General features: G+C 28.2%; 52 protein-coding genes and 2 tRNA genes (1 of these 54 running past the window's edge). 5 read left to right on the top strand and 49 right to left on the bottom strand.

What is annotated here, in order from left to right:
• The 6 genes from I4V63_RS10395 to I4V63_RS10365 form a co-directional block, all read right to left on the bottom strand.
• Positions 1–157 carry the 5' portion of a condensation domain-containing protein gene (locus I4V63_RS10395; RefSeq protein WP_196001186.1) on the bottom strand. The gene continues 1,262 nt to the left of window position 1, outside the view, so only the first 157 of its 1,419 coding nucleotides appear in the window; the start codon lies at positions 155–157; the stop codon falls past the left edge of the window.
• Positions 150–1,115, bottom strand: a complete 966-nt coding sequence (locus I4V63_RS10390; protein WP_196001185.1) for an alpha/beta hydrolase — start codon at positions 1,113–1,115, stop codon at positions 150–152. The genes I4V63_RS10395 and I4V63_RS10390 overlap by 8 nt, the downstream gene beginning before the upstream one ends.
• A gap of 45 nt (positions 1,116–1,160) precedes the next feature.
• On the bottom strand, positions 1,161–1,562 hold the full coding sequence (locus I4V63_RS10385; RefSeq protein WP_196001184.1) for a MerR family transcriptional regulator: 402 nt from the start codon (positions 1,560–1,562) through the stop codon (positions 1,161–1,163).
• 628 nt (positions 1,563–2,190) lie between these two features.
• Complete coding sequence (locus I4V63_RS10375; protein WP_196001183.1) at positions 2,191–2,979, bottom strand: YwaF family protein; 789 nt, start codon at positions 2,977–2,979, stop codon at positions 2,191–2,193.
• 233 nt (positions 2,980–3,212) lie between these two features.
• Positions 3,213–5,843, bottom strand: a complete 2,631-nt coding sequence (locus I4V63_RS10370; protein ID WP_196001182.1) for an ABC transporter permease — start codon at positions 5,841–5,843, stop codon at positions 3,213–3,215.
• A 12-nt stretch (positions 5,844–5,855) separates the two neighbouring features.
• Positions 5,856–6,557, bottom strand: a complete 702-nt coding sequence (locus I4V63_RS10365) for an ABC transporter ATP-binding protein (RefSeq protein ID WP_196001181.1) — start codon at positions 6,555–6,557, stop codon at positions 5,856–5,858.
• 227 nt (positions 6,558–6,784) lie between these two features.
• Here I4V63_RS10365 and I4V63_RS10360 point away from each other — a divergent pair, with 227 nt between their 5' ends.
• Both I4V63_RS10360 and I4V63_RS10355 read left to right on the top strand, forming a co-directional pair.
• Positions 6,785–7,351 (top strand): TetR/AcrR family transcriptional regulator, encoded by a 567-nt coding sequence (locus tag I4V63_RS10360; RefSeq protein WP_196001180.1) that lies wholly within the window; start codon positions 6,785–6,787, stop codon positions 7,349–7,351.
• Between the two features lie 180 nt (positions 7,352–7,531).
• A complete protein-coding gene (locus I4V63_RS10355; RefSeq protein ID WP_196001179.1) occupies positions 7,532–10,309 on the top strand; it encodes an ABC transporter ATP-binding protein/permease in 2,778 nt (925 codons plus the stop codon).
• Between the two features lie 51 nt (positions 10,310–10,360).
• On the opposite strand, the gene rlmD is transcribed toward I4V63_RS10355, so the two are convergent.
• The 4 genes from rlmD to I4V63_RS10335 all read right to left on the bottom strand — a co-directional run bounded on the left by rlmD (position 10,361) and on the right by I4V63_RS10335 (position 13,841).
• Complete coding sequence (rlmD, locus tag I4V63_RS10350; RefSeq protein WP_196001178.1) at positions 10,361–11,716, bottom strand: 23S rRNA (uracil(1939)-C(5))-methyltransferase RlmD; 1,356 nt, start codon at positions 11,714–11,716, stop codon at positions 10,361–10,363.
• Positions 11,717–11,878: 162 nt separating this feature from the next.
• A complete protein-coding gene (locus tag I4V63_RS10345) occupies positions 11,879–12,286 on the bottom strand; it encodes a hypothetical protein (RefSeq protein ID WP_196001177.1) in 408 nt (135 codons plus the stop codon).
• 43 nt (positions 12,287–12,329) lie between these two features.
• On the bottom strand, positions 12,330–13,001 hold the full coding sequence (locus I4V63_RS10340) for a hypothetical protein (protein ID WP_196001176.1): 672 nt from the start codon (positions 12,999–13,001) through the stop codon (positions 12,330–12,332).
• A 126-nt stretch (positions 13,002–13,127) separates the two neighbouring features.
• The gene (locus I4V63_RS10335) at positions 13,128–13,841 is read right to left on the bottom strand and encodes a helix-hairpin-helix domain-containing protein (RefSeq protein WP_196001175.1); all 714 of its coding nucleotides are present in this window, start codon (positions 13,839–13,841) and stop codon (positions 13,128–13,130) included.
• Positions 13,842–13,981: 140 nt separating this feature from the next.
• On the opposite strand from I4V63_RS10335, the gene I4V63_RS10330 reads away from it, so the two are divergent.
• Entirely contained in the window at positions 13,982–15,292 is a 1,311-nt protein-coding gene (locus I4V63_RS10330; protein WP_196001174.1) for a D-alanyl-D-alanine carboxypeptidase family protein, read from the top strand.
• 76 nt (positions 15,293–15,368) lie between these two features.
• Here I4V63_RS10330 and I4V63_RS10325 read toward each other — a convergent pair whose 3' ends face one another.
• From I4V63_RS10325 to I4V63_RS10200, 26 genes are all read right to left on the bottom strand, one after another.
• Positions 15,369–16,271 carry an RluA family pseudouridine synthase gene (locus tag I4V63_RS10325; protein WP_196001173.1) on the bottom strand — a complete coding sequence of 301 codons (903 nt, stop codon included), beginning with the start codon at positions 16,269–16,271 and terminating at the stop codon, positions 15,369–15,371.
• 66 nt (positions 16,272–16,337) lie between these two features.
• Entirely contained in the window at positions 16,338–17,678 is a 1,341-nt protein-coding gene (locus I4V63_RS10320) for an LCP family protein (protein WP_196001172.1), read from the bottom strand.
• Between the two features lie 44 nt (positions 17,679–17,722).
• On the bottom strand, positions 17,723–18,289 hold the full coding sequence (gene yqeK, locus I4V63_RS10315; RefSeq protein WP_196001171.1) for a bis(5'-nucleosyl)-tetraphosphatase (symmetrical) YqeK: 567 nt from the start codon (positions 18,287–18,289) through the stop codon (positions 17,723–17,725).
• A gap of 1 nt (position 18,290) precedes the next feature.
• Positions 18,291–18,899, bottom strand: coding sequence for a nicotinate-nucleotide adenylyltransferase (nadD, locus tag I4V63_RS10310; protein ID WP_196001170.1), 609 nt, complete (start codon positions 18,897–18,899; stop codon positions 18,291–18,293).
• A 2-nt stretch (positions 18,900–18,901) separates the two neighbouring features.
• On the bottom strand, positions 18,902–19,207 hold the full coding sequence (gene yhbY / locus I4V63_RS10305) for a ribosome assembly RNA-binding protein YhbY (RefSeq protein WP_042399757.1): 306 nt from the start codon (positions 19,205–19,207) through the stop codon (positions 18,902–18,904).
• Positions 19,208–19,218: 11 nt separating this feature from the next.
• Complete coding sequence (obgE, locus tag I4V63_RS10300; protein WP_196001169.1) at positions 19,219–20,505, bottom strand: GTPase ObgE; 1,287 nt, start codon at positions 20,503–20,505, stop codon at positions 19,219–19,221.
• 154 nt (positions 20,506–20,659) lie between these two features.
• Complete coding sequence (gene rpmA, locus I4V63_RS10295; RefSeq protein WP_042399852.1) at positions 20,660–20,959, bottom strand: 50S ribosomal protein L27; 300 nt, start codon at positions 20,957–20,959, stop codon at positions 20,660–20,662.
• A 5-nt stretch (positions 20,960–20,964) separates the two neighbouring features.
• On the bottom strand, positions 20,965–21,339 hold the full coding sequence (locus tag I4V63_RS10290) for a ribosomal-processing cysteine protease Prp (protein WP_196001168.1): 375 nt from the start codon (positions 21,337–21,339) through the stop codon (positions 20,965–20,967).
• Between the two features lie 9 nt (positions 21,340–21,348).
• Complete coding sequence (rplU, locus tag I4V63_RS10285) at positions 21,349–21,660, bottom strand: 50S ribosomal protein L21 (protein ID WP_196001167.1); 312 nt, start codon at positions 21,658–21,660, stop codon at positions 21,349–21,351.
• Positions 21,661–21,788: 128 nt separating this feature from the next.
• Positions 21,789–23,234, bottom strand: a complete 1,446-nt coding sequence (locus tag I4V63_RS10280) for a ribonuclease E/G (protein ID WP_196001166.1) — start codon at positions 23,232–23,234, stop codon at positions 21,789–21,791.
• A 12-nt stretch (positions 23,235–23,246) separates the two neighbouring features.
• Positions 23,247–23,948 carry a TIGR03936 family radical SAM-associated protein gene (locus I4V63_RS10275; RefSeq protein WP_196001198.1) on the bottom strand — a complete coding sequence of 234 codons (702 nt, stop codon included), beginning with the start codon at positions 23,946–23,948 and terminating at the stop codon, positions 23,247–23,249.
• On the bottom strand, positions 23,932–25,791 hold the full coding sequence (locus I4V63_RS10270; protein WP_196001165.1) for a TIGR03960 family B12-binding radical SAM protein: 1,860 nt from the start codon (positions 25,789–25,791) through the stop codon (positions 23,932–23,934). The genes I4V63_RS10275 and I4V63_RS10270 overlap by 17 nt, the downstream gene beginning before the upstream one ends.
• A 151-nt stretch (positions 25,792–25,942) precedes the next feature.
• Positions 25,943–26,806, bottom strand: a complete 864-nt coding sequence (locus I4V63_RS10265) for a site-2 protease family protein (RefSeq protein WP_196001164.1) — start codon at positions 26,804–26,806, stop codon at positions 25,943–25,945.
• Between the two features lie 211 nt (positions 26,807–27,017).
• The gene (locus I4V63_RS10260) at positions 27,018–27,410 is read right to left on the bottom strand and encodes a hypothetical protein (RefSeq protein WP_196001163.1); all 393 of its coding nucleotides are present in this window, start codon (positions 27,408–27,410) and stop codon (positions 27,018–27,020) included.
• Between the two features lie 96 nt (positions 27,411–27,506).
• A complete protein-coding gene (rodA, locus tag I4V63_RS10255; protein ID WP_196001162.1) occupies positions 27,507–28,643 on the bottom strand; it encodes a rod shape-determining protein RodA in 1,137 nt (378 codons plus the stop codon).
• A 366-nt stretch (positions 28,644–29,009) separates the two neighbouring features.
• Positions 29,010–29,279: a cell division topological specificity factor MinE gene (minE, locus tag I4V63_RS10250; protein ID WP_196001161.1), complete on the bottom strand. Its 270-nt coding sequence runs from the start codon at positions 29,277–29,279 to the stop codon at positions 29,010–29,012.
• Between the two features lie 15 nt (positions 29,280–29,294).
• A complete protein-coding gene (minD, locus tag I4V63_RS10245) occupies positions 29,295–30,092 on the bottom strand; it encodes a septum site-determining protein MinD (RefSeq protein ID WP_196001160.1) in 798 nt (265 codons plus the stop codon).
• Between the two features lie 15 nt (positions 30,093–30,107).
• Positions 30,108–30,758, bottom strand: a complete 651-nt coding sequence (gene minC, locus I4V63_RS10240; RefSeq protein ID WP_196001159.1) for a septum site-determining protein MinC — start codon at positions 30,756–30,758, stop codon at positions 30,108–30,110.
• A 225-nt stretch (positions 30,759–30,983) separates the two neighbouring features.
• Complete coding sequence (locus I4V63_RS10235; protein ID WP_196001158.1) at positions 30,984–33,953, bottom strand: penicillin-binding transpeptidase domain-containing protein; 2,970 nt, start codon at positions 33,951–33,953, stop codon at positions 30,984–30,986.
• Complete coding sequence (mreD, locus tag I4V63_RS10230; RefSeq protein ID WP_196001157.1) at positions 33,953–34,441, bottom strand: rod shape-determining protein MreD; 489 nt, start codon at positions 34,439–34,441, stop codon at positions 33,953–33,955. Before mreD ends, I4V63_RS10235 begins: the two co-directional genes overlap by 1 nt.
• A 4-nt stretch (positions 34,442–34,445) precedes the next feature.
• Positions 34,446–35,288, bottom strand: a complete 843-nt coding sequence (gene mreC, locus I4V63_RS10225) for a rod shape-determining protein MreC (RefSeq protein ID WP_196001156.1) — start codon at positions 35,286–35,288, stop codon at positions 34,446–34,448.
• Positions 35,288–36,307, bottom strand: coding sequence for a rod shape-determining protein (locus I4V63_RS10220; protein ID WP_207746551.1), 1,020 nt, complete (start codon positions 36,305–36,307; stop codon positions 35,288–35,290). The genes mreC and I4V63_RS10220 overlap by 1 nt, the downstream gene beginning before the upstream one ends.
• A 17-nt stretch (positions 36,308–36,324) precedes the next feature.
• A complete protein-coding gene (gene radC / locus I4V63_RS10215; RefSeq protein ID WP_196001155.1) occupies positions 36,325–37,014 on the bottom strand; it encodes a DNA repair protein RadC in 690 nt (229 codons plus the stop codon).
• Positions 37,015–37,054: 40 nt separating this feature from the next.
• Complete coding sequence (locus I4V63_RS10210; protein ID WP_196001154.1) at positions 37,055–37,621, bottom strand: Maf-like protein; 567 nt, start codon at positions 37,619–37,621, stop codon at positions 37,055–37,057.
• Positions 37,622–37,894: 273 nt separating this feature from the next.
• Positions 37,895–38,692 (bottom strand): SPOR domain-containing protein, encoded by a 798-nt coding sequence (locus I4V63_RS15925; RefSeq protein WP_196001153.1) that lies wholly within the window; start codon positions 38,690–38,692, stop codon positions 37,895–37,897.
• Positions 38,693–38,989: 297 nt separating this feature from the next.
• Entirely contained in the window at positions 38,990–40,441 is a 1,452-nt protein-coding gene (locus tag I4V63_RS10200; protein ID WP_196001152.1) for an aminoacyl-histidine dipeptidase, read from the bottom strand.
• Between the two features lie 127 nt (positions 40,442–40,568).
• On the opposite strand from I4V63_RS10200, the gene pyk reads away from it, so the two are divergent.
• Entirely contained in the window at positions 40,569–41,987 is a 1,419-nt protein-coding gene (gene pyk, locus I4V63_RS10195; protein WP_196001151.1) for a pyruvate kinase, read from the top strand.
• A 303-nt stretch (positions 41,988–42,290) separates the two neighbouring features.
• Here pyk and rpsA read toward each other — a convergent pair whose 3' ends face one another.
• From rpsA to I4V63_RS10150, 9 genes are all read right to left on the bottom strand, one after another.
• Positions 42,291–43,436, bottom strand: a complete 1,146-nt coding sequence (gene rpsA, locus I4V63_RS10190) for a 30S ribosomal protein S1 (protein WP_196001150.1) — start codon at positions 43,434–43,436, stop codon at positions 42,291–42,293.
• 299 nt (positions 43,437–43,735) lie between these two features.
• Positions 43,736–44,155 carry a CBS domain-containing protein gene (locus I4V63_RS10185; protein ID WP_196001149.1) on the bottom strand — a complete coding sequence of 140 codons (420 nt, stop codon included), beginning with the start codon at positions 44,153–44,155 and terminating at the stop codon, positions 43,736–43,738.
• Positions 44,156–44,263: 108 nt separating this feature from the next.
• On the bottom strand, positions 44,264–45,169 hold the full coding sequence (locus I4V63_RS10180) for a 3'-5' exonuclease (protein ID WP_196001148.1): 906 nt from the start codon (positions 45,167–45,169) through the stop codon (positions 44,264–44,266).
• Between the two features lie 19 nt (positions 45,170–45,188).
• Positions 45,189–46,985: a DNA mismatch repair protein MutS gene (locus I4V63_RS10175; protein ID WP_196001147.1), complete on the bottom strand. Its 1,797-nt coding sequence runs from the start codon at positions 46,983–46,985 to the stop codon at positions 45,189–45,191.
• A gap of 84 nt (positions 46,986–47,069) precedes the next feature.
• Positions 47,070–49,775: an AAA family ATPase gene (locus I4V63_RS10170; protein ID WP_196001146.1), complete on the bottom strand. Its 2,706-nt coding sequence runs from the start codon at positions 49,773–49,775 to the stop codon at positions 47,070–47,072.
• Positions 49,765–50,898 (bottom strand): DNA repair exonuclease, encoded by a 1,134-nt coding sequence (locus I4V63_RS10165; RefSeq protein WP_196001145.1) that lies wholly within the window; start codon positions 50,896–50,898, stop codon positions 49,765–49,767. Before I4V63_RS10165 ends, I4V63_RS10170 begins: the two co-directional genes overlap by 11 nt.
• 214 nt (positions 50,899–51,112) lie before the next feature.
• Positions 51,113–51,295, bottom strand: coding sequence for an alpha/beta-type small acid-soluble spore protein (locus I4V63_RS10160; RefSeq protein WP_196001144.1), 183 nt, complete (start codon positions 51,293–51,295; stop codon positions 51,113–51,115).
• Positions 51,296–51,441: 146 nt separating this feature from the next.
• Positions 51,442–51,696 (bottom strand): hypothetical protein, encoded by a 255-nt coding sequence (locus I4V63_RS10155; protein ID WP_196001143.1) that lies wholly within the window; start codon positions 51,694–51,696, stop codon positions 51,442–51,444.
• Positions 51,697–51,751: 55 nt separating this feature from the next.
• A complete protein-coding gene (locus tag I4V63_RS10150) occupies positions 51,752–52,702 on the bottom strand; it encodes a PD-(D/E)XK nuclease family protein (RefSeq protein WP_196001142.1) in 951 nt (316 codons plus the stop codon).
• A gap of 183 nt (positions 52,703–52,885) precedes the next feature.
• Between I4V63_RS10150 and I4V63_RS10145 the strand changes: the two genes are divergently transcribed.
• Positions 52,886–53,725 carry a phosphatase gene (locus I4V63_RS10145; protein WP_196001141.1) on the top strand — a complete coding sequence of 280 codons (840 nt, stop codon included), beginning with the start codon at positions 52,886–52,888 and terminating at the stop codon, positions 53,723–53,725.
• 166 nt (positions 53,726–53,891) lie between these two features.
• Here I4V63_RS10145 and I4V63_RS10140 read toward each other — a convergent pair whose 3' ends face one another.
• The 4 genes from I4V63_RS10140 to I4V63_RS10125 form a co-directional block, all read right to left on the bottom strand.
• Positions 53,892–54,746, bottom strand: a complete 855-nt coding sequence (locus I4V63_RS10140; protein WP_196001140.1) for a PRD domain-containing protein — start codon at positions 54,744–54,746, stop codon at positions 53,892–53,894.
• 180 nt (positions 54,747–54,926) lie between these two features.
• Positions 54,927–55,000 (bottom strand) — tRNA-Trp (locus tag I4V63_RS10135).
• A gap of 238 nt (positions 55,001–55,238) precedes the next feature.
• Positions 55,239–57,437, bottom strand: a complete 2,199-nt coding sequence (gene recQ, locus I4V63_RS10130; protein ID WP_196001139.1) for a DNA helicase RecQ — start codon at positions 57,435–57,437, stop codon at positions 55,239–55,241.
• A 159-nt stretch (positions 57,438–57,596) separates the two neighbouring features.
• Positions 57,597–57,670 (bottom strand) — tRNA-Trp (locus I4V63_RS10125).
• Position 57,671: the final 1 nt, after the last annotated feature.

Raw genomic sequence — 57,671 nt, 5'->3', positions numbered from 1 at the left:
ATTCCTTTAAAATATCAAAGTTAATATCTTCTTTTATAGTTAAGCTTGTACCTATATTCAATACTTGTTTCTTAGGACAATATTTCAATGTAAAAAAATGTAGCTTTTGTGCATATGTTAATGGATATAATTTTTTCTCTGTTATTTCGTTAATCATTAATAATCACTTCCTTATTTGATAAGTATCTTTCTATAAAATCTTTAACCTTTTTTTCATAATTTATTGTATCTTTATAGTAAGACTCAGCATGTCCTGCATCTTTAACTATAAGTAATGCCTTTGGCGAAGCACAATTTTTATATATTTCTTTACTCATACTACATGGAACAAAGGTATCACTATCACCATGTATAAATAATATCGGAATCTTTGCTTTCTTTACTTCTTCTGCTGAATTACATTCATTTAATCCATATCCAGCAATACTTTTACTAATACTATTTGCTATATTAATTATTGGATACGGTGGTATATGGTACATATCCTTTAAAACATCAACAAATACTTCCCAAGCTGAAGTAAATGCGCAATCAGATATAATCCCCTTTACATTATTAGGAATATCAAGTCCGCTTGCCATTAATACTGTAGCTCCACCCATTGAAATACCATGTAATAGTATTTCACAGTCATCACCAAATCTTTCTATAATATAGCTTATCCAACATAATAAATCATATCTATCCAAACATCCAAAGCCAATATACTTTCCTTCACTTCTTCCATGAGCCCTAGCATCTATCATTAAAATATTAAAATTCATATCTAAATAAAATTTTGATATAGCAGCATGGTCACTTATTCCCGCATTACTTGAATATCCATGTAAACAAATGACTATTTTTTTCGAATTATTTTTAGGAAATAATATACCATGTAACTTTAAGTCATCATTTGACTTTACATAAACGTCTTTATGTTCTTGATTAATAAGCCAATCCTTCCTCTTTTTAATTTCAGGAATATACTTAACCCAGTTAGTTCCTGACATCTTTTTTGTTCTTTCAACATTAGCTCTTCCTCTTACTAAAGTTCTTTTTAGTAAATATGAAGCTATTGCAACTTCTCCTACTGTAAAACATACTACTCCACCAATTAATAATTTCTTTATCAAATTACACCTCTCAATTAGTGAAACTTTGGCCAAAATTTACTTATATTATTTTTTATTAAACTCAAATAACTCTTTATCATCCAATATATCTGCTACCGCAGAATCATATCGCTTTAATTTTTCCGTTGCCATTTCTAAATTATTTATTGTATTTTCAATTTTCTTTTTTATATATTCTGTATACCTACATATTAAATCTCTACGTTCATCTATAGTTTTATCACCTTGTAGATATAATTGAATATATTCTTTTATATTTGAAATAGGCATATCAATATCTCTAAGATTTATTAACATTCTTATCCATTCTAAATCTTCTTCAGCGTATTTTCTTACCCCATTTTCATCCTTTTTTACAAATGGCGTTAATCCTTCTTTATCATAATATCTAAGAGTATATATTGAAATATTAAGTTTTTTCGATGCATCTTTAATCAAATATTCCATTTTATCCCTCCTATAACTTCATTATAAGTGGTAGAGTGCACTCTATGTCAAATAATATATTTTTACATTACTCATCAAATTAATCATTTTCTTGATAAATTTCCTCTGAAATTTTCATAATATTTTTGTATTTTTTGTCATTTAAACCTTTACTTGTATTGTCTAATATTTTTAAATAAAAAAAGAAGAAATACCTTTTAACCATTCCTTCTTCTAACTCATATGTAATTTTGTTTTATTATTTACCCCGTCTATATTCTGGATGATGTTCATATCAGTAATATAGTTTCTTTATTATACAATTAAAATCTTTTATCTAGACCTTGTACCACATCTGGAGCAAATAGTAATCTTAAGCCCACCTTATTTTTAGGACCTTAATTTTTCTTATAAATAACACCTTCATACTTCAAATTAAAAAAGTTCGATACCTATGAAGAACTTGAACAAGATATTAATGAATATATAGAATTTTACAATATCAAAAGATTACAAAAAAAATTAAAAGGCATGGCTCCATTTGAATATAGGAGCCACACCTTAGTAGCATAATTTTTTATTATTTACCCTGTCTACTTGACAGGGAGCAGTTCATTCCTACTATATTTATTTTATCTATTTTATACTTCTAAATTATACCCTTTAAATTCTTCTCTATTTTTCTTGTTGTTGCTTTTTTTATTATTTTTAATGTATATGAAGTTCCCCAATACGGTACAAATAAATATACTATGAATACAAACCCTGTATACGCCCATTCATTGATTCCATATAAAGTATGAAGAAACCTTAATGGAATATTAGCTGGTGAAGATAACATCATTAAATTGCTTCCACTTATATTATTAATAAAAATAGAAATTACAGCAAAAAATAAATAAATCACAACAAACTTTTTAAATGTATTCCAATTTAGACTTATTTGTTTTTTTCTTAAATATACTACTCCCATATAAATCATTAATGTATGAAATAACATACTATAAATACATAAATAATGTCCTATTGGATATACAGTTAACGAAGTAGATGGAAATAATAAATATGCACCTCCTGCAACTACTGTTACTCCTGTAATAAATGAATCCCCTATCTTCTTTAAATACCCACTAGTAAATCCACTCATCCATAAAGCATAAATAAATATTGAGCAAAATGATATCGGAAACCAATAATTAACCTTTGTATATCCCCAATAAAAATTAAAAAATATCTTTATTCCTTCTAAGCATGTTAAAATAACTGCAAATAATTTTGTTAATATATCAATTTTTTCTACGGTTATTTTTATTGAAACAATCAATAAAAAAGTTACTACACATACACTAATTAATAATAATATCATATGCCCTTCTGTAAACATCCCGCAAGGCTTGTATATTCCTCTTGGTACCCAAAACTGATTAAATATATCCATTATACAAACACTCACTTTCATATTTATTTTGAAATAAACGATTAAAAAATTTACTCCTCCCTTTAAACTCTTCACTTGTTTAAATCATAAAAAATATAAAAACTCACCAATATTATTTTATTCAAACTAATGATAATGGATATAATATATTCAAAAATAACTATTAAAAGAGGTTGCTATAAATTATTTATAGCAACCTCTCTTACTTCTTAACAATATAAAAGCATTCTTATCTATTCATTAGATTTTAATGCATCAATCATATTAACCCTTTTTAACTTAATATGCATTAAAATCATAACAATTACTGAGAATAATATAGTTAATAATGCTGAAAATATATACGTATAAATTGAAATATTAGGATACATCATCATAGTATCTGTTTCTGCCGTATTAATTATAAATGTATGCAAAATCTTTCCTAATGCTGATCCTACAATAACTCCAATTAATGTTAATATTATATTTTCTCTTGATATATACATAGTAACTTCCTTGTTAAAGAAACCTAATACCTTAATAGTTGATAACTCCCTTATACGCTCTGATACATTTATATTATTTAAATTATATAAAACTACAAATGCAAGAGAACCTGCTGCTACTATTATTACTATCATAACCAAGTTCATACTATCATTTGAATCTTCAGTGGTCTTTTGAATTTGTGATTTTAAAGTAACATTACTTACATTTCCACATTCTAAAAGCTTAGAAGAAATTTCATCATCACTTTCCTTATCATCATTAAAATTTATAAGTTGAGCATTATATAATTGTTCTTTATTAAAGATTTTTTGATAATATGATGGTGACATATATAAATAATGTGCAACATAATTTTCAGTTATCTTATCTACTTTAACATCATAACTATTATTATTTTCATCAATTAATGTTATTGTATCATTAACTGATATATCCAAAAGCTTTGATAATTTTTCAGTAATAATAACTCCATTATCACTAATATCATACTTTTCACCTGAAACTCTATCATCTAATAATATAAAATCATCAAATTTATCAATATTCTGTGGCACGTATAAAGTAGCTGTTTGTTTATTCATACCCTCTTTACTAAATGTAAATGACTCTTGATGAATATTTATGCTATCTTTATAACCTTTTAATTGTGTTAAAGTATCATTATATTTCTTATATTCTTCATCACTTGAGTTTTCATCTAATATTACTATGGCTTCGTATTTCCATATCTTATTAAACTCTTTGTCTACCATTCCTGCATTAGAATCTTTTAACCCAAAGCCTGTAACAAGTAAAGCCATACATCCAGCAATCCCTAATACAGTCATTATCATACGTTGCTTATATCTAAATATATTTCTTAAAGTTATCTTATGATTAAAACTTAATCTTTTCCATAATGGTGTAATTCTCTCTAATAATATCTTTTTCCCTATTTTAGGAGCTTTAGCTCTCATTAAGTTAGCTGGCTTACTTTTTAGTTCAATCTTTATAACAAATAAAGCAGCTCCAACAGTGCATAAAATTGATATAGCCATAGACTGAATAATATATACTGGATAATAATATAGTATTATTTTAGGTACATTATATATACTTTCATAAGCATTACTAATTATGCTTGGTAATACTGTGCTTCCTATCAATATACCTAATACACTACCTAAAATACTTGCAATTGAAGCATATATTATATATTTCCATGATATTTCCAAGTCCTTATATCCTAAAGCCTTTAAAGTACCTATTTCTAATCTATTTTCTTCTACCATTCTTGTCATTGTTGTTAAGCAAATTAATATTGCAACTAAAAAGAAAAACATAGGTAATACTGAAGCAATATTTCCTAAACATTCTATAGAATCCTTATATCCTAGGTATCCTTGGTTATCAGTTCTATCAAAGAAATAATATTTACTTTCTCCTATACTTTCAATTGCTTCTTTTTCTTTATTCTCAACTTCTTCTTTTGCTTCTAATAATTTTTGCTTGCTTTCATTAAGCTCTGCGTTGGAATATCCCAGCTGTTCTGCAGCTATAATTTGTTGATATTGATCTTCTATTTCTTTATATGGATTATCGAATTCTTTTTCAACTTCAGATTTTACCTCTTCTGCCCTATCTAATACCCTATTTACAAACAAATCTTCTAGATACTTATTATTTTCTTCCATTAACTTTTCATACTCATCACCATAAGCATCTAAGTCTTGTACATTTTTAAATCTTAGATAAATTTCAGTATAAACCTCCATAGAAATATCTTTACTATTTAATACTGCAAAATAATCAATTGTTCCTTTCCCAACAGAAGTTACCCCTCTTGAGTCTTTTTCAACATACATTGGACTTCTTATAATACCGACTATTTTAAACTTTGTTTCATTAAATGGCTCCATAGTATCTTCATCAGCTTCAATTATATATTCATCACCAATTTTAAAATTTTTATTTAATCTAAACGCTCTCTCATCTAATGCTATTTCTCCAGCATTTTCTGGTAATCTACCTTCTATAACAACAAAATTATTTATATTATTTTCATTATCATATTCCATGAATCTTACTAAATTATTTATATTAGTTAAATTTATATCTATAGTATGACTTCCATAAAAGTCTAATATCTTATCATCATTATTAAGTATCTCTAAGTCCTTATCAGTTAACCCTAATGTTGATACAATTTTACTATCCATTAAATTTTGTTCATCATAAAATTTATTTATTGCTTTTTTCATATCTGGTTCTGCTGACTTAATTCCAGAGTAAAAAGCAACACCTAAAAAGATAATTACTAATATAGAAAAAAACCTTGCCTTTGAAGATATTATTTCTCTTTTTATTGATTTTTTATATGCCCTATTTCTCATACTATCTCACCTCTACCATTCGATAGCATCAACTGAAAGTGGATTATCATTTAATTCTATACTTCTAACTTTTGCATCATTAATTTTTATAATTCTATCAGCCATTTGTGCAATTGCAGAATTGTGAGTTATCACTATTACTGTTGTCTTCATTTTTCTACATGTATCTTGTAAGGTTTTTAAAACTTGTTTTCCTGTATTGTAATCAAGAGCCCCTGTTGGCTCATCACAAAGTAATAATTTAGGGTTTTTAGCAATTGCTCTGGCTATAGAAACCCTTTGCTGTTCTCCACCAGATAATTGTGCTGGGAAGTTATCTTTTCTATGAGAAATCCCAACCAATTCTAAAGTTTTATCTATATCTAATGCATTATTTGAAATTTGCGTAGCAAGTTCTAAATTTTCTCTTGCAGTTAAATTTTGTACTAAATTATAAAATTGAAATACAAATCCAACATCATATCTTCTATATTTAGTTAATTCTCTATCATTAAACTTTGATATATCAATACCATCAATTATTATTTTTCCTTCATCACAATTATCCATTCCGCCTAAAATGTTAAGTATTGTTGATTTACCTGCTCCACTAGGTCCTAAAATTACAACAAACTCTCCCTTTTCAATAGAAAAGTTAACTCCATTGTTTGCTACAACTGTGTTTTCACCAATTTTATATCTTTTGTATACATCTTGTACGTCTATATATGCCATCTTTTACATTTCCTTCACTTTCCTTAAGATTATACTTTTTACTTCATGTCATTAAATAGACATATTGTATGTTTAATAGTACAATAAACAGTATACGGAAGTTAATACTTATAGGCAATAAGCACATATTTTAATAACGTTATTAAATACACATTTTTTTACTAATTTGTTTATTAAATAACATATATATATAAATTATCTAAAAAATAATATAAAGGAGAATATATATGGCAGGAATAAAAGGTAATCGTAGGATTATATATACTAAAAAGGTTATTAGAGATAGCTTAATAGAGTTATTACAAAGCAAAGAGATCCATCAAATTACTGTAACAGATATATGTAAAAAAGCAGATATAAATAGAGGAACTTTTTACACTCATTATAAGGATGCATTTGATCTACTTCAATCTATAGAAGATGAGCTATTTAACATAATAGTTGACTATATAAATCAAACTCCTGTTGAAGAATATTCTAATTCATTATTACTTAAAGTTCTTGAATTAATAGTAGAAAATAAAGATTTGTGTAAAGTACTATTTTGTAAACAAAAAGATAATAGAATCTTAGAACGAATTCTATCTGTTGCTAGTAAAGCAGACTTTGAAAAACTATGTAGTAATTCAAATGAATTTATTAAATCTAATATAGATTACTTTATAAGATATTCAGTAGGTGGATGCACTTCAATTATCGAAGCTTGGCTAGAAAATGACTTACCTCAATCACCTTATGAACTTACTGAAATAATTAATAATATTAATACTTTTAATAGAGAAATAGTCAAATAAATATAAAAACCAGGAATCACCTATAAATTAGGTGATTTTCTTTTTTATTTTAAAATAAATAATATTTTTTAATTTATTACAAATTAGTTTACTTTCAATTTATAAAAGTAGTATAAAATACATAATATTGCCAAAGCAAGTATTGCTATTTCAAATATATAGTAAGGAGTGAACAAAAAAATGCTTCAAATTCAGAAAATAAGTAAAAAGTATATTACTGGCGATTTAGTACAAACTGCACTTAATGAAGTATCTTTGAATCTTAGAGATAGCGAGTTCGTAGCTATCTTAGGTCCTAGTGGTTCAGGAAAAACCACCTTATTAAATATTATTGGAGGCCTTGACCGTTATGATAGTGGTGATTTAATTATTAATGGCATTTCAACAAAAAAATATAAGGATAGAGATTGGGATTCTTATAGAAACCATACCATTGGCTTTGTATTCCAAAGCTATAACTTGATACCCCACCAAACTGTTCTTTCAAATGTTGAATTAGCTTTAACTATTTCTGGCATATCTAAGTCAGAAAGAAAAAAACGCGCGACAGAGGCACTAGAAAAAGTAGGACTTGGAAAGCAACTTCATAAGAAACCTAATCAAATGTCTGGAGGCCAAATGCAACGTGTTGCTATTGCAAGAGCATTAGTAAATGATCCCGAAATATTATTAGCTGATGAACCAACAGGAGCACTTGATAGTGAAACTAGTATCCAAGTTATGGATTTATTAAAAGAGGTTGCTAAAGATAGACTAGTTGTTATGGTAACCCATAATCCAGAATTAGCTGAAGAATATGCTAATCGTATTGTTAAAGTAAAAGATGGACATATTATAAGCGACTCTAACCCATATGAGGTTGATATTAAAAACCTGGCTCCACCTAAACATGAAAATATGGGAAAAGCCTCAATGTCATTGTTAACTGCCTTATCTTTAAGCTTTAATAACTTAAAAACTAAAAAGGGAAGAACACTTTTAACAGCATTTGCAGGCTCTATAGGCATTATTGGAATTGCCTTAATTTTATCATTAAGTAACGGTGTAAATACCTATATTGATGATATTCAAAAAGAGACTATGTCATCATATCCTATATCTATTGAAGCTGAAACCATTGATCTTAACAGTATAATGTCTTCAGGAGGACCTACCCCTGGAAAATCTAGTGATGTCGATCATGATTTAGATGCAATTTATTCAAATAATTCTGGTATTGAAATGGCCTCTACTATGACAAGTAGCTTTACTGAAAATAACTTAACTGAATTTAAAAAGTATCTAGATGATCCTGATAATGAAATAAATCAATATGTAGGTGAAAATGGTATTATATATTCTTATGATACTAAATTTGGTGTATATACAAAGGATTCAGAAGGAACTTTTGTAAATACAGATGGAAGTACACTTACAGATGAAAATACTTCTACAAATACAACTATAGGAATATCTGCTATGCAATCAATGCCTATATCTAAAATCAGTAGATTTTCATCTAGTTCAAATAACTTTGAAGAATTGATTCCTGGTAAAGACGGTATATCAGTAAGTAATGCTATTAAGGATAGTTATGACCTATTATATGGTGATTGGCCTACTGCATATGACGAAGTTATACTTACATTAGATCAAAACAATGAAATTTCTGCTACTACACTTTATCAATTAGGTATTTTACCAAGTTCTGAATATAAAGAATTAATTACAAAAATTGAAAACGGTGAAGAAGTTAAATTAGAAAGTAAAAGTTGGAAATATGAAGATATAATTAATCAAGAATTATATATGATTCCAGACTGTGATACTTATATTGCAAATGATAATGGTACCTTTACATCAATAAAAGATGATGTAAATGAAATGGAAAAATTAATGGACAGTGCTATAAAATTAAAGATCACAGGTGTTGTTCGTCCAAAAGAAGATGATAATAATACGTCTATTACTAGCGCAATTGGATATACAAAAGCACTTACCGATTATATTATTGAATATACAGATAATAGTGAAATTGTTAAGGCTCAAAAAGAAAGCCCAACTATTAATGTGCTAAATGGAATGGAATTCTCACCATCTAGTGATGATGAAAAATTAGCAGATACAAAGAAATACTTAGAAGGACTTGGTGTTTCTGATAAAGCAAATTTATTTAAAACTATTATGTACTATTCTCAATCTACTGGTTCTGTTGAAGGTGAAGAAGGATCGACATCAATGCAATCCGGAACACCAGATATATCAACTATGAGTGAAGCGCAACTTGCTGCTATGTTAGATGAATACTTAAAGTCACCTGATGATGACACACTTCTTAAAATTTATGATGCATATATTTCTACTGGAACTTATGATGATAACATGACTACTTTTGGTGTAGTAAGTTTAGATGCACCATCATCTATTAGTATTTATACAGATAGTTTTGAAAATAAAGAGGCTATTTCTGATTGTATTGAAGATTATAATTCAACTGCAAGTGAAGAAGATCAAATTAGTTATACAGATTATATTGGAATACTATTATCTTCTATTACTACTATAATTGATGTTATATCGTATGTATTAATTGCATTTGTTGCAGTTTCCCTTATTGTTTCTTCAATTATGATTGGAATTATTACATTTATCTCTGTTATGGAGCGTACCAAAGAAATTGGTATTTTACGTGCTATTGGAGCATCAAAGCATAATATCTCTCAAGTATTCAATGCTGAAACATTTATTATTGGACTTTGTTCTGGATTATTAGGCGTAGGAATTTCTGCATTATTATTAATTCCTATTAATGCTATAATTCACTCTATATTAAATTTAGATACTATTAATGCCTCATTACCTATAGTAAGCGCAATAGCATTAATTATACTTAGTATGATTCTTACTATTATTGGTGGATTTGTTCCCGCTAAAAAAGCCGCTAAGAAAGATCCTGTTACAGCTCTTAGAACTGAATAATTTCCATAAACACAAAAAGGCCTTAATAATAAGGCCTTTTTTCCTTGATAACTATTTCTTAATTAATCTTACAACTGTCTCAGCATGAGGAGTATTTGGGAACATATCCTTAACTGTACTCTTATCAACTTTATATCCATGAGCTAATAATACATCTAAGTTTTCAACCATAGTCTTAGGGTTACAAGAAACATATATAATCTCTGGTGCATTAAATCTAATTACATAATCAAGCGCCTTTGGAGATACACCGCTTCTTGGTGGATCTAAGATAATTATATCTGGTTTATCCTTAACTTTCTTAATAGTTTCTGCAACATCACCTGCTATAAATGTACAATTATTTAATCCATTTAGCTTAGCATTTTCTCTTGCAGCTTCAACAGCTTCTTCAATAAGTTCAAGTCCAACAACCTTTTTAGCATTAGGTGCAGCTATTTGACCAATTGTACCTGTTCCACAATAAAGATCAAATACAACTTTATTTTCACCATCTCCCATAAAGTCTCTAACTAAACTATAAAGAGATTCAGCTCCTTTAGAATTAGTTTGGAAGAATGAGAAAGGAGATATCTTAAACTTAAGACCAAGTAAAGTTTCAACTATGTAATCTCTTCCAAATAACACATTTACCTTTTCAGGTATAACAGCATCTGATAAAGAATTATTTTCAGTATGTAATACAGATACTAATTCACCTTTATAATTTTGAGATTTAAGTAATTCAGTATATTCAGTTAAATCAAAATCAATTTGAGTTGTAGTTACTAAATTAACCATAAGCTCACCAGTATTAGTAGCTTTTCTAATAACTAAGTGTCTTAAGTAACCTTCTCTTTTCATTACTCTATAATAAGGTAATCCAGTTTTTCTAAAGTAATCTACAGTTATTTTAAGAATAGTTCTGAAATCTTCATCAACTATCATACAGCTATCAACAGTTAATACACCAAAAGACTTACCTTTCATATGCATTCCTAAAGTAAGCTCTCCACCTTTTTCTAAATCACCAAAAGTGAACTCCATCTTATTTCTATATTCCCAGCAATTTTCGCTCCCCTTTACTCCAAGATACATTCCCATTGGTAAATCCTTAGCTTCAAAAAGTTCACATATTTCATCACTTAAAAACTCTAATTGTTTTTCATAAGTTAAGTTTTGTGAACTACATCCTCCACATACGCCAAAATGAGGACATGGTGCTGGTATTTCATATTCAGCTCTTTCAATAACCTCTACAAGTTTTGCTTCAGCATATTCGTCTCTCTTTTTCTTAACTGTTGCTTTTACTGTTTGCCCTGGAAAAGCTCCTTTTACATAAATTTTCTTTCCTTCACACTCTGATATTCCTGTTGATGGAAATTCTAAGCTATTTATCTTTAATGTTAACTGACTTCCTCTTTTCATCTTGTACTCCAATCCTTATATTTTAATCATCTTTTTTAAGTTCCTATTAAGTCATCCAATAATATTTAAATATAATATTATCTCTTAACTTCTAGCTTTTAATATTATACCTTAAAACTAAAAGAAAAACACCTCTATAATTATATAGAGGTGTAACACATATTATCTGAAGATAAATTTTTTTCCTAAAGTTTTTCCATGTAAAAATTCTTGCATTAATGGATAATAGAATACGTTACTTATAATATACGTAATTAAAAACACTTCTTCTCTCATAGCAATTTTATACCCAAATAATCTTATCACTAAAGCAAATATTCCAAATATAAGCATTGCTAATAACATTGCAAATATTTGATCTAACACTCCACTTAATATAACTTTAGTATAGTGTAATAACTTGCCATCATTTTTGATTTCTTCGTCTCTAATAAATTCTTTAGCTTCTGCTACTTTTTCTTCAGCTAAATAAACTTCAGCCTCTTCTAATTTTTCATTTGATAAATTTATATTTTTATCATCACTTTGGCCTTCACCCTTGTTTAGCTTTTCTTCATTGTTATTCACCATTTCTACCTCCATAGGACTTATATTTATAATTAAAGCTTATTATTTACTTAAAGTTATATACCCTACTTTCCAACTTATACAATAAGAAATCATCTGTTATAGTTATTGTTTCTTTTAAACCATCAAGATTATTTTCAATTGTTTGTATTTCATCTCCAGATTCATTTTTAATTATGTCATATATTTGCTTGTCTAATTCAGTATAATCTCTTTCATAATCCCCTGTAAAAGCTTGTGAAAATGCTGCTAAAGATAAGTTTTCAAATTCAAACTTTTGTCCTTCTAATATAGTTTTTTTATCTAAATTATAACCCATCTTCATTTCTAATTTTCCACTTGCTAAATCAGACCCATATTGTTTAAAGCCAAAATACATACTTTCCAATCTCTCTGCTTCTGGAATATCTAAATATATATATGTATCATTAATTGACTCACTATTTTCTTCTTTTATTTCATTTTCAGTTACTTCATATTCTAATGAATATCCTTTTGCTGTTGACTCAACGCTTGCTAGTGCTTTATCATATAATGCTTTTACTTCATCTCTACTATAATCTTCTGACCATGTTCCTGGTAATACCTCAGTATCTTCAACTACTGTTCTTGAATTATCACTTGATAAACTTTTGCTACCATCATTATTACTTGAGCATCCTACAACACTAATAGCTAAAACTGTACATAATGCTAAAGCTATTACATTTCTCTTCATGTTGTTTTCCCCCTATATCTTTATTAGCATAATATTATGCTTTCCTAAATCCTATTAATTATAACATTAATAACCTTTCATTTAAATGCGTTTATTAACTTATTTATTTAAAATTCACATTAAGAATTATATTTTTATATTGTCTTTTATCTTTTCAAAAGTTTTTTCTCCTATTCCATCAACATTTTTTAATTCTTCTATTGTTTTAAATCCACCATTCTCTTCTCTATACATAATAATAGAATTAGCTTTTACATCTCCTATGCCTGGAATGTCTTTAAGTTTACTTAAGTCAGCCGTATTGATATTAATTTTACTATCATCACTCTCTACTTCTTGCATTACATTAATTTCTATCTCTTCATCACTTACTAAATCATTAATATTTCTAATTATTACAAGCTCATGATTATTTATTTCTTTTGCTCTGTTTATATTCGAAATATCAGCTTGATCAGTTAATCCTCCAGCTACTTCTATTAAATCTTTAATTATACTTCCTTCATTTAACGTATATACATCTGGATTAATAACTTCCCCTTTAATTTCTACAACAATTAAATTCTCTTTCTGTCCATTAATATTTGCATTATTAACTATTAAACTTGAATCTCCTTCAAATATTTCACTTTCATCATCACTATTATTATTTTGGTTATCTCCAGAATTATCATTTTCATCAATAAAAATATTATTCATATATTCATCTTTAAAAACATTACTTTTATTCTTTCCATATGTCATTAAAGAAACTATAAGAGCTAAAATTAATATTACTGTTAAGCCTATTGTTTTTTTCTCTTGAAATATATTTTTTAATTTTTCTTTTACATTATCCATTTATTCACCTACTTATTAACCTCATTATAATTATTAACATAATTTCCATATATAAACTTAATATGTAAATTTATATGTGGAATTATTTCACCTTTTTTGATAAACTAAATAAGTAAACTATGAAATATAGGGAGAGAAAAATGAAGAAAAGAGTATTTAAAACGTTTGCTTTAGTATTTTTCTCAACAATATTGTTGTTAAATATTACTGTAGTAAACTCCTTTGCTTTTCCTAATATATGCTCTGAAGGAGTATATCTTATGGATGCAAAAACAGGTCAAGTACTATACGAGAAAAATTCTGATGTTCAATATATGCCTGCATCAACAACAAAAATAATGACAGCAATATTAGCATTAGAAAAGTGTAATCTTACAGATCAAGTTACTATAGGAGAAAATCCACCCAAAGCCGATGGATCTTCCATAGGAATAGAGCAAGGTGAAGTTTATACAATTGAAGAATTGCTTTACGGGTTACTGCTAGAATCTGGAAATGATTGTGCAGAAGCAATTGCAGAACATATTTCAGGTTCAATTGATGAATTTACCAAGCTTATGAATGAAAAAGCTAAAGAATTAGGGGCAACAAATACTACCTTTAAAAATCCAAGTGGACTAACAGAAGATGGTCATCTAACAACTGCTCATGATTTAGCTTTAATAATGAGATATGCTTCTCAAAATTCAGACTTTGTTAGAATTTCACAAACCCCATCATATTTTTATGCAAATCATCCTTATTCAGATGGAAGTGAAAAATGGGCATCAAATCATAATCCTTTATTAAAAGAAAGTGGAGCTTATACATATCAATATGCTTATGTAGGTAAAACTGGATATACAGTTGCAGCTAATCATTCATATGCTGCTGTTGCAGTTAAAGATGGCCAAGAAATAGTAGGTTCATTTTTAAATGCTACTGATAAAGATGGTTTATATACAGGAGTTGGTCAATTATTTGATTGGGGCTTTGAAAACTTTAAAACTGAAAAAATAGTAACAGCTGGTGATAAATTGGATAATTATGCTTTAGATAGTTCAACTACTATTCCATTACTTGCTGATGAAGATATTTATTATACTTTCAATCTTGCAAATGGAGAAAATAAAGATAATATTAACTTATCTGTTACTTACGAAGATAAAGATTTAAGTAAAACATCTATAAAAAAAGGTGAAACACTATTTAATGCTTCACTTTTACTTAACGGTAATAAAATATCCGATATAAAATTAGATAGTGGTGAATCTAGAGAATATACAACTGAAGTTGCAGTTAAAAATACTGTTAATAAAATTACTAATAATAAATATTTTATTTCTGGAGTAGCATCTGGAATTATTTTAATAATAGTTATTATTATTATCATTTTTACAATACGTAAAAGAAATAGACGAAAAAGCTTTTTAGCAAGACGTTCTTATATAAGAAATAAACATAATTTTTAACGAAAAAGTCTGCCTTAATGGCAGACTTTTTCATTAAAATAATTATTTATAAGACACCTCTATACTAAGTATTATATTAACTCTCTCTTAGCTTTTCTAAAAGTGCTTTTATATCTTCAGGTAAATCAGCTCGTAATTGCAGCTGTTCCTTTGTTCTAGGGGATTTAAAGTTTAATCCATATGCATGAAGTGCCTGTCTTGAAATTAATTGAGCATCTTCTTCAAATCCATATAAAGTATCTCCATAGATAGGATGCCCTAAGTGACTTAAATGAACTCTTATTTGATGTGTTCTCCCTGTTTCTAATAAGCATTCAACTAAATCAGCATCTCTTAATCTTTCTACTACTTTATAATGAGTAATACTTCTTTGCCCTCTTTCATCTACAACTCTTCTCATGTTCCCTTCAATTTCTGGTCTATAAATTGGCTTATCTATAGTTCCTTCTCTTTGTTCCATATGACCATGAACTAATGCTAAATATCTTTTTTCTATTCCATTTTGCTGCATATCCTTTGATAACTCCATATGAGCATACTGATTTTTAGCAATTATTATTAATCCAGAAGTATCCATATCAAGTCTACTAACAAGTCTTACAATACAATCTTGATTAGTTTCCTTAAAATAATACAATAATGCATTCGCTAATGTTCCTGATTGATAACGCTTAGTAGGATGAACTACCATATTAGGTCTTTTATTTACTACAATTATATCGCTATCTTCATATACTATATTTATATCTATTTTTTCCGGCTCTATATTTTGACTTTCCTTTTTCTTAAGGTTAATTAAAATATTATCATTAGCCTTTAATACATAATTCATTTTAACTGGATTATTATTTACTAATATTCTTTTATCTAAAGCAGCACCTCTAATAAGCCTTGATGATAATCCCATCTCTGCTTTTAAGTATTCTCTTATCTTTATTCCATCAAAGGCTTTATCTACACACTTCTCTAAAGTACTCATGTTTTCCTCCCTAAAGTTAAGAGTCAAACTTAAAGTTAATTATGATTCTTGCTAACCTTAAGTTTATCAATTAAATGTTAAATAATCTTCTCCAATAATAATTACAGCATCATAATTTTCATATTCTTCTTCCTTATTTCTTGAAAGATTATTAATTCCTGTATCTTCACTTAATAGCTTTTTAAGTTCTTTATCATTAGATAGTATCTTAGATTCCTTTGATTTATCATAATTACCTACGCTAATATTTGTATATCCTAAGTTTTCTAATTCTATTCTCAAATTACCTGCTAATCCATTTACCCTAGTAGCATTTAAAACCATTATAGAATGACCAGTTCTGTCTGCAGTCTTATCAGCTTCACTTGTTATCTTTAATGATTCTAATAAACTTTGATTATATGATGGATTCATAACCAAGAAATCTTGCCCATAAATTCTTTCATTATCACCTTGTAAAGTATTCATAGAGATTCCTTCATTTTTAATCATCTTCAATCCATAGTAAATCATATCACTTCCAGACATATTAGTTACTATATTTTCTTTTACAGACTTAAGAATACTTGGAATCTGTGTTATAATTTCTGGACTAGTACATTTTTCAATTACTGCAGATATAAATGCCTGTTGATTTTTAATTCTTCCTAAATCACCTTCTGCAAGTCCAGTTCCATCATTATTTTTTCTCCATCTAAAATACTCTTCTGCCTTTTGCCCATCTAATAACACTGTTTCACCAGCATTGAAATGTATATGTAAATCTTGTGCATCATCATCATAATACATATCTCTATCAATATACATTTCAACTCCTCCAATAGCGTCAATTAAATTCCTAAAGGCAGCATAATCTATTTCAACTAAATAATTAATTTGTACATCTAAAAGATTTTGAACTTGTTCTATAACCTCTTCTTCTCCACCTAAAACATAAGCCGCATTTATCTTCCAATAAGGAATTTTATTTCCATTCCCATCTGTTGCATTATCTACTTCTATTAATGTATCTCTAGGTATTGAAACAACGTTTATATTATCTGTACGTGGATTATAGTTAATCAGCATCATAGTATCTGTTCTTCTTGCTGATGAATTAGAAGTATTTTCTGCATCTCCTATATCCATTCCAAGCAATAATATATTTACAGTTTCATTTGAACTTGGTTTGACTGCTGATATGATATCATTATTATTAAGCGATGAAACAAATGAAAATAAATATACTCCAACTAATCCACCAAGTACCACTATTGTTAAAATTAAAGCTGTAATTGCTCTCTTAATAACAGTTGATTTTTTTTCTTTTCTCTTAAGCCTTTGTTTAATTTCAAGTTCTTCCCTTGGACTTAATTGCCTCGATCCCCTTCTGGCATTTTGTTTCTCACTTTTTTTATTTCCTGCCATTGCCCATCCCTCACCTTATAAACTAAATATATAATTGTATTTACTTATCTATTATACAACAAATAATTTCTTGCTTTAACAGAATTTACATCTACTGCACAGTCCTGATTTAATAAATACATAGTTGTATGAGTTAATGCTTTTAACATAGCTTCATCTAAGTTCTTACGAGAAATCGCTCTAATTTCTTCTACACCCTCAAACTTTCTTGAAGGTTCAATTAAATCAGCTAAATATATTATTTTTTCCAATTTATTCATATTTTCTTTTCCAGTAGTATGCCATCTCATTGCACTTAATATTTCTTCATCATCTATCTTAAAAATTTTCTTTCCTAAAATAGGTGCAATTATTGAATGCCATAATTCTTCAGTATTTTTTTCATCTACTGATAATAAAATATTTTCATCTTTAATTATTTTTAGCATTTCCTCACTACTCATATTTTTTGCTACATCATGGCAAAGTGCAGCTATTTCAGCCTTTTTAACATCTTCGTTGTAAATATTCGCAAGATCAATAGCAGTTTTTACTACCCCTAAGGTATGACCATATCTAGATGGTTTTAAATTATCTTTTAAATAATCCTTTATTTCATCTATTCCCCACATTTTACTCTCTCCTATATAAATTATTTTCACTTATATACGTCATTACTCCTTCTGGCAAGAAAAAGTCTACTCTTTTTCCTTCAGCTATTCTTTCTCTAATCATTGATGAAGAAATATCTATATTGGCTACATCAAGTAATATTATTTTAGCATTGTATCTTTCTTCTAATTTAGATTTCTGTAACTCAAGAATATCTTTAGTATATTCTCCTCTATTAAAAGCAACGAAAGTACAATTTTCTAATACTAAATCAGTATTTCTCCACTTTTCTATATCCATTAATGAATCTGCACCTGCAATAAAAAATACTTCACTAACATCATCTAAGTTTTTTAAATACTGTAAAGTTTCATAGGTATAACTATACCCATTTTTCTTTATTTCATAATCACTGATTTCAAAGCCTTTATAACCTTCTATAGCCTTTTTAACCATATCATTCCTATACTTAGAGTCTATTACCGGACTATCCTTTTTATGTGGTGGATTACCAGCTACCATAAATATAACTTTATCTAACTCTAAGACTTCTTTAGCTTCATATGCTATATATAAATGTGCTAAATGTATGGGATTAAATGTTCCCCCCATCATACCATATCGTTTCATAACTAGTTATTTTTTCCTTGTGGCAATTCTATTTTAGGTTTCTTTTCTGACTTCTTATATAATACAATCTTACTACCGATTGCTTGAACTCCTTCACATCCAATAGCTTTACATATTTCATCTGAAACTTCTCTAGCTGCTAAACCACTATTTTCTAAAACCTTTATTTTAATAAGTTCTCTAGCTTCTAATGCTTCCTTTAATTGTCTTAAAAAAGTTTCTTCAACACCATTCTTTCCAATTTGGAATATTGGACTCATAGTATTTGCAAGCCCTCTTAAATAAGCTCTTTGCTTTCCTGTTATCATAAAATTTCCTCCTATAAAATGTACTCGAATTCGAAGTCATTTAATCTAACCATGTCTCCATCTTGTACGCCCATCTCTCTAATTTCTTGTAATACTCCCTTATTATTAAGTACCTTATGGAAGTATCTTAATGAATCTGCATCATGAATATTTACTGATGCAAGTAATCTATCAACGAATGATCCAGTAACAATATAAGTATTGTACTCTTCACCTTCTTCAACGTTAATTTCATATGTGAATCTCTTTTCTTGCTCAACATATCTTTCTTCATCTGGAATTTCTAAATCCATTACTGGAATTTCTGTTAACATTCTACCAGCTTCTTTGATAACTTCTTCAACTCCAGATTTTGTAGCTGCAGACATTTTGTATACTTTATCAAATCCTAATTCTTTTACTTTCTTTTCGAAATCTTCAAATACTGATTCATCATAAAGCATATCAGCCTTATTTGCTACAACTATTTGTGGTCTATCCCAAAGCTTTACAGAATACTTTTTAAGTTCTTCATTAATAGTAACAAAATCTTCAAAGGCATCTCTTCCTTCAACACCTGAAATATCAACTACATGAATTAATAATCTAGTTCTTTCAATATGTCTTAAGAAATCAAGGCCTAATCCAACACCTTCTGCTGCGCCTTCAATTATTCCCGGAATATCAGCCATAACAAATGAATTTATCCCTTCAGCTTTAACAACACCTAAATTTGGCTTTAAAGTTGTAAAGTGATAATTTGCTATCTTTGGCTTAGCTGCTGTAACAGTTGAAAGTAATGTTGATTTACCTACATTAGGGAATCCAACTAACCCAACATCAGCAAGTAATTTTAACTCAAGAGTTAATACTCTTTCTTCTGCTGGCATACCTGGCTCTGCAAAATGTGGTGCCTGTCTTGTTGGTGTACAGAACTTACAGTTTCCTTTACCACCCTTTCCACCTCTAGCAATAACATATGTATCATCTTTATGTGAAAGGTCAGCAATAACCTTGTTGCTTTCAAAATCTCTAACAATAGTTCCCATTGGAACTCTTATGTATAGATCCTCTCCGTCTTTACCATAACATTTTGAACCCATACCATTTCCACCTGATTCAGCTATGAACTTCTTCTTATATTTGAAATCTAAAAGTGTTGTTAATCCTGTATCAACAGTAAATATAACGCTTCCACCTTTTCCTCCATCTCCACCATCTGGTCCTCCAAGTGGAACATACTTTTCTCTTCTAAATGTAACTGCTCCATTTCCACCAGCACCTGATCTAACTAATATCTTGGCTCTATCTATAAACATAGTTACTTTCCTCCTTGTAACTTTTTAATGTTAAACATAATAATCTATTTTTATTATTCCATAACATATATATTTTATAATAGTATATATAAATTATATATCTATTACAAGAATAAAAGCACCCTTACGGGTGCTTTTACCTATATAAATATAATTATTCAGCTATTTCTTCAACGCTTACTGGGTAAACAGAAACTTTCTTCTTGTCTCTTCCCATTCTTTCAAATCTTACGATTCCGTCTTCTTTAGCAAATAAAGTGTCATCTCCACCCTTACCTACGTTTAGACCTGGGTGAATCTTAGTTCCTCTTTGTCTGTAAAGGATGTTTCCAGCTAAAACGAATTCTCCGTCAGCAGCCTTAGCACCTAATCTTTTAGATTCAGAGTCTCTACCATTCTTTGAACTACCTACCCCTTTTTTGTGGGCAAATAATTGAAGGTTCATCATTAACATACTCATTACACCTCCTCGAATTTCATTTTTATATATTTATTCCGTCTATTTTTACCAAAACTAGCGTCAAGGGACATAATTAAACTTTCTAAACTTTTTTCAAAGGTTAAAAGTAATACTTGCCCTACTTCAATATCTTTTTCATTAAGATTACGTAAATTCAGTGATAAAAATCCATCATTTATTTCATACTTTACTGGTAGTTTTAAAACTTCCTCCATACCTATTACAGTACTTTGAGACAAAACTGAAACACTATTACAAATCATGTCATATGCATCACCTGTAGTACTTTCTATTTCTTCTCTAGATAAAGCATGACCTTCAATCTTAAATCCAATAGATATATGTTTTTGTTTAAATATAATAATCTTAATCATAACTTATAACTAAGCTTCGATTTTTTCGATTACTAACTTAGTGTAAGATTGTCTATGACCAGTCTTCTTTCTATAGTCCTTCTTAGGCTTATACTTGAAAACAGTGATCTTCTTAGCCTTACCTTGAGCTGCTACCTTAGCAACAACCTTAGCTCCAGCAACTACTGGTGCACCAACTGTTAAAGTTTCTCCGTTAGAAACAGCTAAAACTTCTGTTAATTCTACTGTAGAGTCAACCTCAGCGTTTAATTTTTCAACGTATACTACGTCTCCCTCTTGAACTCTGTATTGTTTTCCTCCAGTTACTACTACTGCGTACATTAAAACACCTCCTCTTAAACGGTCTCGCCAATTCAGGTACAAAGATTTAACTTTGTTTTTATTAAAACCCGGTATGTGCGGTTTACATATGACATTTTATCATATAAAGTTACATTTTGTAAAGAAATTTATTGTGCTTTTTCAATTGTTTTAATTTTGTAATTTTGGTAATTTTCCTTTTGCGATGCAAATATAAGAGGTTCAACCCTATACCCCTCTATATCATACACAAAATTTAAATAAATTTCTTTATCTAATCCATCAATATTTTTCAAAAATTTAACTATATCATCATTTATGTCATTTTCATAATTTTTATCTATCTCTACGTAAAAATCCTTTATAGAGTTTTCTTTAGAGCATTTTATTATTTCATTTCTAATAAGATTTTCTATATATGATAATTTCAAAATAAAGCCATTTCTCTTACATTTTTTACAAGGCTCTTCTAAATATTCATAAATAGATTTTCCTTTTCTTTTCCTACTAATTTGAATTAAATCAAGCTCAGTAAATGGAAATACTTTAACATTGCCTTTATCAGCTTCTAATGATTTTTTTAATGCCTTTATAACGGGTACTTTTTGATTTTCATCCCTCATATCAATGAAATCAACTACTATAATACCACTTAAATTTCTCAATCTAATTTGTCTTCCAACCTCTTTAGCTGCCTCTAAATTAGTTTGCATTATAGTCTTATTAAAATCTCTTCCCTTGGTATTTTTTCCGCTATTTACATCTATAACATACATTGCTTCAGCTTTATCAATAACAATATATCCACCACATTGCAAATTTACTTTTTTATGCCTTAATTTAAGTATTTCCTTTTCTATTCCACTATAATCAAATAAAGTTCTCTTATCTTCATAAAATTTAAATTCAATCTCTTTATTACTTTTAATTAATTCCTTAATATTTTTAAGAAATTCCTGATCATCAGCTGTTATACTAGTTTTTCTTTGATCTAATTCTTCAAAAAATCTAATTATCATGCTATTCGATTTTATTTTTCCAATAGTTGTTGAGTATCTAAGCTTCTTTTCCATTTCTTCTTTTTTTTCTAGTAATGAATTTAATTCACTTAGCAATTCTTCATTAGTTGCAGCTTTTGCTTCTGTTCTAAATACTATTTCAACACCTTTAATAGGTTTAGTAAGATTTATTAGTCTCTGCCTTTCTTCTAAGTCAGAAATTCTTTTAGATATAGTAATCCCTTCTACTCCCATAGTTAAAACCATATATCTACCAAGTATATTAACTTTATTGCTAACCTTAGCACCTTTATTACCTAAAGGTTCCTTTAAAACTTCCACTAGGATTTCTTGTCCTTTTTTAACTCCAACTCTTTTAAGCTCTTCACTATAATACATATAAGCTTCTTTATCTAATCCAATATCTAAGAATATTGAATTAATACCTGGAATTATATTTTTGACTCTTCCCTTATAAATCTCTCCAATTTGTGGCTCATTAGTTTCCTCTTCAACAAGGCATTCAACTAACTCACCATTTTCCTTTACTGCTATTCTAATTAATTCTTCTCTCTTCTCAACAAAAATTTCTCTCATATTAAAACTACCTTAAATTCCTTTATATAAAGGAACATATTTATTATTTTTTAAAATATACATTTCTTCTCTTTTGATATTAACGAAAGATTCAGCATTAATTTCTGATACTTTTCCTTTTAAGTAAGTAACTAAAAGATCTGCCGAAAGATTTTCTCTACTTCCTGTTGCTATTAAAGCATTTAAAATTAATTCATCATCCTTTACCCAATATTTAAACTCTTTAACTAGTGGTTTTATATCAGTAAGCTTTTCACCTTTTTTAGTTTTCTTTACAATTTCCCATTTAGATTCATTAAGAGTTTTACACATTTCTTCTTCTACTTTAGAAGTTCCATTAAGTTTTACCTTAATTGTATATCTAGCTCCATCTAAAAGTGCCATCGCTTGAGGTAATCTCTTAACATTTTCTATTATTTCAACTGGAGTTGCATGTAAAAATTTAATTGTAGGAGGGGCACTTTCATTTAATTTTTCTATAACTTCTCCTACACCAAGAGCTTCTGTTAAAACTAAATCTAAATATTCACCATCTGAATAAACTCCAACCGAAAGCGGCTGTGCTATAGATAATGCCATATGCGGATTAAATCCTTTTGAATACTCAACAGGTAATCCTGATCTTTTTATTATTCTTTGAATAGTTCTCATTAAATCTAAGTGACCAATAAATTTAATATCAGCCCCCTTAGTAAATTTAATTACGTATCGCACCTTCAAAACACTTCCCTTCTTTAAAGTTTACATCTATTCCACATCCAGTACAGCCTTCTAAACAGTTTCTTGTAAGTTCAGCTCTCTTAGCCTTTTCATTTTCTCTTTCAAGGTATTTTCTATTAACACCAATATCTATGAAATCCCAAGGAAGAACTTCATCATATCCTCTATCTCTATATGCATAGAAATCAGCATCTAAGTTACATTCTTCCATTGCTTCTTTCCATATTTGCATATTGAAGTATTCTGACCATCCATCAAATTTAGCACCTTTTTCAAATGCCTTAATTAAAACATCACAAGTTCTTCTATCTCCTCTTGCAAATACAGCTTCCATAAATGAAGTTTCTTGCTCATGATAGTTATAAACTATACTTCTTGATTTAATAGCTCCTCTAACAGCTTTAATTCTTTCATCAACTATTTCAGGTCTAGCCATTGGAGCCCATTGGAATGGAGTAAATGGCTTTGGAACTAATATAGATGTACTTACAGTAATTTTTAATCCTTTATTTCTAACGTCCTTTGGAATTCCAAAATAAACATCAGCCATTTTTTCTGCTAAATCGCCAATTCCAGCAGCATCTTCTGTAGTTTCATAAGGAAGTCCTAAAATGAAGTATAATTTAATAGTACTCCAACCTGATTCGAAAGCACTTTTAGCAGCTTCTAAAATTCTTTCTTCAGTTAACCCCTTATTTATTATGTCTCTCATTCTTTGTGAACCTGCTTCTGGAGCAAAAGTTAATCCTGTTTTTCTAACTTTTTGAATTTCTTTAATTAAATCAACTGAGAAAGCATCTACTCTAATAGAAGGTAACGCTATACCAACCTTATTAGATTCATGCTCCATAACTAAACTAGATATTAAATTTTGAATATTAGAGTAATCACAAATACTTAATGAAGATAATGATACTTCATCATATCCAGTAGCCTTAAGAGCCTTTCTAGCTTGATCTAATAATGTATTTGTAGTCTTTTCTCTAACTGGTCTGTAAATCATACCTGCTTGACAGAATCTACATCCATTAGTACATCCTCTAGCTGTTTCTAAAACAACTCTGTCATGAACTATATCAGTGTATGGTACTATCATTTCTTCTGGGAATGATACAGCATCAAAATTATTAACCATTCTCTTTTTAACCTTAGCAGGAACATCTTCATACTTAGGCGTAAACTCTTTTATAGTTCCATCTTCATTGTAAGTAACATCATATAATGAAGGTACATAAATACCACCTATCTTTGATATTTCTCTTAAGAACTCTTTCTTATTTACTTTCCCATTAGCTTTATGTCTTGAGTATACCTCTAAGACATCATTCATCATTTCTTCTCCTTCACCAATTTCGAAGAAATCTACAACATCATATAAAGGCTCTGGATTGTAAGCACAAGGACCTCCAGCCATAATTATTGGCTCTTCTTCTCCTCTTTCGCTTGCCCTAATAGTTATTCCTGACATATCAAGCATATTTAATATGTTTGTATAACTCATTTCATATTGAAGCGTAAATCCTAACATATCAAATTTATCTAATGATGTTTTAGTTTCTAAAGTAAATAACTTTATGTCATTTTCTCTCATTAATGCTTCCATATCTGGCCATGGTGCAAAAACTCTTTCACAATATGTATCTTTTCTTTCATTTATAGTATGATATAAAATTCTTGTTCCTAAATGTGACATCCCAACTTCGTATACATCTGGGAAACAAAAAGCAAATCTTACATTAACATTTTCAGGATTTTTTATAACTTGATTTAATTCACCACCAATATATCTTGATGGCTTTTCTACTTTACATAAAATATCATCAGCTATCTTATTCATAAGTACCCTCCTCTAATTTAGTTAATAGTTTTAAGTTAGTAGTTAACTAAAAAATTCAGCTTAAGCCGAATTTTTCACCACTACTAACTACTAACTCTTAACTTCTAACTATCTAAATGTTATTCTAGCATAATCATTATTAAAAAGTAAACTAATACCCACTCTTATTTCTTAAACCAAAGTATTCCTCTAAAGTAATATTTCCATACAATTTTAAAGCTTCTATTAATTCATCTTCATTCATAATAAATACTACTTTCAAATCATCATCTAATACATAAAATATATTAAATCTATTTTTATCTACTATCGACATAATGTTAGCAAGACCTTGCTTATAGTAAACTGATATACTTTTATTTTCAATATACTTATTTCTTAATAATTTATTTCTTTTTACAAATATATTCCCCATCAATATATACATAGCTGATTTTTCTTCACTTCTTGTAATTAAACATATAGCAATTGCAGCGATAAGTATACTTACATTTATTACACCTTTATATGCAAATACAATTATAAAAATAGCTAATAATATAGCTCCTATTGCATAACTTATTTTGGAAATTATATCATTAGCTCGTCTATACACTATCTTTTGAGATAATAATATTTCTAATACCCTTGATCCATCTAACGGATAAGCAGGAAGTAAATTGAAAAATAATAAACTTAGATTAATATTAATCATTTTATCTATCAATGTATTATTACTTACAAAACCAACACACAAAAATATGCATATAATTATAAAATTAGCAAAAGGACCTGATAAATAAATTTGCAGTTTTTCCTTTTTGTTTAATTCATCTATATTAGCAAACTGAGCACTTGTTCCATATATATGAACCTGAATATCATTAAACTTACAACCTTTTCTTTTTGCAACTAATATATGCATCCCTTCATGAGCAAGTATACTTATAAATGCTAAAATAATTGAATTGTTAAAGCTTAAAAGTATAAAAAATACTATAAATTCTGCTAAAACACCTTTTTTCCATCTATCCATTTACCTCTCCTTCTCAGTCAAACCATTAGTAAACCATCAACCTCCTTAATACCATTGTATAAACTTAATTCTTATCTTAAAATGAAGTTTTAACCCTATCTTAATGTTAGAATTCATTATACCAAAAAAGTACCTAGTCTAGAGGCGCATCCATTGTTATCTTCCAGCTAAAAAGATTGGAATGTTACAACGGCTAGCCATCAGATAGACATTAAAAATCAACCTTATCCCCACCTAAACTTGTTTTTATGTAATTACTTATTTTATTAACTATCTTCGATAAATCAAAACTTTCTACTTCTTGCTCAACCTGACTATAAGTTGTATCATTAATTACTGCTTTGACATTTTCATATGCTCCGGTTTGACCTGGTGCATATTTCAAATAAAAACTTGCCATCAACATAAAAATGACTACAACTAACTGATAAATAAAAACATTAGACATACTTGAAAAGAACTCTTTCTTTTTTCTTTTATTATTGTTATATCCATATATCTCTTCAAAGGAATTTCTAGTATATACTGCTGAATTCTTTTTCTTTACATTTTTATTTTGCAACCCTTGATAGTAATTTTTATATTGTGAATTATAATTTCCCATTTCTACCTCCCTAAAAAAATTGATTATTAAATTATATTTTGCAACTAAAAAAAATATGCAATATATTGTATTACAACATATTGCATATCCCGATATTTAAAAATTAAGTTTTGTCTTTCTCACTCCTACATTTATAACTAACCCTAATGATAATATTGTAGTTAATAATGAGCTTCCTCCATAGCTAACTAATGGAAGAGTTATTCCTGTTATAGGCATTAACCCTATTGTCATTCCTATATTTTGCCATATTGCAAATAAGAAGTACGCTACCATCCCTGTTGCTATAATTCTTCCAAAAATATCTTTAGAATCCCGTGCTATATTAATCATTCTCGAAATCAATATTCCATATAGAGTTAATAAGCAAATTGCACCAAAAGTTCCCCATTGTTCACAAAGCTGAGTAAATATAAAGTCTGTTTGAATTTCTGGAACATATTGTGAGGAATAGCCTCCGGTTCCATCATTAGCCAAAGAATTCAATGTCCCAAAAAAACCACCAGATCCAACTGCTATAAGCGATTGTCTTAAGTGATATCCAGAATCTGATGAATCTGCTTCTGGATTCTGAAATGATGTAATTCTTCTCTTTTGGTAATCTTGAATTAATCCTGAATTCCATACTAAAACTATACCTACTATTAGTGCTCCTAAGCCACCTAATATTATCCTACTATCTAGTCCTCCAATAAAGAAAACTCCTAAAACCATAAAGAATAACACCATTGTCATCCCCATGTCTGGCTGAATGACAATAAGCGCTGCAGGTACTATTGCGTAAAAAGCTAATATACAGAAATTTTTAAAATTATTTATTTCACCTTCCATATCATCTAATTTTTTACCCATCATCATTATTGTCCCAATTTTTGCAAGCTCTGCTGGCTGGAATGATAACGGTCCTAATCTTATCCATCCTTGAGCTCCATTAATTGTTGATCCTATTAATAATACTAATACCAATAACGCTATTGATCCCCAATAAAATATTGGTGTAAATGCTTTTATAATTGAATAGTCTATTGCTACAACAAAGTATAATAATACTAATGATGCCACAAAGAAAATACTTTGTTTCACTGGAAATAACATTCCTCCAGTAGATGTTTTCTTTGCTAAATATATATTAACTATGCCAAACATCGTTATTAATATTATCGATATTAGCATCCACTTATCTACCCTTTTCAGTTCCTTCAAACTCATTTTAAACTTTGATAAAGGTATCATAACTTTACCTCCTAGAATTTATACCTACTTATTATATCCTATTTCCTCTTTTTTCTCCATAAAGAATTATACTGTTCCATATAAAATTCATAAACTTTTAAGAATTAATTTACTTTAAATATTAAACACAAAAATAGTATATGTATCCTAAGATTATCTATGAATGCTTCATTTTTTTAAATAAAAAAATGTATCAAAAAAATAATGCTAACACACCAGTAAGATAGCGAGAAATTTCAAGTAGCAAGTTACAATTTAAAAAAACACCTCAAGGTATTTCAACCTCAACTCATGACTAGCTACTTGTACCTAGCTTAGATCTTTATTCACTTTGTGTTGACATTATAATTTTAATACACCTATTTTTTATCTTCCTCTTATACTCTTTATTGGAATATTTGCAATTAATGCAGGTCCTCCTTCACCCTCAACGTCCTCACTTCTATTTAATGAAATCTCAACATCATCAGCATCTATTTCTATATACTTAGAAATAACATCTAATATTTCATATCTAATCTTATCTAAAGTCTCCGGAGCTATATCGCCTCTATCATGAATTAGTATTAATCTCAATCTATCTTTAGCAACTTCTTTTGGTGTAGTCTTATTAGAAAATACCCTTAAAAAATCCATAATGACCAATCCCCCCTAATTTTTCTTAAACATTCTTTTTATTGCTGAAAATATTCCAGTAGATTCAGAACCTAACTTAAGTAATGGAACTTCTTCTCCTGTGATTCTTTTAGCAATATTTCTAAACGCTTGACCAGATTGAGCTTTTTCATCTAAAACTATAGGCTCACCTTTATTAGTTGAAACAGTTATACTTCTATCATCTGGAACTACCCCTAAAAGCTTAATAGATAAAGTTTCTATAATATCTGAAACATCAAGCATATCTCCTCTTTTAGTCATTTCATAATTTAATCTGTTAACTATTACTGCATGATCTTCTAATCCTTTTGCATCTAATTTACCAATTACTCTATCAGCATCTCTTACTGATGTAATTTCTGGGTTTACAACTACAATAGCTTTATCTGCACCTACAACTGAGTTTTCAAAACCTTGTTCAATTCCAGCTGGAGAGTCTATTAATACATAATCGAACTCTTCCTTTAATTTGTTAACTAAATCAAACATATCTTGAGCTCTAATATCATCTTTATCCTTAGTCTGAGCTGTTGGTAAAAGATAAAGATTAGGATACCTTTTATCTTTAATTAATGCTTGCTTTAATCTACATCTGTTTTCAATTACATCAATAATTGTATACACTATTCTATTTTCTAATCCCATTAGTACATCTAGATTTCTAAGTCCCGTATCTCCATCTACAACTACTACCCTTTTCCCTAATGCAGCTAATGCTGTTCCTAAGTTAGCAGTTGTTGTAGTCTTTCCAACACCACCTTTACCTGATGTAACAACTATCGAAATTCCCATGTCAATCCCTCCACTTTAGTAAATATATTTATTTGGTAAGTATGGCTCTACTACTATGTAACCATCTTTTATCTTTGCAACTTCTGGATAAGATGGCTTAATACCATCATCTGGTGGTACGGTAAGTATATCTGATATTTGCATTAATTCTGGTTGCATTGAAAATGCAGCTATTATAGATTTTTTATTTCCACCAGTCCTAGCCTTAACATGCCCCCTTATACTTCCAAGAACTATAATATTTCCACCTGCTGATACCTCTGCACCATTATTTATATCTCCTATTATAATAATATTGCCGGGATAATCAACTAATTGTCCACTCCTTATTGTTTTCTTGATAAATTTAGTTTTTCCTTCATTAATTCCATTAAAAACTTTAATATTATTGCTTTCTTCTTTTTTCTTACTAATATCATCAAAAACACAATCTTTTATATTTATTTTTTGAAATAATTCATTCTTTAATTTGCTTATATCAGAGTTACTAATATGTTCAAAATTAGATATAATTTTTAATATTGAATTTTTGTAAAAGCCTTTATTAACTGATAACCTAGATACTAATACTTCAAGCATATCATCGAAACATATAAATTTTTCTATATCAATAGTAACATTCACACCATCTTTATTCCCTTTTATTTGTATTCTATCATCTTTCATTGGCAATCCTCCACCAATTAATAACTCACTTTAATATTAATTATATCATATAACAACAATTAAAAACATAATCAGCTTCAAAGTGCTGTAATTTTCCTGTAAAATATCACTTATTTTACCAATGATCATTGTTTATTTTAAAATAACTACTCTTTTAAGTAAAGAAAATAAATTGAAACAACAAATTTTTCACAAAAAAGAGAACCTATTTAAAGGCTCTCTTGCTTAATCTGCACCCGCTCCATTTTCAACAGGTATATTTAATTCTTGACCACTTTCCTCAGTCGTACCTAAATCTTCTATATTTTCAATTGTAGATTCTTCCTCAGTTTCTGATCCTTCTTTATTGTCTGCTGGAGCTCCAATAACATATTTTTGGAAAGTTGCTGATATAGATGCATAATTCGGATTAATTTGTAATAATTTATCCTTAAAATAAGCTTCATATATCGCCTTATGAACAAATGCACTATTAGCTCCCCTATTACCATCATAAATAGTAGAGAATATTGCAATTTCAGGATTATCCATAGGTGCAAAACTTATATAGTTTGCATATGCCTTTCTTCCTTGGTAATCATATTGTTCTTGTGTACCAAAGTCAGCTGTACCAGTTTTACCAGCAACTTCTATAGGAAAATTAGAAAATAATGCATAAGCAGTTGCATTTGATGTTGAAGTATTAACTCTTCTCATCCCTTCTTTTATAGCTTGTAGCACATCTGATGGAATATCAATTTGATCTAATACCTCTGGAGTATATTCTTGAATAATTTCTCCATCAGGCGATGTTATTTTATCAACTATTGATACTTTATATCTTGTGCCTCCATTAGCTAAAGTAGCAATATAATTCGCCATTTGTAATGGTGTAAATGCATTCATACTTTGACCAATACCATCTTGAACTATATTTATTGGTGATCTTATTTCAGAACTTTGGTTAACAATAAAATAAGAAATTGCATTTGATACTGTTCTAGCTTGTTCATTAACAACTTTTTCAGAATATTCTAATCCTGCATCAGCTAAATTTTCTTTATATCTATCTGATACATTCATTATTTCCTTAACCATATCAATTATACTATTAGCATATTCTGTCTGCCCACTAACTTGTTCATCAGTTCCAACTTTTAATAAAGTTTCTTTAATATTATTTTTTAAATTAGTTTTTAATGTTTTTAATTCATCTGGATCAGTACTAATATCTTTTATATCAAAAGGAACAAAGAAATAAGTATTTTCATAATTACCAGCCTCAAGAGCTGGTACTATAGTATACTTTGCATTTTCTGATAAACTCTTTCTCCATGATACAAAATTATATGTTTGCCCAAAGTTTTCATAAATTTGAATTCCAGTTGAAGCACTTTTCCCTTGTTCTACTCCTAATCCAAATTTCCATGCATAACGAGCAATAGAATCAAGGGCATCAACATCTCCGCCATTCTTTATATATAATCTAATTGCAGTTTCATAAAAGAAATAATTTGAAGAAACTTCAAGTGCTTTTCTAACATCTGTAATTCCATGACCTGTCTTTTGGAAGTTTTCAAGAGTTTGACTTCCTGTATAATCACTACTCCAAATCCCTACGTCATTAACAGTATCACTTTCACTTATTGCTCCATCCATCAATCCTGCTAAAGCTGTTAACGGCTTAAATGTTGACCCTGGTACTACTAATCCTTGAGTTGCATAATTAAACATAGCTCTTGGATAAATATCATAAGTATCTTCTCTAACACCAGTATCTTCATTTACTTTAAAAAGTTCATCTAAAGTTCCTGTTGCCCCTGTGCTTTGAATATGTTGTGTTCCAAAACTCTCATAGTCTGGATTAAAGTATTCATTATATTTTTCTGTACTTAATTCACTTGGAATTGCAAAATCATTAGGATCGAAATACGGATAACTTGCCATGGCAATTACTCTTCCTGTATTAACTTCTATTGCAACTACAGCACCTCTAGTAGCACTCGTTAATCCCTCTGACTGCAATGTAAGTATTTGGTCCTCTAATGCTGCTTGAGCTGCATATTGAACATCCTTATCTATGGTTAAGTGTACATTATTTCCTTGATAAGATTCTAATTTAAATAATTCTTCTGTTGTTCTACCTTGTGAATTTACCTTAACAGTAGTTCCACCTTTTGTACCTTTTAATTGGTCCTCAAAAGCGGATTCTATTCCTGATACACCAATTAAATCAGTTGATACATCATAACCTCTTAATTCATAGCTTTCACTTTGCGAACTACTAATAGAAGAAACATATCCAACTACAGCTGATGCTAATGTACCATATGGATAGTATCTAACTGGTTTTAAAGTAACATTAATTCCCGGTAAATTATTCAGTTCTTGATATACTATAAATGCAGTTTCTCTAGCGATATTACTTGCTATTGTAATATTAGAATAACCACTATAGCTTCCCATTTTTATAGCATCTTTTATAACAATATATCTTCTAATATCTTGAATTGAGTATTCTTTTAATAAATCATCTAATATTTCCTGGCCAGTTGCATCTTTATACTTTTTAGCCATTGCTGTTGCCTCATCAGAAGTATATCCTTCTGGTAATAATAACTTATATAAACCATAAGATTCTACCATATAATAGAATGTATCCTCTGCCGATATTTCCATAAGCTTATCATTAACTTGATTTATTTGTTCATCTGTATAGTCGCCTTCTTGATTTTCAAAAAGTTCTGTTTCTATATCTTCATTCAATCCTCTATCACGTTTAAATCTTATTTCTAATGTTCTTCTAGCTGATTCACTATCTGCCTTAAACTCAAAATATATATTGCCACTCTCATCAACTTTAAGGGCTAAATCATCTTGAAATTCTTCTCCATTTTCTTCCAAGATTTCAAATATCTTGTCCATAGTTTTGTAAAAGGCTTTAGTTGATTCAATAGTTTCCATATATGTTAATGCATATGTTTGTTTATTAGTCGCTATTATATTTCCATCAGAATCATAAATGTTTCCTCTTGGTGCTTCCTCAGAAATAAACTTAGTTGAACTTACATCAGCTTTTTCTTTATAGTCATCATGCTTATAAACTTGTAAATATAATAATTTTGCTACTATAGTCCCCATAATTATAAACATAATTATATATAAAACAGAGTATCTAGAATTCTTTTTCTTTTTTTTAGGTTTATTTACTACCATTAAAACCTCCATGTATTTCTATCTAAATATTTATCTAACATATTTAAAATAAATCTATAGAAAAGCATCATACAAATAGTATTTAATACTGCCGATAACAAAGCTACTTTCATATCAATACTTACGGCAAATAACTTAAATATTATAACTACCCCTAAAACCTTTAAAGTTGAAACAAATAACGCTATTAATACTGGAACAATTCTATTTTCCTTAAATATACTTTCTCCAACTTTAGCACATAAAAGACATAATAAAGTATTTAGAAATAAATTAACTCCAAACCCTGAAAAGAAAAATAAATCTTGAAGAAACCCACTTACTATTCCAATAAAAACAGCTTCTTTTTTTCCTGTAATAACAGAATATGCCATAGAAAATACAAATAAAAGACTTGGAAAGGCTCCTGCGATAGAATAGCTAGGTAATAAAGTATTATCTATAATCAATAATAGTATTAATATAATTATTAAATATATCCTCTTCATAACTCTATTCTCCAATATCAACCTTTTCTTTTGGAACAACGACAAACAACTCTTCAAGCTTATTAAAGTCTACATATGGCTTAACTACCGCTCTCTTCATAATTCCTACATTATCTACTTCTATTGAAACAACTTCTCCAATTCTAATTTCCTTAGGATACATTTCCCCTAATCCAGAAGTCAATATTATATCTCCTTCTTTAATTGCGGAATCAATTGGAATATTAGATAATTCAGTTAATTTTTTATTTTTACTATCTGTTATACCTTGTAAAATCCCCGTTGTTTCATCAGTACTTTCAACCATAGCTGCTACTGCAATATTTTCATTTAAAATAGTTTGAACAATAGCAAAACTTGAAGATGCCTTTGTTACTTTTCCAACTAATCCGGCAGGTGTCATTACCACCATATCCTTTTCAATTCCATCTTTAGTTCCTTTATCGATTATATATCCATTAGAGATATTTCCTCCACTATAGCCAATGATATTACATCCTAAATAATCATAATTTTCATCAGCTTGTGAATAATCGAACATTTCTCTCAATCTTGTATTTTCATCTTTCATTCTTTCGTATTCTATTAATTTATTTTCAAGTTCAGCATTTTTTGCTATAAGCTCTTCATTTTCCTTTTTTACATTAGAAAAGTTAATAAAAAAATCAAAGGAACCCTTTACTTTTTCATTTATTGTATAAACAATCTTTTGTAATGGACTAATAACACCACCAACACCACTAGATATAATATTTGAATTGCTCTTTATACTAAATACAATTATCCCAAAAAAGGCAACTGACAGTACCACTATAGTTACTGCCAGTTTGTTTTTAAAAGGTTTCATTATTGACCTCTTTGAGTTTTGCTTAATTCATCAAAATTATCTAGTGCTTTACCTGCACCTAAAACAACACAATCTAATGGCGTTTCAGCGATATGAACAGGCATATTTGTTTCGTGGTTTATTAATTTATCCAGTCCCTTTAATAAAGCTCCTCCACCAGCTAGCATTATTCCCTTTTCCATTATATCCGCAGATAATTCAGGCGGAGTCTTTTCTAAAGTAGTTTTAATAGACTCAATAATTGCATAAACTGGTTCTTTTAATGCTTCTCTTATTTGATCTTCAGTTATTGTCACTATCTTTGGAAGTCCTGTTATCATATCTCTTCCCTTAATATCCATTGATGCATTTTCTTCATCAATCTTATAAGCTGACCCTAATTCCATCTTAATTTGTTCAGCAGTTCTTTCACCTATCATTAAGCTAAATTCTTTTTTAACATAAGCTATTATTGCTTGATCTAACTCATCACCAGCAACTCTTAATGATTTGCTAGTTACTATTCCTCCTAAAGAAATAATAGCAACTTCTGTAGTTCCACCACCAATATCAACAATCATGCTACCTGTTGGTTCTCCAACTGGAAGCCCTGCTCCAATTGCTGCTGCCATTGGCTCTTCCATTAAAACTACATCTCTTGCTCCTGCAAATTTAGCCGCCTCTTCTATAGCTCTTCTTTCAACTTCAGTAACACCTGATGGATAACATACTATAATTCTTGGACTTGTAAATGCACTTTTGCTTGTTACTTTTTCAATTAACTTTTTAAGCATAGTTTGTGCAACTTCAAAATCTGCAATTACACCATCTTTAAGTGGTCTTATTGCTACAATGTTCCCTGGTGTTCTACCAATCATAAGCTTTGCTTCTTGCCCAACTGCTAAAGGTCTTCTTGTATTACTATTTATAGCTACAACTGAAGGTTCGCTTAATACTATCCCTTTTCCTTTTACAAAAACAAGTGTATTAGCTGTTCCTAAATCTATTCCCATATCTTTATTACTACTGAAAAATCCCATATGAATTCCCCTTTCGATTATATAATTCCTTTTTCTTTTAAACTAACATATTTATTATTACCAATTATAATATGATCTAACAATCCAATTCCTATAATATTTCCGCATTCTTTTAATCTAATAGTGATATCAATGTCTTCCTTACTAGGATTGGGATCTCCTGATGGATGATTGTGACAAACTATTACATTTGCACTTCCTCTTTGAATTGCTTCCTTAAAAACTTCCCTTGGATGAACTATAGATGAGTTCAATGTTCCTTTAAATATATCTTTAGTTCCTATCACAATATTTTTTGTATTTAATAAAATCAATTTAAATACTTCTTGCTTTAAATTAACCATTTCATTAATTAATAATGTTGCGATATCCTTAGGTGATGAAATTCTAACTATCTCTTTTTGAGATTTAAAAGTTCTAATCCTATTAACTAACTCCATCATGGCAATTATTTGGCAAGATTTCACTTTTTTAATACCTTTAATTTTACTTGCTTCCTCATAACTTACATTTAAAAGTCCGTCTAATCCATCAAGCTCAGCAAGCAATCTCCTGCTTAAAGCTATGACATTTTCTCCCTTTGTACCAGTTCTTAATAATATAGCTAAAAGCTCCTCATTAGATAAAGTATCAACTCCAAATTGAAGTAACTTCTCCATAGGTCTCTCATTTAATGGTATATCATTTACCCTAATATTATTCGTCATAAATACTCCTTATAAGTAATAATATACCCATTCCCCCTAATTATAAAACATTCTTTATCATCTTGTTTAATAAGTTTAGTGGAAGTCCTACTACATTATAGTAACAGCCATTTATTTTTTCAACAAATACTCCACCATAACCTTGAATTCCATAGGCTCCTGCTTTATCTAAACATTCTCCTGTTTCTATGTATCTCCATATTTCCTCATCTGAAAGTTCCGAAAAATAAACTTCTGTATAAAGACATTCACTTTCCATTACTTGCTTTTCATTGTTAATAACTGCAACTCCTGAATAAACCTTATGAACATTATTGCCTAATAATTTAAGCATTCTAAACGCATCATCTTTATCCTTCGGTTTTCCAAGTATATTATCATCTATAACAACAATTGTATCTGCCCCTATTATTATAGAATCATTAGTACAATTTAATGCTACTGATTTAGCTTTTCCTTCTGCGAGTGTTTTAACATATTTCTCAATGTTTTTACTAACCGCTACTGTCTCCTCATCAAAGTCACTAATCCTTACTTCAAAATCACTTATTATTCTTGATAATAATTCTTTTCTACGATCCGAAGCAGATGCTAATATAAACTTCAAACATATCACATCCTACAGTTATTTATTATTTATTATTCCCAATTAAACGTTAGTCTTACACTTGACTTTAAAATTTAATTTAAACATAATAAAAAAAGAGGTAAAACACTTGCCACCTATCTTTTTTCTAATATAGTTTATCACTTAATAGATGTTCAAACAAGCACTTTCCTCTTTTTATATATGAATTTTTTGTAGAATATTATATATATTCCCTTAAGATTTTCTTAATTTTTTTACAATTATTGATATTTAATGTCATTATTTTTTTAATTAACTAAAACTTAATAAAATTTTGTATAAATATTGCATTTCATTTGCTACGTCTTCTTTCTTTATTTCTGATGCCATATCATTAATATGATTCTTAAGCTCAGTTAATACATCACTTTTATCCCCTTCATTTATTACATCAAGTTCTTTGACCCATTTCTTAAAATCTGATGTATCTACTGATTTTACATCATCTTTGAATGCCATATCTAATATATTTAAATACCCATTATAAATTCCAGCAATTTGACTTTGTACTTTATCACTTGAACTTAAATCAAATGATACCTTAGCACATTCTATACCGTTACTAGTTAAAGTGTCCATTATTGTTTGCCCCTCTTCTGATGTATATAATCCAGCTATTACCTTAAACTTATCTGATTCATTATATATAAAAGCACCATACCCATTTGATACTTTGCTATACGCCTCTTTTGCATTATCCTCATTAGCAAAATACCCACATTGAATTGCCATAAAACTTGTATTTATACTTCCTTGTGCACTTTCTTGACCTTGTGTACTATTATCAACTTCACTACTTGTTTGAACATCTTCACTATTATCAACTACATTTTCTGCTTCACCGCTATCAATATTTTCACTTTGATTTACCGTTCCAGAATTCGCTTGCGTTTCACCAGCATCATTTAACGGTAAAAAATGTACAATTATATTAGCAAGCATTATCCCAACGATTACAACAAATACACTCATAGCTAAAAATGATAATATAGTTTTTGCAAGTCCACTATTTTTTTTACTTTTCTTATAGTTATACCTTGTATACCTCACTTTCTCATCCACCCCATCTCTAACTTTCTAAAACTTTTACTTATTACATTACAATATATTCATTATTTATCTTATATATACATAATAAAAACTTTTAATTCCAATACCAGTTTGTAAATTAAATTATTAAAGTTCAATCTTTTACTTATACTGTACTAAAAATATTTTTCATAATAACAAAAATGAAGACCTGGTTAATTGTATTGTGTCAAATAGACACCTTCTAATTAACAAGTCTTCATTAAAATAAATTCTAAAGTTTAAATTTATTAAATCTAAATTTAATTCTTTTTTTTATTACTTTATTTCTTTCAATATTCCTAATAAATATTCATAACAATTTTTAACTGATGAGATACTCATGTGTTCATCTGGAGTATGCACATCATAAAGATTTGGACCAAAACTTATCATATCTAAGTCACCAAGTTTTTCATTAAATAATCCACATTCAACTCCTGCATGTATAGCAACAATCTTTGCTTCTTTTCCATACATATCTTTATGAACCTTTTGACATATATCTCTAACTTTTGAATTAGGATCATATTCCCATCCTGGATAATCAGATGTAGTTTCAAACTTTCCACCTAAAAGTTCTACTATAGTTTTACTTCTTAAAACTATTTCTTCTTTCAATGATGGAATTGAACTTCTAATCGCTGAATCAAATTCTACTACTCCATCTTTTGTAGTTAACACTCCTAAATTAGTTGAACTTTCTACTAATCCTTCAATTTCTGTACTCTTAGTATTAATTCCATTTGGATAAATGTATAGTAAATCTACAACTTTCTTTGTACTTTCATCTGTAAACTCTTTGTATGATTTAATATCAGTTACTGATCCTTCAATTTTTAAGCCTGGATCTTGTGCTCTTAACTCATTTTCAATAATATTATTCCAATTCTTTATTACTTCTATTGCAGTATTCTCGTCATTAGCATTAATAGCTATTATTGCTTCTGCCTCTCTAGGTATAGCATTATTTTTAGATCCTCCATTTAAACTAACAAGATTAAATTTCACTTCTCTTGATAATCCCTTAAGTACTCTACCTAAGATTTTATTAGAATTTCCTCTTTCCTTAATTATATCCATACCAGAGTGACCACCCTTTAACCCCGATATATTAATTTTTATTAACTTTTTACTAACAATCTCTTGCTCATCTATATTTAAAGTAGCTGTACTTCTTATTCCACCTGCACAACTAACTAAAAGATACCCTTCTTCTTCATTATCAAGGTTAATCAAAATCTTTCCTTTTAAATTTTCTTTCTTGATTGCCATTGCCCCTGACATTCCTGTTTCTTCATCAGTAGTTAATAATACTTCTATTGGTGGATGTGGAATATCATTTGAGGCTAATATAGCCATTGCATAAGCCACTGCTATACCATTGTCTGCTCCTAATGTAGTATCTGTTGCATATATATAATCATCAACTATTCTTAATTTTAATGGATCTTTTTCAAAATCATGCTCTACGCCATTATTTTTTTCACATACCATATCCATATGACCTTGAATAATTACTGTAGGTGCATTTTCATATCCTAGCGTACCTGGTTTCTTTATAATAACATTTAATGCTTCATCTTGTATGCTTTCAAGACCTAATCCTTTACCAAAGTTCAACAAATAATCACTTATTCCTTTTTCATTTCCTGATCCTCTTGGAATATTAGAAATCTCTTCAAAATACTCAAAAACCGCTTTTGGTTCTAAATTTTGTAAATTTTTCATTTTTAAGTCTCCTCACTGTTTAATTATGTTAAAATAATTATATATCAATTAGTGCAACATAATCTATATAAAACAAATTTATTTTATTATTTTATAATTTTTATTTTTGATAAAGTGAGGTGTTTTTATGCAAAAAACTAAAATGATTTTTACAATTGGTCCAGCAAGTGATGATGAAGATACTTTGACGCAATTTATTAAAATTGGTATGAATGTAGCTAGATTAAATTTTTCTCATGGAACACAGGAAACTCATAAACAAAAAATAGACTTAATAAAAAAAATACGAACTAACCTTAATACCCCAACTGCAATAATGCTTGATATTAAAGGCCCTAAAATAAGAACTCATAATTTCATAAATGATGGAGTTGAATTAAAAGCAAATCAAACCTTTACCTTTAAATGTGGTACTGAAATATTAGGCAATGCCCAAGAATGTTCTATTTCTTACTCTCAATTATATGAGGATGTAAATGTTGGAGGAACTATATTAGTCGATGACGGATTAATTAACTTTGAAATTATTGATATAAAAGGAAAAGATATAATATGTAAGGTATTAAATGATGGAGTTATCAAAAATCACAAGGGCGTTAACGTCCCTAATGTCAGTATTAATTTACCATCTGTAACTGAAAAGGATAAGGCTGATTTAGTTTTCGGCTGTAAGATGGGTGTAGATTTTGTAGCAGCCTCTTTTATCAGAAAAGCTTCAGATATTAAAGAAATAAGAGAACTTCTCAATAATAATAATGGAAATAATATTCAAATCATAGCTAAAATAGAAAGTCAAGAGGGTGTAAATAATATTGATTCTATTTTGGAACAAGCTGATGGAATAATGGTTGCTAGAGGTGACATGGGTGTTGAAATCCCAATAGAAAAGGTTCCTATTATTCAAAAGAAAATTATAAAAAAATGTAATGAATCTGGGAAAATAGTAATTACAGCAACTCAAATGCTTGATTCAATGATAAGAAATTCTTTACCTACTAGGGCCGAGGCTTGCGATATTTGTAATGCTATTTTTGATGGAACAGATGCAATTATGCTAAGTGGAGAAAGTGCTAGTGGACAATATCCAATAGAAGCAGCTAAAACTATGTCTAAAATAGCCAAAGAAACTGAACTTCATTTAGATTATAATTATTTAAATCAACGTTTAAAAGAACCTGCAATGTATGATTTTGCTGAAGCTATTAGCTACTCTACTTGTAGAACATCTAATGTTCTTAATGCTAAAGCAATCGTTGCTGCAACTAACTCTGGTTCAACAGCAAAACTTGTTTCTAAGTATAAGCCAAAATGTCCTATAATTGCTATTACTCCTCACGAAGAAGTAATGCGTGGATTAAGCTTAAATTTTGGTGTTCATCCTGTTTTATGTGAAGAATTTGCAACTACTGATGATATTTTAAATGAATCAAAAAAGATTGTTACAGAATTGAATTTAGCAGATAAGGGTGACGACATTATTATTGCTGCTGGTATGCCAACAAACTACACTGGTGGAACAAATATGCTTAAAATCGAAAAACTATAGGTTCTTGATTGACTAACGAAAAAATTAAATGTTATCTCTACGTGATTAATGAAATCTCACTTTGAATTTATATAATTCAACGGCTCAATTTCAATATTCCCTTCGATATAACATTTAATTTTTTTCTAGTTCCACAAAGTTAACTAAACTTTAACCTAACACTGACTATTCTAATAACATAAATCAAATTACCTAAGCTTAATAAAAAAGTAATGATTTTATGAAAAGGAGGATATAAATTCTTAACGAAAATTATACTAATTCCTGTAGATAATATCATTACTTTTTTACATTTACCCTTAATTAATTGAATAACCCGCTGAATAGATCTCCTAGTGTAACGTCACCATCATTATCATTGTATTGTAAGTATTCATTTGATCTTTCAACAGCATCTTTAATACTTAAAGAAATTCTCTTATTTTCTTTATTAATATCAAGAACCTTAACTTTAACCATTTGTCCAACTTCAAGAGCATCTGAAGGTTTAGCTATATTTTCATCAGTAATTTCATTGATGTGAACTAACCCTTCAACACCTGGAAATAATTCTACAAATGCACCAAAAGACATAAACTTAACTACTTTACCTTCTAATACATCTCCAGCTTTTATACTATCAGCATGTACCTTCCATGGTTCTTTATCTACATCTTTTAATATTAGTGAGACTCTTTCATTTTCAGCATCTACATCACCTACAAATACCGTAACCTTATCTCCTTCATTAACAACATCTTCAACTCTTTTAACTCTTTCCCAAGCTAAATCATTAATGTGAATTAATCCTGTTATTCCACCAATATCTACAATAGCACCAGCTTTTATTATCTTCTTAACTGTACCTTCCCTTTTTTCACCACTCTTAACACTTTTCCAAAGCTCTTTCTTCTTTATATTGTAAGCTTCTTCTTCTAAAATTCTTCTTGAAGCAATAACCTTTCTGTTTCTTAAATCTAATTCTGTTAATCTTACTTCAATTTCTTTTCCTAGTAAAGTTTTAAGTTCTATTCTTTCTCTTGAAGCTAAAGAAGCTGGTATAAATACTCTAATAGATCCATAGTAAGCAACTAATCCACCCTTAACTTCTTCCTTAACAATAACTTTTATAGTTTCTTCTTTATCAAAAGCTTTCTTTAAATCTTCTTTTTCAGTAATTTGAAGCGCTCTTAATCTAGAAAGCTTAACATATCCTTCACCATCATTCGGCGAAATAACGTATACATCTAATATATCTCCTGGTTTAACAACATCAACAGGTGAAACGTCTCCAATAACTAATTCTTCCTTAGCTATTACACCATCGAATGCATAATTAATATTAACAGTCGCTTCCTTATCATTAACATCTATAATTTGACCTTTTAATATATCTCCTGAATTAATTCTTTTTACATCAAATTCATTTAAAAGATCTCCCATTGAATTCTCATTTAATTCAACTGACATAACTAATCACTCCTTTGTAAAACATATCACTTTCAATTTTAAGTCACCAGTAAATTTTATACAAGTAAAAGAAGAAAAAAAGCTACTTTGTTTATATAATCCCCCTACAATGGCAGATTTCTTATCTTAACTGTCTACCCTATAGGGGAGATATTAAAGGAAACTCGACTCCTTTCAGTCGCTGAGTAAGTTCAATTGACAAAATATTAAATTTTGAATTTCACTTAGGAAACTCGACTCCTTTCAGTCGCTGAGTAAGTTCAATTAACAAAGTATTAAATTTTGAATTTCACTTTATATTATAATAATTCTTTTTCTTTCTTAATAGCGTTATAACAATAATTTATTATGTCACTTCTTTTTATTATTCCAATAAATATTCCTTCATCATCAACCACTGGAACGAAGTTTTGAGTAGTCGCTAATCTAATGATACTTTCTACATCAGCATTAATAGAAACACTCTTATGCTTTGTTCTTATAGCTATTTCACTTACTTTAACATTTTCAGTATTTTTAAAATTAAGATTAGCTGTATTTTTTAACTTCCATAGTAAATCACCTTCAGTTAAAGTTCCTACATACTTTCCTTGCTTGTCTATTAACGGTATTGCCGTATAACCATGATGCTCCATTCTCTCAATTACTTGTCTCATGGTTGCATCTATATATTCATAAATAACCTCACTTTTAGGAGTTAAAAGAAATGCAATATTCATATCTTCTGTCCTTTCCTTTAAATCTTACTTCTCTTTAATTTTATCATATATAAAATGTAAATGTTATATATCATAAAACTTTTAATAATTTATTTATTTTATTCATTATTAATTATAAATTTTATTTTTTAATTTATTTTCATATCTTAGATAATCATATTCATCTATAACAGTAGCAACTTCCTTATAAATCTCCTCACCACATAAACTTTTCTTTACTATAAGTTCATCTAAAACCCTACTATTACACTTAGAACAAGTGCCTAATGATATAAATCTCCATCCAACTACGCTAAACGGATAATCAATTTCTAACTTCTTTTTGCATTTTGGACACACTTGATTTATTTTTTCGTAATTTAATTCAATACCTTCTAATGATCTTACTTCTAAAGCTGGCATTTTAAAAATATCTTCTACTATGTAATTTTTCACAGCTCGTGAATTATACATATTTTTAAACACATGCGCTGTGTAAATACAATCATTTAAAGCGTCATGTAATAAATCTTCATTTACTTTTATTTTTAATGCTTTAAGAGCATTTTTTAAACTTAATGACTTTCTATATCCAAGTATTTTAGTTACATACTCTTGAATATCCAAATAATTATCTATCCAGCTTAAATCATCATATCCATAGTAATTAGCATTTCTTATTATTTCTGCAATATCATCCTTTGCCCATGAGCAAATGATATCTCCCTCATTAACCATTTCTTTCAATTTGTTAATCCCCTCAACAAATCCTACTCCATTTTCTAAATCTTTAATATTAATTTTAGTTATTTCTAAGATTTTAGGATTTATGACTGGAATAACAGATGGTTTTATATATACCTTTAACTCTTCACAAGGCTGCATATGTGCATCTAACTTTACTGCCCCTATTTCTATTATTTCATTATCCAAATCTAAATTTTTTAAATTTGGATTGTCATTATAAACATTTGGTATACATTTATGTATACCACTTAGATTATTAAACTCTAAATCAATTATTATAAAAGCCACCCTTATTCCCCCACTCTCTTTACTCTTCTATATCAATACCTGCTAACTTCATTAAATGTTTTGCATTTTGAGTCTTACTCATACCTCTCCTAAGTACATAGTCAAAGTTTATTTTATTATTTTTATAATATTCTCTGAAATTATAATTAACTAACCAACTTTTTTCATTTTCTAAATCACATAACTCTAAATCATGAGTTGATACCAATCCTACACCTTGAAGTTTTACAAGCTGTTCAATTAAAATTCTCGCACCATCATGTCTATCTTGCGAGTTAGTTCCCTTAAATATTTCATCTAATAAGAAAAATACCTTTTCACCATTTTGTGCTGCTTCTATAACTAATTTTATTCTTAATATTTCAGCATAAAATGATGATATATTTTCATCTAAATTATCCTGTGTTCTCATACAAGTATAAATATTACTTATTCCACACTTAAATCTTTTTGAAAAAGTAGGCAATCCTAAATAAGTAAGTACCATATTAAATCCTATAGTTCTTAAAAAAGTACTCTTTCCTGACATGTTTGATCCAGTAATTAATGCAACCTTCTCACTACCTTTAAGGTTGAAATTATTAGCCTTCGCTCTTTCTCCTAATAAAGGATGTGCTAATTCAACAGCTTCAATTTCATTAGCTCCCGAAATAGTTGGATAAGTCCATTCTTCATGTTCAAACGCTATTGTAGAAAGACTTGCAAGAGCTTCTACTTCTCCCATATCTTCAAGCCATTTCTCTAACTTATATCCATTTTTAATTCTCCACTCCTGTAAGTTACTTAAAATAAAAATATCACTCATAAAAAATACATTTATTAATAAATAATAGGCATTAGAAGTACTATCCCCTAACCAAGAAATAATATTTTTTAACTTTTTCATTTCACTCTTGCAGTTAATATTTGAACTTACTAAATCCTTTTGAATATCTAGTAGCTTTTTAGAATAAAATTTTTCATCTTGTATAATTGAAAGTAATTTACTGTACTTCTCTATATCTTTCTTATTATTTATAAAAATATCAATTACATCACTTAATCTTTTTGTTAACAATTTAATAACTAAGTAATTAATAACTAAATCTAATATTAAATATGAAATGGATAATCGCCCAATAATGGTTAAAAATAATATTATGCATGTAATTACAATAAATATATATGATATATATTTAACTGTAAAATTATTTTTCTCTTCACTTAAAGCCCATTCTAACAATTCTTTAAGTTTTTCTTTTTTCTTATTTTCTATACTTGCCTCAAAATAAATTCTTTCACAGAACTCCCTTTTATCTGCTAATTCTTTAATTGCTTCTTGCTCTTCTTCTATTTCATACCTATTAGGTAATGAATTCATTATCATCTTACTAGCAAGTTTTTTTCTTCCAAACTTAGTCTTAGTTAAATTAATCCATTGAAATAAAGAGTTTTTACCGAATATGTCTAAATCACTTGAAAACTTATGATTTCTATCAATAAATTCTTCACCTATATCACTAAATTCCTTCCAAGTATTATCTAATCTCTTTAGTCCTTTTTCATTATACTCTAATATAACTAGTAACCTTTTTTTGCAATTTATCCGTTCATTATGGAAAAATGCAACTATTATAAATAATATTAAGGAAATTAAAAAACTGCCTCCTATTGCCTCTATACTATTTTGCTTATAGAAATAATACATCATTCCAATACATAAAATAACAATTATAAATCTTAACGTTGAAAAAACTAACAATGTCTTCTCTAATTTTGCTAATTTTTCTTTAACTCTTTTTATATTATCATTGTAATAATTTAATGCCTTTTCCATTCTTGATACCTCTTAAAATAATTCTATAATCAATAGTTTAGACTATTTTTCCCATTTAATCCATAATAATTTATTGATTACCACTTATAACTTAATATATTTATGTTCAATGCTATTTTTTCTAACTACATTTTCTTCTCTTCTTTGACAAGTGAACAAAATATACTGCTCAAAATTTCCCCTTATTAAATACTTAATTGTCTTTTCCATACGTATATCATCATATTGAACAAATGCATCATCTAAATATATAGGAATTTTTTTATTTTTAAATATCATTTCTATAAAAGCTAACCTTAAAGATAAATATAATTGATCATTTGCTCCATTGCTTAGTATATCTGCTGATAATATATTATTAGCATCTTTTACTTTCATCTCATAAGTGTCTGATACCATAACATCCTTGTATTTATTATTAGTTAACTCTTTAAAAGAAGAAATAACATTTTTATTAAGAATCGGCCCAAAACTTCCTCTTATCTCATTATAAACTTCATTTAATATTTCATCGGTAATATTACTAGCCTTAAGATACTTTTCAGACTCTTCTATATAACTTTCAACCGCTTTGATTTCCTCTTCAATAGTTGGAATATCTCTCTTACCATTAAATCTATTTTTTATTTCATTTTCTATATCTTTTATTTTCTTTTCAACTTCAACAAGTCTTATATTTTTTTCTCTAATAGCATCATCTATTTCATCTTCATTTTCGTAAGAATAATTAGTATTTATATTTATTACATCACTTAACTCTTCCTTTATTGCTTCAATATCTTTTCCTCTAGTTAATGCTGAATATGCTTCTTCAACGGATGTGAGGCTTTTATTTATTTCATCTCTTTTTCTTAGCTTATCCTCTAGTTCTTTAATAATTTCATCAACATCAACTAAATTCACATTATTAAATCCTATAGAACTCAAACTTTTATTTAACTTTTCTTCTCTGATTAATAATTGTTCTTTAGTTCTATTTAAATTTCTTTTTAAATTATTTATTTCAATTTCTAAATTAGTAAATCCTTTAGCTAACTCTTTATATTTATAAATCTCAGCAATTAATTTTTCTAAACTACTTAATGATGAAACCTTTAAGTACTCTTCTATCTCATTATTAACTTCCTCATGGTCACGTAAAGCCTTATCTAATGATAATAATTTCCTTTGCGCTAATTTTTCATTCATCTTACTATTAATCTTTTCTTGTAAGCTTAAATAATCATCATAAACTTTTAATTTTTTTAATAATTCTGTATAGTTATTAACATTTAATTTATCACAATATTTATCTAATTCTATTTCAATTTTTCTAATACTTTCATTTAATTGATATGTTGTTTTGTTTTTTCCTAATCCTAATTTACTAGTATATATATTAGCACCTAAAAAAAATAATATAACTATGCCAATTATATAAAATATAAACTTAATAGAATTATTAAGGGATATACCTAAGGTAATGCTTATTAATGATACTATTCCTAATAAAATTAAAAACATTGTATTTTGTACAGTAACTTCACTTTTATTTTCCATTATGAATTTTAAACTTTTCAACTTATCTTCATATCTTACAAATAGTTCCTCTATATCACCCTTAAAATTTTTAATTTCTATTGCTGAACCTATTAGTTTTTGTGCTTCTTTTTCCTTAACCTTTAAAAATTCAATTTCACTTTCTATCGAATTATTTATTTCAACCTTTTCATTTAATAATTCATTTTTTATTTTTAATGCTTCTAAATTACTTAATATATTTTCAGGTAAGTTCTCCATATAATAATAATTACGTAATGGAGTTTTTAAATCCATTAATTTCTCTTCTTTAATAGAAATTCTTTCTTCTTCTTCTTTAGTTATATCTAATAAGTTTAAATACATAGTATATTCTTCTTTAAGATTTTCTATGAAATTATAATTTATTATTTCATCTTTAAATTTTAATGATTTACTTATTGATACTTCTTTATTTTTTAGATCTTCTTTCTTCTTAAAATACTCTGCTATTTCTTGATACTCTTCTTTTATTTTTATCTTTTTTAAGTATTTTTTATATATTTCCAAATTAGCAACTTCTTTATTTAAATTTTTCTTTTCTTCATTTAATTGAATTAATTTTTCTTCATTATCTATATTATGATTTGATAATTTATAAGCTTCATATCTTTCACTAAGCAAATCACTATATTTGTTTCTTAAACAATCAAGCTTTCCATTTTTTCTTACATTTGATATAGATTTTTTATATTTATCTAGCTTATTAAATGCTACATCTACAGATACTTGTCCTTCTTCAGTTCCTATTGAATTTGATAGTTTGTCTAATATCTCTTCTTCTTTATCCCTTTTAACTCCTACACCTAATTGTCCAATAAATAATGTATTTACAAATGTGGCTCTATTTATATTAAAAAAATATCTTCCTGGTTCATCTTTATTAATAAAACTTATTTCTTCACCAGTAATAGCATCTATAATAATTGAAACATCCTCTTTTTTAGTTCTTCCGAATTTTCTTCGTATTATATATTCCTTATTTTCATGTAATATACTAAGTTCCCCACTTATAGCTTCACCACTATTAGGTGTATATTTAATTCTTTCATTTAACTTATAATCTTTACCTTTATAAGAAGAAAAACCATACAACCAAACTTTTATAAATGCTTGAATAGTGCTTTTACCAGCTTCATTTTCTCCATATATTATGTTTAATCCTTTATTAAAATTTATTTTTTTATTTTTAATTCCACCAAAAGCAATTATATTCACATTTCTAATAATCATTTAAATTCACCTCTTCTTCTGAAAGACATTGAATTCCTAATTTTAATGCAAGCCTTAATAACTCTTTTTCATCATCACCACTTGCTTCTTCTATCTTCTTCATTATTTTAGCTACAAACTTACCCTTTACAGAATAATCCTGACTTACCTGATCTAAATCTACTGCAATACTCGTAGTATTAATAATCTTTATATAGTAAAATTCTCTCTTTATTTTTTCACTTAATATTCTTTCATTTAAATAAAAATGCTCTTTTATCTCCCCTTTTAAAATTATCTTATAAAAATTTTGCTTGAAATTATCATCATTTACCTGAGACAATATCTTTGATATTAATTCATCATAAGTATTAATATCACTAATATCTATTTCTTGAGTTATATATTTTCTTTTACAAATAGGTTTAAAATAAAGTGATACTCCTCCACAGTATACATCTCCAATAATTACTCCCTTTTCTCCTTCTTCATCAAATCCCCGTCCTTGAGGGCAACCACTATATGCATAATAAGTGTTTCCTTCTTTAAGAATTCCCGAAAATTTATGTCTATGTCCTATTGCAATATAATCTAAACCTGATTTTCCTATTTCATTTAGATAAATTGGATTATATTCATTTTTCGCATTTCCCTTTTCCACTTCACCATGAATAACCATAATATTTATCTTACTTCTATCTACATTAATTTCTTTTAATAAGCTTTCATGCTCATAATTAGCATTAAATCCAGCGCCCCAAACTACTAGATTCAGCTCACTAACTTCTTTATATTCAAGTTCTCCTTTAAATATATAAACATTATCGGGCCAATTAATCATCTTATAAAATGACTTTTCGTTATAAGGATCATGATTTCCTGGTGAAATAAATACTTTTACATTTTCTATTTTCTTTAATTCATTTGCTATAAAAAATAAGGTATTCTTATTAACTGTTAAATTATCAAAAACATCCCCTGCAATAAGTAATACCTCTACATTTTCTTTTACGGTTAAATCTATTATATTTTTAAATACTTCTAACAGTTCTTCTTTACTATTTTCTGAAACTTCTTTTGTAAGCTCCTTAAAAGGTGTATCAAAATGCAAATCAGCACAATGTAAAATTTTAACTTGTTTCATACTATCACCTACTTTGCGAACTTTTGTTCATATTTTACCATTTTTATGGGCATAAGAAAAGAGCTACATTATTGTAGAACTCCTACTCTAATGTAACTCTTCTCTTTTTTGAATGATAGTTTAATTTTCTGGTGGTATTTCACCCATAACAGTACTCACCCTCTCGAAGTATTGTTTCCTCTAATTCGTTAGTTTTGTACCCGTTAGTGGTTTTCTACTTTAATCCACTTTCGTATTGTTCTACCATTCTCTTAACCATTTCACCACCAACGGAACCACATTGTCTTGAAGTTAAATCACCATTGTAATCAGTGAATGGTACACCCATTTCCGCTGCAACTTCATTTTTGAATGCGCTTAATCCTTGTTTTGCTTCTGGAACTAATGCTTTTGACATAATGAATTCCTCCTTTGGCTTCCGGTATTTTGTAAACATAACTTAAATTTATTTAAGTCATATCTTGTTTACACTATTATATTAACCACTATGAATTTTTATATTACAAGTAAATAATACCTATAATTTATTAATTTGGATTTATCTCAACTGTTTTCCTTATTAGTAATCTTCTTCAGTCTCTTAACTATAAAATCTCTTGCAATTGCTAAGACCATTCCTATTTGAAATGATAAAGACACAGAAATAACTTGAAGATAATTAACTTTACTCGTTTTATATACTATAAATGTTTCAATTACCCATACCAAGCTTGCCATTAACGAAGCTTTCTTTCCACCTATTAGTGAACAAATTATTATACTAAAAAATATTACTCCTTGTATTTGAATAAAGCTCATTGATTCACCTCATATTAAAATAATTTATCTTAAGTTCTATCCAAATTACAATATTTTAATCATTATCATTTTTACATATAAGCCTAAACTTACACTGACTACATTTATAACTTTTTTCTGTTTTTTCAAAAACACTTTTTTCTTTAGGTTTATTTAAACTAATATCATCTAAATAATAATTTATAATTTTTAAATCTTTATCAACTTTTGCTTTTATATATTCAATATCTTCACATTTAAATATGATTTCCTCTACATTACCATCTAATAAATATTCAATTCTCCCCTTAATTTTTGAATAATGAACATCATATTTTTGAATTACATACCATGCATAAACAAGCAATTGTTCCTTATCATCTTTAGAAACTTTTCCTGTTTTCCAATCTACAATTACATAATAACCATCAAAGCTTTTATATAATAAGTCTATTTTAGAATAAACCTTTAAGCCTTCATAATTAAAACTATTAAATATATCTTCATCATTTTCTATAATTATAGTTTCCTCATTCAATATATCTTCAAAGGTTTTGGAAACATAAAAACTATTAACGCATTGAATTAATCTTTCTTTTAATTCTTCTCCTGTTTCATTAGATATTTTCCCACCATAATAATATTCTTGAAGCATATTACCTCTAGGATACTCATCCCATTCCTTTGTATTATATTTATTAATACTCTCTCTAATAATTCCCCTTAGCTCATTTAACGTAATTTCATTAAATCTATTTGCATTCATAAACTTACTTTTATCTTTTTTACATATGTTAATTATTCCTCTAATCTGCTTATGAACAACCTCTCCAAAGCACATCCACAAATTAGTTAACTTTTTCAATCTCCAAGCTATTTTTTGTTCATCTGTACTATTAAAAATCCATCCATTATGACTTCCATAGTACGTATAATAATATTCTCTTTGACAAGAATCTAATGTCTTCATTCTCGAAATTGACCAAGATTTTTCTGGGTATTTACGTTCTTCATATCCTTCACTCATTTTCCATTCTCCTATTTATTACATAATAATATTTTTATTATACTTCCATATAAATATATTTTTAAATTAATAAAATAAAAATTTACTTTCTTAATTATAGTATAAATTATGTTTCCATCAGTTCAGAATAAATTTTGTTGATTTACAAAAAATATTATTAAATTTAATTATTGGAGGTTAATTATGAAAAATTTTTCTTTTAAATTACTAATCTGTATCAGTTTATTTTTTATATGTAGTTCACTAGTTTCTGCTATCCCACTAATTTCTTCTAAAAAGAATGAAGTATTAATTGTTCGTGATGGTAGCTCTAATGTTGGTCTACCTGATAGATTTAGAGATATTCCTACTTTAAACATTTCTGGAAGCGCTCAATTTACTAAAGAACAAGCAAAAAACTTAAAGGATTCTATTGCAAAAGAAAATATATGCATTGTAGATTTAAGACAAGAATCACATGGAATGGTAAACGAATTTGCTATAAGTTTTTTTGATAGATATAAGGACTTAAATAATGGCTTTACAACGGAAGAAACTATTAACACAGAGAACTCTTTATTAAACAAAATTAAAATCGGTAGCACAGTCCCACTCTATAGACGTACCGGTGCTCCTATTCAAAATTTAACTGCTGATTTTGTTAGTAATGAATCTACTGTAGTTACAGATTCAGGAATGCAATATAAAAGATTTGCCGTAAAAGATAATGGTGCACCAACACCTACTATTGTCGACGAATTTGTAGAATTCATAAAGAATAAACCTGATGATTTACACCTTCACTTCCATTGCGATGCTGGCGAAGGAAGAACCACTTCATTCATGGTTATGTATCAAGCACTTAAAAATACTAGTAATTTATCATTAGACCAATTATTAACTTATCAATATAATATTGGTGGAATTAATCTTCATGATAACTCTACTCAATTAGAATTCTTAAAAGACTTCTATAATTATGTTGAAAAAAATAAATCCGAAAATTATTCAACACCTTACTCTGAATGGATTAAACAATCTTAAAATTTTCTTTTTTAAGTAGTAAGTAACAAGTTAAGGATGAATTTCTTATAATTTTTCAAAAATATATCTACCTAAATTAAAATTTAGATTAACTTCTTTCTTAACTTGAAACTTACCGCTATTCAAAATTCTTATTTATTAATATTAAATTTTTGTACTTCTCTTTCTATTTAACATTATTTTCACGTGCTACAGTAATAACTCTTTGAATATGCATAGTTAAGTAAACTATCTCATCGTCATTTACATAATAATTATTATTTTTCAATATATAATCACCTATCTTAACTGCACATTCATATGCTTCTGGATATGTTGTTGAAATCATCTTAATAAAATCGGAATCGGTACTATTATTTTGATTATTATTCACAATACGTTTTGCAAAATACTTTAAGTGAGTTAATAATCTATCATAATTTAACTCATCCTCATCTAATTCTATTGCAAAATTATATTTAATTATATTTAATATATCTTTAATAATTTTAGTTGAAGTTATAGATTTCATTGTTGTCTCTCTATATCCTGCATTTACAAAATGTAGTGCAATAAATCCAGCTTCATCTTCTGGCAATTCGACCCCTAATTTTTCATTTATATAATCAACTGCCCATAACGAAACCTTAAATTCCGCCCTATGCACTCTTCTTATTTCGCTTAACAACTCATTTTTTATTATAATTCCACTTCTAAACCTTTTTACAGCAAATGCAATATGATCTGCTAGCGAAATATAAATTTGCTTATCTAATACTGTATTAAGCTCTACAATAGCATAAGTAATTATTTCATCAGTAAGTTCAAATATTCCATCCGGAATTTGATTGATTAACTTTTTAATTTTATTTCCTAGATTTTCATCATCCACTATAAATGTCTTTTCAATTTTCTTTTCATCTATTTGTTGCCCCGGCTTTTTATTAAATGCTATTCCACTGCCCATAAGTATTACTTCTTTTTTAGTCTTAGGATCAATTGAAACAACAACATTATTATTTAAAACTTTTTCAACTATCATTTATAAAACTCCCCTTATGGTACTAAAAAAATAGCCTAAACTAAGATTGCTCCCAATTTAGGCATATTACATTAGTATTCTAACACTTTAAATATTTACTTGTCAATTAAATGAATTAAGTCTAATACTTGTATAATACGTAAAAAGACTTAGCATTTTATGCTAAGTCTTTTTTAAGTTTGGCAGGGGTACTAGGAATCGAACCTAGCCTAATAGTTTTGGAGACTACTGTACTACCGATATACGATACCCCTTCAACATTGACTATTTTACCATGACCTTATAATTATTGTCAACTGAAAATATTATCCATCCCACACCTAAGGAAGTGGGCTTTTCGCTTAATTTATTGTAACTTCCCTTCCGATACTCCATTTATTTTTTATTTATTACCAGCTGAAAATCACTAAACCTAATCTAATTTAAATTAGTTAATTATCTATGTTGCAAATAGCATCAGCTTTATTTTTGTGCTTTACTATAATGAACAATTTAGTTAGCAACTTCGCTAATTACCTTTTTTAATACTACTGCTCTTATTGCATCATATGTTATTTCTGATGGTACTATTTCTTTTATATCTTTTAATTTATTATATCCTACTTCATCTATTGCATTTAATATTATTTTTTCTTCCTCATTATCGAAAATTTCATCAAAATTTATCTTGAAGTCAACTTCATTTCCTTCGGAAATATATTGCTGTATATGTCCCATTATTGTCACCAATGCTAAACTTCTTTCTTTAGCAATTTCTTTTAATGTTTTTCCTAACTTAATATAGTCAACTGTAATGTCATAAGATTTTCTTTTTTCTCCATCTTCTTTGACTTTACTAGATTTTTTATTGTCATCATTATCTAAAACTTCATCAAACGATATATTAGCGCTCTTAGCCTTTCTAAATCTCCAATTAACTTCTATATTTTTTTCTTCAATATATTCTTTAATCTTAGTAATAAATGTAGCACCATATTTATTTAGCTTCGAATTACCTACTCCACTTATATCTAAGAACTGTTCATCAGTTATTGGCATCCTATTACTCAATTCCTTTAAAGTCGAATCTCCAAATACCATATAAGGAGGTATTTTTTCTTCTCTTGAAATCTCCATTCTTAATTCTTTTAATATCGTAAATAATTCATTTTCTTCAACTTTAATCTTCTTAATTACTTGTTCCTTAACAAATACTTGCTTTTCACCTTTTACTATATCCATAGATAATTGATTTAATTTCAAAACAGGATATTCTCCTTTATAATTTAAATACCCATGTGAAATTAACATATTTATAAATTCCGTTAATGCATCCTTTGTATAATTTTTTACTATTCCATAAGTAGATAATTCATCAAATCCCAATTCATATACCTTCTTATTTTTAGAACCCCTTAGAACATCTACAACCATACCAATACCAAAACGTTGTTCCATTCTATAAACGCAAGATATTACTTTCTGAGCATCTATACTTTTATCAACTAACTCTCCTGGGGTCTCACAATTACTACAGTTATTACACTTTTCATCGTACCCTTCACCAAAATAATTTAATATATATTTTCTATAGCAATCTTGTGTATAAACAAGATTTATCATTGTTTGCAACTTTTCAAGTTCATTTTCTTTTCTTACAGTACTTTCCGTTGCTGTTTCAATAATATATTTTTGAGTTTGAACATCGCCAGGTGAAAATAACATTATACACTCACTATCCTCACCATCTCTTCCTGCTCTACCTATTTCTTGATAATAACCTTCAATATTTTTAGGCATATTATAATGTATTACATATCTAACATTAGGTTTATCAATTCCCATACCAAATGCATTTGTTGCAATTATTACATTTACCTTATCATAAATAAAGCTTTCTTGAGCTTCTTTTCTATATTCATCATTTAATCCAGCATGATACTTTTCCACTTCTAATCCTTTAGAACTTAATAAATCATATAGGCTATCAACTTCTTTTCTAGTAGAGCAATAAATTATACCTGATTCATCTTTATTACTATTTATATAGTCTAAAATGTAATTTTTCTTATTTACACCTTTCTCTATTATTATCTTAAGATTTTTTCTATCAAAACCAGACATAAATACCTTTGGATTATTTAATTCTAATAATTTGATTATGTCATCTCTAACCTCAGCAGTGGCTGTTGCTGTGAATGCTGCAACTATAGGTCTGTTTCTTAAAAGTGAAACTACTCTACTAATTCTCCTATAACTACCTCTAAAATCATGTCCCCATTGTGATACACAATGTGCTTCATCTACAGCTATCATAGAAACATTAATACTAGCTATAAGCTCTAAAAATGACTGTGATTCTAATCTTTCTGGTGCGACATATAGTATTTTTATTTCATTTTTTGCAGCTTCATCTAAAATATTATTTATTTCATTATTGTTTAATGAAGAGTTAATATATGCTGACTTAATCCCTAAATTATTTATATTATCAACTTGATCTTTCATAAGAGATATTAATGGAGAAATCACTATTGTTATACCATCTAACAACATCGCAGGTACTTGATAACAAATAGATTTACCTCCACCTGTTGGCATGATAGTTAAAACATCATTACCATTTAGTATTTCTCTTATTATATTTTCTTGACCTTCCCTAAATGAAGCATACCCATAATATTGTTTTAATATATCTAGTGCTCTATTCATAAATTCTCCTTACTAATCAAAGATATTTTTCCTCTTAATTATTAACATTACTAATAAATTTATTCAAACATTTGTTCACTTTGTGTAGTATCACAAATTTATTTTATCTTTTTTTATAAAAAATAAAAAAAGCTAGCAAGAAAATCTTACTAGCTTCTATGGCAGGGGTACTAGGAATCGAACCTAGCCTAATAGTTTTGGAGACTACTGTACTACCGATATACGATACCCCTT

This window comes from Clostridium sp. 1001271B_151109_B4 (genome assembly GCF_015670405.1).
Taxonomy (GTDB): domain Bacteria; phylum Bacillota; class Clostridia; order Clostridiales; family Clostridiaceae; genus Clostridium.
The sequence above is the reverse complement of the archived record's forward strand: the minus strand, read 5'-3'. Positions and strand labels throughout refer to the sequence as shown.

What these genes read in the sequence shown, in the direction of transcription:
- I4V63_RS10385 (WP_196001184.1), bottom strand. Translation starts at nt 1,562, where the DNA reads ATGGAATATTTGATTAAAGATGCATCGAAAAAACTTAATATTTCAATA.
- I4V63_RS10375 (WP_196001183.1), bottom strand. Translation starts at nt 2,979, where the DNA reads ATGGATATATTTAATCAGTTTTGGGTACCAAGAGGAATATACAAGCCT.
- I4V63_RS10370 (WP_196001182.1), bottom strand. Translation starts at nt 5,843, where the DNA reads ATGAGAAATAGGGCATATAAAAAATCAATAAAAAGAGAAATAATATCT.
- I4V63_RS10365 (WP_196001181.1), bottom strand. Translation starts at nt 6,557, where the DNA reads ATGGCATATATAGACGTACAAGATGTATACAAAAGATATAAAATTGGT.
- I4V63_RS10360 (WP_196001180.1), top strand. Translation starts at nt 6,785, where the DNA reads ATGGCAGGAATAAAAGGTAATCGTAGGATTATATATACTAAAAAGGTT.
- I4V63_RS10355 (WP_196001179.1), top strand. Translation starts at nt 7,532, where the DNA reads ATGCTTCAAATTCAGAAAATAAGTAAAAAGTATATTACTGGCGATTTA.
- rlmD (WP_196001178.1), bottom strand. Translation starts at nt 11,716, where the DNA reads ATGAAAAGAGGAAGTCAGTTAACATTAAAGATAAATAGCTTAGAATTT.
- I4V63_RS10345 (WP_196001177.1), bottom strand. Translation starts at nt 12,286, where the DNA reads ATGGTGAATAACAATGAAGAAAAGCTAAACAAGGGTGAAGGCCAAAGT.
- I4V63_RS10340 (WP_196001176.1), bottom strand. Translation starts at nt 13,001, where the DNA reads ATGAAGAGAAATGTAATAGCTTTAGCATTATGTACAGTTTTAGCTATT.
- I4V63_RS10335 (WP_196001175.1), bottom strand. Translation starts at nt 13,841, where the DNA reads ATGGATAATGTAAAAGAAAAATTAAAAAATATATTTCAAGAGAAAAAA.
- I4V63_RS10330 (WP_196001174.1), top strand. Translation starts at nt 13,982, where the DNA reads ATGAAGAAAAGAGTATTTAAAACGTTTGCTTTAGTATTTTTCTCAACA.
- I4V63_RS10325 (WP_196001173.1), bottom strand. Translation starts at nt 16,271, where the DNA reads ATGAGTACTTTAGAGAAGTGTGTAGATAAAGCCTTTGATGGAATAAAG.
- I4V63_RS10320 (WP_196001172.1), bottom strand. Translation starts at nt 17,678, where the DNA reads ATGGCAGGAAATAAAAAAAGTGAGAAACAAAATGCCAGAAGGGGATCG.
- yqeK (WP_196001171.1), bottom strand. Translation starts at nt 18,289, where the DNA reads ATGTGGGGAATAGATGAAATAAAGGATTATTTAAAAGATAATTTAAAA.
- nadD (WP_196001170.1), bottom strand. Translation starts at nt 18,899, where the DNA reads ATGAAACGATATGGTATGATGGGGGGAACATTTAATCCCATACATTTA.
- yhbY (WP_042399757.1), bottom strand. Translation starts at nt 19,207, where the DNA reads ATGATAACAGGAAAGCAAAGAGCTTATTTAAGAGGGCTTGCAAATACT.
- obgE (WP_196001169.1), bottom strand. Translation starts at nt 20,505, where the DNA reads ATGTTTATAGATAGAGCCAAGATATTAGTTAGATCAGGTGCTGGTGGA.
- rpmA (WP_042399852.1), bottom strand. Translation starts at nt 20,959, where the DNA reads ATGTTAATGATGAACCTTCAATTATTTGCCCACAAAAAAGGGGTAGGT.
- I4V63_RS10290 (WP_196001168.1), bottom strand. Translation starts at nt 21,339, where the DNA reads ATGATTAAGATTATTATATTTAAACAAAAACATATATCTATTGGATTT.
- rplU (WP_196001167.1), bottom strand. Translation starts at nt 21,660, where the DNA reads ATGTACGCAGTAGTAGTAACTGGAGGAAAACAATACAGAGTTCAAGAG.
- I4V63_RS10280 (WP_196001166.1), bottom strand. Translation starts at nt 23,234, where the DNA reads ATGAGAGAAATTTTTGTTGAGAAGAGAGAAGAATTAATTAGAATAGCA.
- I4V63_RS10270 (WP_196001165.1), bottom strand. Translation starts at nt 25,791, where the DNA reads ATGAATAAGATAGCTGATGATATTTTATGTAAAGTAGAAAAGCCATCA.
- I4V63_RS10265 (WP_196001164.1), bottom strand. Translation starts at nt 26,806, where the DNA reads ATGGATAGATGGAAAAAAGGTGTTTTAGCAGAATTTATAGTATTTTTT.
- I4V63_RS10260 (WP_196001163.1), bottom strand. Translation starts at nt 27,410, where the DNA reads ATGGGAAATTATAATTCACAATATAAAAATTACTATCAAGGGTTGCAA.
- rodA (WP_196001162.1), bottom strand. Translation starts at nt 28,643, where the DNA reads ATGATACCTTTATCAAAGTTTAAAATGAGTTTGAAGGAACTGAAAAGG.
- minE (WP_196001161.1), bottom strand. Translation starts at nt 29,279, where the DNA reads ATGGATTTTTTAAGGGTATTTTCTAATAAGACTACACCAAAAGAAGTT.
- minD (WP_196001160.1), bottom strand. Translation starts at nt 30,092, where the DNA reads ATGGGAATTTCGATAGTTGTTACATCAGGTAAAGGTGGTGTTGGAAAG.
- minC (WP_196001159.1), bottom strand. Translation starts at nt 30,758, where the DNA reads ATGAAAGATGATAGAATACAAATAAAAGGGAATAAAGATGGTGTGAAT.
- I4V63_RS10235 (WP_196001158.1), bottom strand. Translation starts at nt 33,953, where the DNA reads ATGGTAGTAAATAAACCTAAAAAAAAGAAAAAGAATTCTAGATACTCT.
- mreD (WP_196001157.1), bottom strand. Translation starts at nt 34,441, where the DNA reads ATGAAGAGGATATATTTAATAATTATATTAATACTATTATTGATTATA.
- mreC (WP_196001156.1), bottom strand. Translation starts at nt 35,288, where the DNA reads ATGAAACCTTTTAAAAACAAACTGGCAGTAACTATAGTGGTACTGTCA.
- I4V63_RS10220 (WP_207746551.1), bottom strand. Translation starts at nt 36,307, where the DNA reads ATGGGATTTTTCAGTAGTAATAAAGATATGGGAATAGATTTAGGAACA.
- radC (WP_196001155.1), bottom strand. Translation starts at nt 37,014, where the DNA reads ATGACGAATAATATTAGGGTAAATGATATACCATTAAATGAGAGACCT.
- I4V63_RS10200 (WP_196001152.1), bottom strand. Translation starts at nt 40,441, where the DNA reads ATGAAAAATTTACAAAATTTAGAACCAAAAGCGGTTTTTGAGTATTTT.
- pyk (WP_196001151.1), top strand. Translation starts at nt 40,569, where the DNA reads ATGCAAAAAACTAAAATGATTTTTACAATTGGTCCAGCAAGTGATGAT.
- rpsA (WP_196001150.1), bottom strand. Translation starts at nt 43,436, where the DNA reads ATGTCAGTTGAATTAAATGAGAATTCAATGGGAGATCTTTTAAATGAA.
- I4V63_RS10185 (WP_196001149.1), bottom strand. Translation starts at nt 44,155, where the DNA reads ATGAATATTGCATTTCTTTTAACTCCTAAAAGTGAGGTTATTTATGAA.
- I4V63_RS10175 (WP_196001147.1), bottom strand. Translation starts at nt 46,985, where the DNA reads ATGGAAAAGGCATTAAATTATTACAATGATAATATAAAAAGAGTTAAA.
- I4V63_RS10170 (WP_196001146.1), bottom strand. Translation starts at nt 49,775, where the DNA reads ATGATTATTAGAAATGTGAATATAATTGCTTTTGGTGGAATTAAAAAT.
- I4V63_RS10165 (WP_196001145.1), bottom strand. Translation starts at nt 50,898, where the DNA reads ATGAAACAAGTTAAAATTTTACATTGTGCTGATTTGCATTTTGATACA.
- I4V63_RS10160 (WP_196001144.1), bottom strand. Translation starts at nt 51,295, where the DNA reads ATGTCAAAAGCATTAGTTCCAGAAGCAAAACAAGGATTAAGCGCATTC.
- I4V63_RS10155 (WP_196001143.1), bottom strand. Translation starts at nt 51,696, where the DNA reads ATGAGCTTTATTCAAATACAAGGAGTAATATTTTTTAGTATAATAATT.
- I4V63_RS10150 (WP_196001142.1), bottom strand. Translation starts at nt 52,702, where the DNA reads ATGAGTGAAGGATATGAAGAACGTAAATACCCAGAAAAATCTTGGTCA.
- I4V63_RS10145 (WP_196001141.1), top strand. Translation starts at nt 52,886, where the DNA reads ATGAAAAATTTTTCTTTTAAATTACTAATCTGTATCAGTTTATTTTTT.
- I4V63_RS10140 (WP_196001140.1), bottom strand. Translation starts at nt 54,746, where the DNA reads ATGATAGTTGAAAAAGTTTTAAATAATAATGTTGTTGTTTCAATTGAT.
- recQ (WP_196001139.1), bottom strand. Translation starts at nt 57,437, where the DNA reads ATGAATAGAGCACTAGATATATTAAAACAATATTATGGGTATGCTTCA.